At 64.5% G+C, this 54714-nt stretch carries 56 protein-coding genes, 2 tRNA genes and 2 pseudogenes (2 of these 60 only partly in view); 33 read left to right on the forward strand and 27 right to left on the reverse strand.

Going from position 1 to position 54714, the window contains the following annotated elements:
* On the reverse strand, positions 1-319 hold the 5' portion of the coding sequence (locus IC761_RS13945) for a PAS domain-containing protein (RefSeq protein ID WP_195803798.1). 236 nt of this gene lie to the left of the window's left edge; the window shows 319 of its 555 coding nt (coding positions 1-319); it begins with the start codon at positions 317-319; its stop codon lies beyond the left edge, outside the window.
* A 453-nt stretch (positions 320-772) separates the two neighbouring features.
* Here IC761_RS13945 and IC761_RS13950 point away from each other — a divergent pair, with 453 nt between their 5' ends.
* Positions 773-1594, forward strand: coding sequence for a rhomboid family intramembrane serine protease (locus IC761_RS13950; protein WP_195803799.1), 822 nt, complete (start codon positions 773-775; stop codon positions 1592-1594).
* A gap of 188 nt (positions 1595-1782) precedes the next feature.
* Positions 1783-2211 carry a CBS domain-containing protein gene (locus IC761_RS13955; protein ID WP_195803800.1) on the forward strand — a complete coding sequence of 143 codons (429 nt, stop codon included), beginning with the start codon at positions 1783-1785 and terminating at the stop codon, positions 2209-2211.
* A 7-nt stretch (positions 2212-2218) separates the two neighbouring features.
* On the opposite strand, the gene IC761_RS13960 is transcribed toward IC761_RS13955, so the two are convergent.
* Complete coding sequence (locus tag IC761_RS13960; RefSeq protein WP_195803801.1) at positions 2219-3238, reverse strand: patatin-like phospholipase family protein; 1020 nt, start codon at positions 3236-3238, stop codon at positions 2219-2221.
* 238 nt (positions 3239-3476) lie between these two features.
* Here IC761_RS13960 and IC761_RS13965 point away from each other — a divergent pair, with 238 nt between their 5' ends.
* Complete coding sequence (locus tag IC761_RS13965; protein WP_195803802.1) at positions 3477-4538, forward strand: RgsD C-terminal domain-containing protein; 1062 nt, start codon at positions 3477-3479, stop codon at positions 4536-4538.
* 3 nt (positions 4539-4541) lie between these two features.
* Here the strand turns inward: IC761_RS13965 and IC761_RS13970 are convergent, their stop codons facing one another.
* Complete coding sequence (locus IC761_RS13970) at positions 4542-5417, reverse strand: LysR family transcriptional regulator (protein WP_195803803.1); 876 nt, start codon at positions 5415-5417, stop codon at positions 4542-4544.
* Between the two features lie 102 nt (positions 5418-5519).
* Between IC761_RS13970 and IC761_RS13975 the strand changes: the two genes are divergently transcribed.
* The 3 genes from IC761_RS13975 (at position 5520) to IC761_RS13985 (ending at position 10510) form a co-directional block, all read left to right on the forward strand.
* Positions 5520-6503, forward strand: a complete 984-nt coding sequence (locus IC761_RS13975) for an aldo/keto reductase (RefSeq protein WP_195803804.1) — start codon at positions 5520-5522, stop codon at positions 6501-6503.
* Positions 6504-6804: 301 nt separating this feature from the next.
* Positions 6805-6999 carry a hypothetical protein gene (locus tag IC761_RS13980; protein WP_164987853.1) on the forward strand — a complete coding sequence of 65 codons (195 nt, stop codon included), beginning with the start codon at positions 6805-6807 and terminating at the stop codon, positions 6997-6999.
* A 1048-nt stretch (positions 7000-8047) separates the two neighbouring features.
* Positions 8048-10510, forward strand: a complete 2463-nt coding sequence (locus IC761_RS13985; protein ID WP_195803805.1) for a putative bifunctional diguanylate cyclase/phosphodiesterase — start codon at positions 8048-8050, stop codon at positions 10508-10510.
* Here IC761_RS13985 and IC761_RS13990 read toward each other — a convergent pair.
* Both IC761_RS13990 and IC761_RS13995 read right to left on the reverse strand, forming a co-directional pair.
* Positions 10496-11758 carry a serine hydrolase domain-containing protein gene (locus tag IC761_RS13990; RefSeq protein ID WP_195803806.1) on the reverse strand — a complete coding sequence of 421 codons (1263 nt, stop codon included), beginning with the start codon at positions 11756-11758 and terminating at the stop codon, positions 10496-10498. The two genes, IC761_RS13985 and IC761_RS13990, sit on opposite strands and share 15 nt — an antisense overlap.
* A 63-nt stretch (positions 11759-11821) precedes the next feature.
* Positions 11822-12385 (reverse strand): nitroreductase family protein, encoded by a 564-nt coding sequence (locus tag IC761_RS13995; protein WP_195803807.1) that lies wholly within the window; start codon positions 12383-12385, stop codon positions 11822-11824.
* 145 nt (positions 12386-12530) lie between these two features.
* Between IC761_RS13995 and IC761_RS14000 the strand changes: the two genes are divergently transcribed.
* Both IC761_RS14000 and IC761_RS14005 read left to right on the forward strand, forming a co-directional pair.
* The gene (locus IC761_RS14000; RefSeq protein ID WP_195803808.1) at positions 12531-12833 is read left to right on the forward strand and encodes a type II toxin-antitoxin system HigB family toxin; all 303 of its coding nucleotides are present in this window, start codon (positions 12531-12533) and stop codon (positions 12831-12833) included.
* A 10-nt stretch (positions 12834-12843) separates the two neighbouring features.
* Positions 12844-13215 carry a helix-turn-helix domain-containing protein gene (locus tag IC761_RS14005; protein ID WP_195804645.1) on the forward strand — a complete coding sequence of 124 codons (372 nt, stop codon included), beginning with the start codon at positions 12844-12846 and terminating at the stop codon, positions 13213-13215.
* Positions 13216-13221: 6 nt separating this feature from the next.
* On the opposite strand, the gene thrS is transcribed toward IC761_RS14005, so the two are convergent.
* A complete protein-coding gene (gene thrS / locus IC761_RS14010) occupies positions 13222-15264 on the reverse strand; it encodes a threonine--tRNA ligase (protein WP_195803809.1) in 2043 nt (680 codons plus the stop codon).
* Between the two features lie 300 nt (positions 15265-15564).
* Between thrS and IC761_RS14015 the strand changes: the two genes are divergently transcribed.
* The gene (locus tag IC761_RS14015) at positions 15565-15951 is read left to right on the forward strand and encodes a hypothetical protein (RefSeq protein WP_195803810.1); all 387 of its coding nucleotides are present in this window, start codon (positions 15565-15567) and stop codon (positions 15949-15951) included.
* A gap of 18 nt (positions 15952-15969) precedes the next feature.
* Here the strand turns inward: IC761_RS14015 and IC761_RS14020 are convergent, their stop codons facing one another.
* Both IC761_RS14020 and IC761_RS14025 read right to left on the reverse strand, forming a co-directional pair.
* Complete coding sequence (locus tag IC761_RS14020) at positions 15970-16296, reverse strand: GrlR family regulatory protein (protein ID WP_195803811.1); 327 nt, start codon at positions 16294-16296, stop codon at positions 15970-15972.
* A 171-nt stretch (positions 16297-16467) separates the two neighbouring features.
* Complete coding sequence (locus tag IC761_RS14025; protein WP_246791513.1) at positions 16468-17766, reverse strand: alpha/beta hydrolase; 1299 nt, start codon at positions 17764-17766, stop codon at positions 16468-16470.
* Between the two features lie 375 nt (positions 17767-18141).
* Between IC761_RS14025 and IC761_RS14030 the strand changes: the two genes are divergently transcribed.
* Positions 18142-19506 (forward strand): APC family permease, encoded by a 1365-nt coding sequence (locus IC761_RS14030; protein WP_195803813.1) that lies wholly within the window; start codon positions 18142-18144, stop codon positions 19504-19506.
* A 2-nt stretch (positions 19507-19508) separates the two neighbouring features.
* The gene (locus tag IC761_RS14035; protein ID WP_195803814.1) at positions 19509-20723 is read left to right on the forward strand and encodes a hypothetical protein; all 1215 of its coding nucleotides are present in this window, start codon (positions 19509-19511) and stop codon (positions 20721-20723) included.
* Here the strand turns inward: IC761_RS14035 and IC761_RS14040 are convergent.
* Positions 20720-21283, reverse strand: a complete 564-nt coding sequence (locus IC761_RS14040; protein ID WP_195803815.1) for a helix-turn-helix domain-containing protein — start codon at positions 21281-21283, stop codon at positions 20720-20722. The genes IC761_RS14035 and IC761_RS14040 overlap by 4 nt on opposite strands.
* Positions 21284-21642: 359 nt before the next feature.
* Here IC761_RS14040 and IC761_RS14045 point away from each other — a divergent pair, with 359 nt between their 5' ends.
* Genes IC761_RS14045 through IC761_RS14055 form a run of 3 tightly spaced genes read left to right on the forward strand, consistent with a single transcriptional unit; the run spans position 21643 to position 24486 of the window.
* Entirely contained in the window at positions 21643-22956 is a 1314-nt protein-coding gene (locus tag IC761_RS14045; RefSeq protein WP_195803816.1) for an MFS transporter, read from the forward strand.
* Between the two features lie 55 nt (positions 22957-23011).
* Positions 23012-23533, forward strand: a complete 522-nt coding sequence (locus tag IC761_RS14050; RefSeq protein WP_195803817.1) for an MOSC domain-containing protein — start codon at positions 23012-23014, stop codon at positions 23531-23533.
* Complete coding sequence (locus IC761_RS14055) at positions 23530-24486, forward strand: PDR/VanB family oxidoreductase (RefSeq protein WP_195803818.1); 957 nt, start codon at positions 23530-23532, stop codon at positions 24484-24486. Before IC761_RS14050 ends, IC761_RS14055 begins: the two co-directional genes overlap by 4 nt.
* 1 nt (position 24487) lies before the next feature.
* Here the strand turns inward: IC761_RS14055 and IC761_RS14060 are convergent, their stop codons facing one another.
* Together IC761_RS14060 and yidD are read right to left on the reverse strand one after the other, a co-directional pair.
* Positions 24488-24700, reverse strand: a complete 213-nt coding sequence (locus tag IC761_RS14060) for a hypothetical protein (RefSeq protein ID WP_195803819.1) — start codon at positions 24698-24700, stop codon at positions 24488-24490.
* Between the two features lie 100 nt (positions 24701-24800).
* A complete protein-coding gene (gene yidD, locus IC761_RS14065) occupies positions 24801-25139 on the reverse strand; it encodes a membrane protein insertion efficiency factor YidD (RefSeq protein WP_195803820.1) in 339 nt (112 codons plus the stop codon).
* A gap of 231 nt (positions 25140-25370) precedes the next feature.
* On the opposite strand from yidD, the gene IC761_RS14070 reads away from it, so the two are divergent.
* Positions 25371-26276, forward strand: coding sequence for a COG3904 family protein (locus IC761_RS14070; RefSeq protein WP_195803821.1), 906 nt, complete (start codon positions 25371-25373; stop codon positions 26274-26276).
* Positions 26277-26283: 7 nt separating this feature from the next.
* Here IC761_RS14070 and IC761_RS14075 read toward each other — a convergent pair whose 3' ends face one another.
* Entirely contained in the window at positions 26284-26739 is a 456-nt protein-coding gene (locus IC761_RS14075; protein ID WP_195803822.1) for an iron-sulfur cluster assembly scaffold protein, read from the reverse strand.
* Between the two features lie 224 nt (positions 26740-26963).
* On the opposite strand from IC761_RS14075, the gene folE reads away from it, so the two are divergent.
* From folE to IC761_RS14095, 4 genes and pseudogenes are all read left to right on the forward strand, one after another.
* On the forward strand, positions 26964-27653 hold the full coding sequence (gene folE, locus IC761_RS14080; RefSeq protein ID WP_195803823.1) for a GTP cyclohydrolase I FolE: 690 nt from the start codon (positions 26964-26966) through the stop codon (positions 27651-27653).
* A 26-nt stretch (positions 27654-27679) separates the two neighbouring features.
* Positions 27680-28102 carry a phosphoribosyl-AMP cyclohydrolase gene (gene hisI, locus IC761_RS14085; RefSeq protein WP_195803824.1) on the forward strand — a complete coding sequence of 141 codons (423 nt, stop codon included), beginning with the start codon at positions 27680-27682 and terminating at the stop codon, positions 28100-28102.
* A gap of 109 nt (positions 28103-28211) precedes the next feature.
* Positions 28212-29274, forward strand: a pseudogene (locus tag IC761_RS14090) (lytic transglycosylase domain-containing protein).
* A gap of 158 nt (positions 29275-29432) precedes the next feature.
* Complete coding sequence (locus tag IC761_RS14095; RefSeq protein WP_195803826.1) at positions 29433-30608, forward strand: DUF2336 domain-containing protein; 1176 nt, start codon at positions 29433-29435, stop codon at positions 30606-30608.
* 160 nt (positions 30609-30768) lie between these two features.
* Here the strand turns inward: IC761_RS14095 and IC761_RS14100 are convergent, their stop codons facing one another.
* From IC761_RS14100 to IC761_RS14110, 3 genes are all read right to left on the reverse strand, one after another.
* Complete coding sequence (locus tag IC761_RS14100) at positions 30769-31347, reverse strand: Hpt domain-containing protein (RefSeq protein ID WP_195803827.1); 579 nt, start codon at positions 31345-31347, stop codon at positions 30769-30771.
* A 30-nt stretch (positions 31348-31377) separates the two neighbouring features.
* Positions 31378-31923, reverse strand: a complete 546-nt coding sequence (locus IC761_RS14105) for a response regulator (protein ID WP_195803828.1) — start codon at positions 31921-31923, stop codon at positions 31378-31380.
* 95 nt (positions 31924-32018) lie between these two features.
* Positions 32019-32798 (reverse strand): NAD kinase, encoded by a 780-nt coding sequence (locus tag IC761_RS14110; protein ID WP_195803829.1) that lies wholly within the window; start codon positions 32796-32798, stop codon positions 32019-32021.
* 275 nt (positions 32799-33073) lie between these two features.
* Here IC761_RS14110 and IC761_RS14115 point away from each other — a divergent pair, with 275 nt between their 5' ends.
* Positions 33074-34633, forward strand: a complete 1560-nt coding sequence (locus IC761_RS14115; protein WP_195803830.1) for a S10 family peptidase — start codon at positions 33074-33076, stop codon at positions 34631-34633.
* Here IC761_RS14115 and IC761_RS14120 read toward each other — a convergent pair.
* Together IC761_RS14120 and IC761_RS14125 are read right to left on the reverse strand one after the other, a co-directional pair.
* Positions 34623-36008, reverse strand: coding sequence for a serine hydrolase domain-containing protein (locus IC761_RS14120; RefSeq protein WP_195803831.1), 1386 nt, complete (start codon positions 36006-36008; stop codon positions 34623-34625). The genes IC761_RS14115 and IC761_RS14120 overlap by 11 nt on opposite strands.
* A gap of 106 nt (positions 36009-36114) precedes the next feature.
* On the reverse strand, positions 36115-36654 hold the full coding sequence (locus IC761_RS14125) for a tetratricopeptide repeat protein (protein ID WP_195803832.1): 540 nt from the start codon (positions 36652-36654) through the stop codon (positions 36115-36117).
* 250 nt (positions 36655-36904) lie between these two features.
* Between IC761_RS14125 and IC761_RS14130 the strand changes: the two genes are divergently transcribed.
* The 4 genes from IC761_RS14130 to IC761_RS14145 all read left to right on the forward strand — a co-directional run bounded on the left by IC761_RS14130 (position 36905) and on the right by IC761_RS14145 (position 39395).
* Positions 36905-37300 (forward strand): His-rich protein BRANT, encoded by a 396-nt coding sequence (locus IC761_RS14130; RefSeq protein WP_195803833.1) that lies wholly within the window; start codon positions 36905-36907, stop codon positions 37298-37300.
* A gap of 198 nt (positions 37301-37498) precedes the next feature.
* A complete protein-coding gene (locus IC761_RS14135; protein WP_195803834.1) occupies positions 37499-37921 on the forward strand; it encodes a hypothetical protein in 423 nt (140 codons plus the stop codon).
* 287 nt (positions 37922-38208) lie between these two features.
* Positions 38209-38916: an outer membrane protein gene (locus IC761_RS14140; protein WP_195803835.1), complete on the forward strand. Its 708-nt coding sequence runs from the start codon at positions 38209-38211 to the stop codon at positions 38914-38916.
* Between the two features lie 236 nt (positions 38917-39152).
* A complete protein-coding gene (locus tag IC761_RS14145) occupies positions 39153-39395 on the forward strand; it encodes a DUF6719 family protein (RefSeq protein WP_195803836.1) in 243 nt (80 codons plus the stop codon).
* Positions 39396-39423: 28 nt separating this feature from the next.
* On the opposite strand, the gene IC761_RS14150 is transcribed toward IC761_RS14145, so the two are convergent.
* Both IC761_RS14150 and IC761_RS14155 read right to left on the reverse strand, forming a co-directional pair.
* Positions 39424-39678: a hypothetical protein gene (locus IC761_RS14150; RefSeq protein ID WP_195803837.1), complete on the reverse strand. Its 255-nt coding sequence runs from the start codon at positions 39676-39678 to the stop codon at positions 39424-39426.
* A gap of 300 nt (positions 39679-39978) precedes the next feature.
* Positions 39979-40389, reverse strand: a complete 411-nt coding sequence (locus IC761_RS14155; RefSeq protein ID WP_195803838.1) for a hypothetical protein — start codon at positions 40387-40389, stop codon at positions 39979-39981.
* Positions 40390-40695: 306 nt separating this feature from the next.
* On the opposite strand from IC761_RS14155, the pseudogene IC761_RS36075 reads away from it, so the two are divergent.
* Together IC761_RS36075 and IC761_RS14165 are read left to right on the forward strand one after the other, a co-directional pair.
* Positions 40696-40990: pseudogene (locus tag IC761_RS36075) on the forward strand (methyl-accepting chemotaxis protein); the annotation flags it as partial.
* A gap of 249 nt (positions 40991-41239) precedes the next feature.
* Entirely contained in the window at positions 41240-41959 is a 720-nt protein-coding gene (locus tag IC761_RS14165; protein ID WP_195803839.1) for a class I SAM-dependent methyltransferase, read from the forward strand.
* Between the two features lie 11 nt (positions 41960-41970).
* Here IC761_RS14165 and IC761_RS14170 read toward each other — a convergent pair whose 3' ends face one another.
* Complete coding sequence (locus tag IC761_RS14170; RefSeq protein ID WP_246791514.1) at positions 41971-42732, reverse strand: dienelactone hydrolase family protein; 762 nt, start codon at positions 42730-42732, stop codon at positions 41971-41973.
* A gap of 87 nt (positions 42733-42819) precedes the next feature.
* Here IC761_RS14170 and IC761_RS14175 point away from each other — a divergent pair, with 87 nt between their 5' ends.
* Together IC761_RS14175 and IC761_RS14180 are read left to right on the forward strand one after the other, a co-directional pair.
* A complete protein-coding gene (locus IC761_RS14175; protein WP_195803840.1) occupies positions 42820-43518 on the forward strand; it encodes a class I SAM-dependent methyltransferase in 699 nt (232 codons plus the stop codon).
* A gap of 97 nt (positions 43519-43615) precedes the next feature.
* Positions 43616-44431: a methyltransferase domain-containing protein gene (locus IC761_RS14180; protein WP_195803841.1), complete on the forward strand. Its 816-nt coding sequence runs from the start codon at positions 43616-43618 to the stop codon at positions 44429-44431.
* Positions 44432-44483: 52 nt separating this feature from the next.
* Here IC761_RS14180 and IC761_RS14185 read toward each other — a convergent pair whose 3' ends face one another.
* A complete protein-coding gene (locus IC761_RS14185; protein WP_195803842.1) occupies positions 44484-44747 on the reverse strand; it encodes a hypothetical protein in 264 nt (87 codons plus the stop codon).
* Between the two features lie 125 nt (positions 44748-44872).
* Between IC761_RS14185 and IC761_RS14190 the strand changes: the two genes are divergently transcribed.
* Complete coding sequence (locus IC761_RS14190) at positions 44873-45292, forward strand: GFA family protein (RefSeq protein ID WP_195804647.1); 420 nt, start codon at positions 44873-44875, stop codon at positions 45290-45292.
* An 18-nt stretch (positions 45293-45310) separates the two neighbouring features.
* On the opposite strand, the gene IC761_RS14195 is transcribed toward IC761_RS14190, so the two are convergent.
* Together IC761_RS14195 and IC761_RS14200 are read right to left on the reverse strand one after the other, a co-directional pair.
* Positions 45311-45385, reverse strand: a tRNA-Thr gene (locus IC761_RS14195).
* A 162-nt stretch (positions 45386-45547) separates the two neighbouring features.
* Positions 45548-46015: a hypothetical protein gene (locus IC761_RS14200; RefSeq protein ID WP_195803843.1), complete on the reverse strand. Its 468-nt coding sequence runs from the start codon at positions 46013-46015 to the stop codon at positions 45548-45550.
* A gap of 308 nt (positions 46016-46323) precedes the next feature.
* Between IC761_RS14200 and IC761_RS14205 the strand changes: the two genes are divergently transcribed.
* The gene (locus tag IC761_RS14205; protein WP_195803844.1) at positions 46324-46812 is read left to right on the forward strand and encodes a hypothetical protein; all 489 of its coding nucleotides are present in this window, start codon (positions 46324-46326) and stop codon (positions 46810-46812) included.
* Between the two features lie 43 nt (positions 46813-46855).
* Positions 46856-47389 (forward strand): hypothetical protein, encoded by a 534-nt coding sequence (locus IC761_RS14210; RefSeq protein WP_195803845.1) that lies wholly within the window; start codon positions 46856-46858, stop codon positions 47387-47389.
* 63 nt (positions 47390-47452) lie between these two features.
* Here IC761_RS14210 and rlmB read toward each other — a convergent pair whose 3' ends face one another.
* Positions 47453-48283 (reverse strand): 23S rRNA (guanosine(2251)-2'-O)-methyltransferase RlmB, encoded by an 831-nt coding sequence (gene rlmB / locus IC761_RS14215; RefSeq protein ID WP_195803846.1) that lies wholly within the window; start codon positions 48281-48283, stop codon positions 47453-47455.
* A gap of 210 nt (positions 48284-48493) precedes the next feature.
* Between rlmB and IC761_RS14220 the strand changes: the two genes are divergently transcribed.
* Positions 48494-48579 (forward strand) — tRNA-Tyr (locus tag IC761_RS14220).
* A 254-nt stretch (positions 48580-48833) separates the two neighbouring features.
* Positions 48834-50084: an OmpA family protein gene (locus IC761_RS14225; protein WP_195803847.1), complete on the forward strand. Its 1251-nt coding sequence runs from the start codon at positions 48834-48836 to the stop codon at positions 50082-50084.
* Positions 50085-50164: 80 nt separating this feature from the next.
* On the opposite strand, the gene IC761_RS14230 is transcribed toward IC761_RS14225, so the two are convergent.
* From IC761_RS14230 to IC761_RS14240, 3 genes are all read right to left on the reverse strand, one after another.
* Positions 50165-52375 (reverse strand): SUMF1/EgtB/PvdO family nonheme iron enzyme, encoded by a 2211-nt coding sequence (locus tag IC761_RS14230; protein WP_246791515.1) that lies wholly within the window; start codon positions 52373-52375, stop codon positions 50165-50167.
* Positions 52376-52491: 116 nt separating this feature from the next.
* Positions 52492-53523, reverse strand: a complete 1032-nt coding sequence (locus tag IC761_RS14235; protein WP_195803849.1) for an LLM class flavin-dependent oxidoreductase — start codon at positions 53521-53523, stop codon at positions 52492-52494.
* A gap of 96 nt (positions 53524-53619) precedes the next feature.
* On the reverse strand, positions 53620-54714 hold the 3' portion of the coding sequence (locus tag IC761_RS14240; protein ID WP_195803850.1) for an ATP-dependent helicase. Its footprint extends 963 nt past the window's final position; the window shows 1095 of its 2058 coding nt (coding positions 964-2058); its start codon lies off the right edge, out of view — the gene reads right to left on this strand; it ends in the stop codon at positions 53620-53622.

The following is a 54714-nucleotide window of genomic DNA, read 5'->3' on the forward strand; positions in this document are numbered from 1 at the left end:
GCGCGGCGGTGAGGCCGGCGATGGCGCCGAGCGTTTCGTCGGCGACAATGGTTGCGATTTCCTCGATCTCGCCGCGGCTGGCTTCGGTGAACATCGCCGCAAAACTCTGATCCTTCAGATCGCGGCCGGCCAGCGCGCAGACGCGGGTGCCGGCGACGCGGAATGGAAAGCCGAGCTTGGGCTCGCTCGCCAGCACGAAGATGTCGCCCAGGAGCTCGCGCACGGCGGCAGGGTCGATATCGGCCCTGTCCGGTGCCCGCGCAGTGCCGCGCTTCTTGTCCCAATACGCGAAGAACGCGCGGCTCGACGGATGTTTCATGACTGAACGCTCACCCCGGGGCGCAACCTCGTGGGACAAACCTGTCCCGCTTCAGTGCACCCAAGATCCCTTTGTTGTTGTGCAGGAGGGGATTTGCAGCGTCCATGCCGCGGAGGCGTTTTCGGCCCCAGGGCCCACGCCTTTGCGTCGTTAACGTTAAATTAACTATGCGCTTTGCGTCGCGAGCGCGCCTGCTATGGTCACCGCGGTCGCAAGCCGCGCCGCTTTCATCCAGGTTCTCGGCGGGGCCTGTACACGGGCGTCAAACAGTTTGGTCACGGGCCGCGGGGAGGGGTGGGGATACTCCTTGTCTCTCCGGCTGCCGGAAGATCGACACGGACAGGCAGGGCTTTCCCAGGGCCCTGCCTTTTCCTTTTGTGCACTTGCACCGGGTGGGTAAAGGCGACTATCTCCAAAGCTGTTGCTCATATCGCGCCTGAAAGCGAAGCCATCTTGGATTCCCCGCCACAACCTCCGTCGCAAGATCCTTCGCCGGAAGAGCCGGTCGCCGTCGTGCGCGCTCCGCACGAGCCGATCCTGACGCTGCCGACGGCGTTGACGGCCTATGTCGTTCTGCTGGCGGTGATCCATTTGCGGGTGCTGCTGCCGCCGGAACTGGAGAATTGGACCATCGACGTGTTCGGCTTCATCCCGAAGCGCTACGATGCCTCGCTGGCCAATTTGCAGATCCCGGGCGGCACCGGAGCCAAGGTCTGGACCTTCGTCACCTATTCGCTGCTGCACGCCAATCTCACCCATCTCGCCTTCAACGTGCTGTGGCTGCTGCCGTTCGGCAGCGCGCTGGCGCGGCGGTTTGGTGCGGTGCGGTTCTTCGTGTTCCTGGCGGTGACGGCGGCGGCCGGCGCGCTCGCCCATCTCGTCACCCATGAGCATGCGGTGGTGCCGATGATCGGCGCCTCGGCCTCGGTGTCGGGCGCCATGGCCGCGGCGATCCGGTTTGCGTTCGTGCGCGGCAGCTTCCTGTCGTTCAGCCGTTCGGATGCCGATACTGCGGCCAAAGTTCCGGCGCAGCCGCTGTTGCAGGCGCTGCGCGACAAGCGGATCGTCGGCTTCCTCGTGGTGTGGTTCGCCCTCAACATCATCTTCGGCGTCGGTGCCATCGGGGTCGAGGGCGACAGCGCGGGCGTGGCTTGGGAGGCGCATATCGGCGGCTTCTTCGCAGGCCTGTTGCTGTTCGCGCTGTTCGATCCCGTACCGCGCGTGCGAAGCGATGCTGCGGATGCGTCATCACAGGACATTTCAAGCGGTATCTGAAGCAGCGCTTGCGGCGCGGCCCGATTTCATCCATCATTCTCGCGAAGAATGTTCCGAAGCGACAAGCCCGTAGAGCCAATGCTTCGACAAGCGCCTGAGCGTGAAACCGGCGCCCAAACTGTTAGTTGAAGACTCCAAAGCAAGTCCGGACCGCACAAAGCGGACGGCTCCGATTCAGGGAGGCGACGATGACGGTACGTTCCATTCTCAACACCAAGGGCCACCAGATCATGAGCGTCGAGCCCGACGCCAAGCTGGCTGCCGCGGTCAAGCTGCTCGGTGAGAAGAAGATCGGTGCGGTGCTGGTGATGAACCAGAGCCGGCTGGAGGGCATCCTGTCGGAGCGCGACATCGTGCGCGTGCTCGGTGAGCGCGGCGCCGGCGCGCTCGAGGAGTCCGTCAGCGACGTCATGACCCGCAAGGTCGTGACCTGCAAGGAGACCGACACGGTCGCCGAGCTGATGGAGATGATGACCAAAGGCAAGTTCCGCCATCTGCCGGTCGTCGACAACGGCAAGGTGGTCGGCCTGATCTCGATCGGCGACATCGTCAAGCGCCGCGTGCAGGAATACGAGAGCGAGCAGGAAGCCCTGCGCGACTACATCAAGACGGCCTGAGCCGCTCTTACTCGCTGCGTTTCGGCGCGCCCTCGGGCGCCAGCACCTCGATCGTCTCCTGGATCGAGTCCAGCGCGCGCTCGGCGGCGCGCACGCCGTGCGCGATCAGGTCCTCGGCGCGATGGAAGTCGAACCAGCCGAACTGGCCGACCCTTGGCGTGATCAGGAGATCCGGCGGATCGCCGGCGAGCCGCGCGCGGGTGATGCGGTCCTGCATGATGTTGAAGGCGTCGACCATCACCGAGGAGATGCCGGGACGGCCGGCGGTACCGAAGAACTCGCGCTTGACGGTCTTCTCCGGCGAGAAGAAGCGTGGAAAGCGCCGCTTGGCCGGGGTCTCGTCCGCCTCGGGAGGGAGCGGCGAGGGCATCGCGCCGTGCGAATAGATCGTCGTGGAATGGGTGAAGATGTCGCTCGACAGATTGACGGCGATGACGATTTCGGCGCCGAGCGCGCGCGCCGCCGACACCGGCACCGGGTTCACCAGCGCACCGTCGACCAGCCAGCGGTCGCCGACCAGCACCGGCGAGAAGATGCCGGGGAGCGCATAGGAGGCGCGCATCGCCTCGACCAGGCGGCCGCGCGTCAGCCAGATCTCGTGGCCGGTGCGGACCTCGGTCGCAACGGAGGCGAACTTCATCGGCAGGTCTTCGATCAGGGTCTGGCCGACCGATTCCTCGAGCCGGGTCGCGAGCTTCTCGCCGCCGATCAGGCCCGAGCCGTTGAGGCGGATATCGAGATAGCCGAGGATGTTGCGCATGCCTTGCAGGCTGCGTGCCCATTCCTCCAGCGCGTCGAGGCGGTCGGCCGCATAGGCGCCGCCGACGGCAGCACCAATCGAGGTGCCGACCACGACATCGGGCACGATGCCGTTGGCGAGCAGCGTTCGCAAAATACCGATATGGGCAAAACCGCGGGCCGCGCCGCCGCCAAGCGCGAGGCCGACGACGGGGCGGCGGATGCTGCCGAGCCCGACCTTTTCGCCATTGGCGCCGTTCACGCCCCGACCTCTCAAGATGTCCAGCACCGCAACTCTCCTACGCCGGGGCCAGCCGGATCACCAGACTAGGCACTGCTGTTGCACTTCGCCAGAACAGCGGCGAAGCATGGTTTATACCGCTTTGGGGAAGGCAGGGGGCAGGACTATGGCGGGGGCCGATTGGCGCGGGATCGATCACGCAGGCGTCATCCGGGTTCCATCACGCCGTATTTCACGGGATTTCAGAGGCTTGAATTTGCCGCGTTTTCGGTGAAAAGCAGGGGGCATGACTCTCGGGGGTGACGGCATCATCGGATGGCGGCGCAGCGCATTGCTGCTGCCGGTCGTCTTGGCGTGCCTCGCGCTCGGCCCGGGTGCAGCCCAGGCCCAGCTTTTCTCCGATCGTCCGCCGCCGGTGCCCCCGGCCTCAGTCCCGGATCCCGGTAGCGCCGTCAGCCTGGCGCCGCCGTCCGGGGGCGGCGGGGCGCCTCCCAGCCTGCCGCCGACCCTGACCCAGCCGGCCTCGCCGACCATTCCGCCGGCGCTCTCGACCGTGCCGCCGGCAGCCCCGCTGAATGCCGCCGCCCCCGGGCAGGCCGTGCTGTCGCTCACCGCCAAATACGGCAAGGATTCGCCTGCGATCACCAGCGGCCTGGTCTGGCGGGTGTTTGCCGACCGGCCCGACGAGAACGGCACCTTCAAGCTGATCCGCGAGGACCGCAGCGCCACGCCCAACATCGTGCTGCCGCCCGGCAATTACGTCGTGCACGTCGCTTTCGGGCTGGTCAGCGCGGTGCGCACCGTCAGCCTGAAGGCCGAGACCGATCGCGAGTCTTTCGTGCTGCCGGCCGGCGGCCTGCGCATCGAGGGCCGCGTCGGCACCAGCCGCATTCCGCAGAACCAGATCTCGTTCGCGATCTACAAGGGCAGCCAGTTCGAATCCGGCGAGCGCGCCTCGCTGGTGCCCAACGTCGCGGCCGGCGACGTCGTGTTGCTGCCGGAGGGCACCTACTACATCATCTCCAACTATGGCGACGCCAACTCGGTGGTGCGCTCCGACATCCGCGTCCAGGTCGGCAAGCTCACCGACGTCACCATCACGCACCGTGCCGCCGTCATTACGCTGAAGCTCGTCAGCGACAAGGGCGGCGAGGCGCTGGCCAACACCGCCTGGTCGGTGCTGACGCCCGGCGGCGACGTCATCAAGGAATCGATCGGCGCCTTCCCGCGCGTCGTGCTCTCCGAAGGCGAATACCGCGCCATCGCCAAGAACGAGGGCAAGGTCTACGAACGCGGCTTCAATGTCGTCAACGGCGTCGACGGCGAAGTCGAAGTCGTGGCGCGGTAATCCTCACTTCCGATACCGCAGCGCCTCGACCAGCACGGCAAACGCTGGCGTCGGCTGGCGCCTGCTCGGATAATAGAGGTGATAGCCGGCAAACGGCGCGCACCAGTCGGCGAGCACGCGGATCAGGCGGCCGTCGACGATCTCGCGCTTGACGACGTCCTCCGGGATATAGGCAAGACCTAGTCCCGCCAGCACGGCATTCATCCGCAGCAGGCCGGTGTTGAACACCAGCTGCCCGTCGACCCGCACCTTCATGGCGCGGCTGCGCTTCTCGAACTCCCAGGCATAGATCCCGCCATAGGTCGGCAGGCGCAGATTGATGCAATTATGCCCGGTGAGATCCTGTGGCTGCTTCGGCTTGCCCCGCGCGGCGAAATATGCGGGCGCGCCGACCACGGCCATGCGCATCTCGGGCCCGATCCGTACCGCGATCATGTCTTTGGCGACCTGCTCGCCGAGACGCACGCCGGCATCGTAGCGCTCAGTGACGATGTCGGTCAGGCCGTAGTCGACGACGAGCTCGACCTTGATGTCGGGATAGTGCGGGAGCAGCTTTGCGAGCGCCGGCCACAGGATCGTCTGCGCCGCATGTTCGCCCGCGGTGATGCGGACGGTGCCGGCCGGTGTCTCGCGCAGCTCGGTCAGTGCCGAGAGTTCAGCATCGATCTCGTCGAAGCGCGGGCCGACATTGCGCAACAGCCGTTCGCCCGCTTCCGTCGGCGCGACGCTGCGGGTGGTGCGGGTGAGGAGCCGCAAGCCGAGGCGCTCCTCGAGTGCGCGGACGGTGTGGCTCAGCGCCGATTGCGACACGCCGAGCTGGGCGGCGGCGCGGGTAAAGCTGCGTTCGCGGGCGACGGCGAGAAAGGCGGCGCGTGCCATTGATGAATCCAGATCATGAGTGCATGCCGCTTTTATCACCTAATCGCAGGCCCGCGCGCGGCCTAGATTCGCACCGAACATGATTTTCAAGGAGCGCTGAAAATGCAGACACGCAAACTGGGCAGGAGTGGTCTCGAGGTCTCGGCCCTCGGCCTCGGCTGCATGGGATTGAGCTACGGCTATGGTCCCGCCATCGAGACGTCACAGGCGATCACACTGATCAGGACCGCCTTCGAGCGCGGCGTGACCTTCTTCGACACCGCCGAGGCCTACGGCCCGTTCCTCAACGAGGAACTCCTGGGCGAGGCGCTGGCGCCGTTCCGCGACAAGGTGGTGATCGCCACCAAGTTCGGTTTCAAGGGCGGCAAGGTCGAGGCCGGGCTCGACAGCCGGCCCGCCAACGTCAAGGCCGTGGCCGAGGCGGCGCTGAAGCGGCTCAAGACCGATCGCATCGATCTGTTCTATCAGCACCGCGTCGATCCCGATGTGCCGGTCGAGGACACCGCAGGCGCGGTGAAAGAGTTGATCCGCGAGGGCAAGGTGCTGCATTTCGGCATGTCCGAGGCAGGTGCGCAGACCATCCGCCGTGCGCACGCGGTGCAGCAGGTCTCCGCATTGCAAAGCGAATATTCGCTGTGGTGGCGCGAGCCGGAGCAGGAGATCCTGCCGACGCTGGAAGAGCTCGGCATCGGCTTCGTTCCCTTCAGCCCGCTCGGCAAGGGCTTTCTGACCGGCGCGATCAATGCGAGCACGACGTTCGACAGCAGCGATTTCAGGAATATCGTACCGCGCTTCTCATCGAGCGCACGAAAATCCAATCAGGCGCTGGTGGATCTGCTGGGCGAGATCGCTGCTGCGAAGCAGGTGACGCCGGCGCAGATCGCGCTGGCCTGGCTGCTTGCGCAGAAGCCGTGGATCGTGCCGATACCCGGCACCACCAAGCTGCACCGGCTCGAGGAGAATCTCGGTGCGGCTTCAGTGACTCTGTCGAACGCGGATCTCGCGTCCATTGCAGAGGTTCTGGCCAAGGTCGCCGTGCAAGGCGACCGCTATCCCGCGCATCTCCAGGCGCGGGTCGGCCGCTGACATCACACATGAGCGTCCGGTGAGCGTTCGCTTACCGGACGTTCTCATTGTGTGTTCTGATTTTGAATACATCTGTCAGCGCTACCAAGCCGCGTCGAAGAGACAACGGGACACCGGCAGCATCGGCTTATTCCACCTGCGTCGCGACTTCGTCACAGCCGGTGGAAGATACGCATTTCCGATAATCAATTTCATTCGCTTTCCGTCCTGCTGCGCTATATGTCGAGCATCCGTCTAACGGGGAGGCTGGCGCAGGCGTGCCTGCGAGACCGGCACGGAGCAGGGGACCAAGCCCGTCGGCATGTTCGAAGTGATCCTCACCAGGCGCAAGCGGTTTGGTTGGCGATGGCAGGTCTGCGACCAGTCCGGCAAGATTTTTGCCGATGGCTTCGAGCGCACCCGGCCCGCCGCCAAATATCACGGCGAGCGCGCCTTGTTCTTCCTGTTGTCGCAGGCTTACTTGCGCAACCGCTCGGCGGCGTCGAGCGAGGATTAGCGGCTGTTGCACGTTGAGCCCGTAGCCCGTAGCCCGGATGGAGCGAAGCGCAATCCGGGACGTTTGCATCCGCGGATGCGATCCCGGATTACGCTGCGCTCGATCCAGGCTACGAGACCTTGCGTTGCCCGTCAGGCAAAACACGCCAAGGCTCGGTCAATCCACGCTCACAAAAATATTCCACTTTACCGAAATTCGGAAACGGCGTATGTGTCGCCTCACTCCGGCCCAAGGAAGAGGGGCGTATCGCGATCGTCACGAACGCGGGCCGGGCGGCGGTGGACGTGGGTCACATCGGCGCGAAGGGTTTTTGCAGGGCGGGCAACCGTGAGCGAGGCCGTCGCGCAAACGACCGGTGCGGCTCGCGTACGGCAAAATCGTGTGGTCCTGACGCCCGGGGTCTGTGCGTCAAGTCTTGCGGTGATGTGTGCGGCCCGACCGGGCCGGCATGTCAGTCATCTGTAAGGCGACGGGGGCAATAGTGCATCGCTCCCCGGGGAGATCACGACATAAGCCGTTCCAACCATCGCGCAGGGAAGGCCGGGATGCTCCGGTTGCCCTGTTACCCGCTGTGCAGTGTAGCGCAACCTACTCATGGCATAGCGGTCAATGGGAGCCAGCCGGCTCCCGGCCTTCCCTGCGCCCTCTTTCAATTGAGGGCGAAGCGAACAGCAAAGCTCGGGCGAAATGAGCCGCGAGAGGGCGGAGCTGTGTCTGCGATTGAGATGCGGATTGAAAGAGCGACGCTGCCATCCACACACTCCGTCATTGCGAGCGAAGCGAAGCAATCCAGACTGTCGCCGTGGAAAGATTCTGGATTGCTTCGTTGTGCTCGCAATGACGATGTTGAGGCAGTTGTGCGCGAATCTCGATCGCGCGACCGGACCCATCGCATTGTTAGGCAACTGTCATAGTCACTAACGCACGCTAACCATCGTCGGACTTAAAACTGTCATAATCGCTGAATGGAACCCGAAACTGCCCAGCTTTTACAAGCCATTAAGCCGGTTTGCATTGGATGCGCCGGGAAAGTGCGTTGGGGACTGCGATGAGTGCCGCGAAAAGAGCGTCGGGAACGCCGGCCGCCGAAATGTTTGACGATATCCCGGTGCTTCAGCGCAAATGGCGTGCCGCGTTGAAGCCGGGCGATCGGCTGCCGCGCTATGAGGACGTGATGCTCGGCAGCCTCGGACGGCTCGCCGACCACATCGCGCTGCTCAAGGGCGAGGGCGCGCTCGAACTGTCGCGCAGCGGACGCTACGTGCAGAAATGGCTCGGTGAGGAGCGCTGGGACATTCCGGTCGCGGAGCTGTCGCCCGACTGCGCCACCGCGCTCTCGGAAGTCGTGGCGAACGCGCTTGCGAATGGACGGCCGCACCAGGCGAGCGCGCATTGCGTCCGCGACGGTATGGTCAGGACCTACGATCTGCTGGCGCTGCCGACCGCCTCGCGTTGGGGCGTCACGCTGGTCGGGACCTATGTCAACGAGCGCGGCGCGCAATACAATCTCCTGGATGCGATCTTCTCGTCGACCGACGATGCGGTCGTCTCGCTCGCGACGCTGCGCGATGCCGCCGGCAAGCCATTCGATCTCCAGGTCGTGCATCACAACAAGAGCGCCGGGCTTCTGCTCAGAGTTACGGGCGGAAGCCTGCTGTGGCGGCGGATAGGTGAGGGCAGCACGCTGCTGGCTGCGCCCGAGATCATGGAATTCCTGCTCAGGGCCGTTTCCGGCGGCCGCGGCGAGCAGCTCGAGATCGAGCACGACGGCCGTTACCTGCGGCTGAGCGCCACCGCCTTCGCCGACGTGGTCTCGCTGACGATCTCTGACGTCACCGCGTTGAAGCGGCGCGACGCCTCGTTCCGCCTGCTGTTCGACAACAACCCGATGCCGATGTGGGTGTTCGACGCCGAGACCAAGCAATTCCTCAGCGTCAACGACGCCGCGGTCCAACACTACGGTTACACGCGCGCCGCATTCCTCCAGATGAAGCTGCCAGAGATCTGGCCCGAGGATGAGTGGGACAGCCACGCCGAGGCGCTCGAACGTGTCGGCGAGACCTATCACTCCTCGCGCAACTGGCGGCATCTGCGCGCCGATGGCAGCGAGATCGAGGTGCTGACCTTCGGCCGCCGCGTGACCTTCGACGATCGCGACGGCTATCTGGTTGCGGTCGTCGACATCACCGAGCGGCGCAAGGCCGAGGCGCGGATCGCCTATATGGCGCATCATGACGGGCTCACCGACCTGCCGAACCGCGAATATTTCCAGGACCGGCTGAAGCAGGCACTCGACCAGGCCAGCGGCAAGCGCGTCGGTGTGCTCTATATCGATCTCGACCTGTTCAAGAACATCAACGATTCCTTCGGCCACCCGTCGGGCGACCGCCTGCTGAAGGAAGTTGCCGAACGTCTCACCAGAGCGGTCCGCGGCCGCAATCTCGCCGCACGGCTTGGTGGAGACGAATTCGCCGTGATCCTCGCAGCCGACGTCTCGCCGAACGAAGCCAGCGCCTGCGCGACCCTGCTGATCGACATGCTGCGGGCGCCCTATGAGATCGATGGCCAGGAGATGGTGATCGGCGCCAGCATCGGCATTGCGCTGTCGCCCGGCGACGGCACGACGTCGGAAGAATTGATGCGCAACGCCGACATGGCACTGTACCGGGCCAAGTCGGAAGGCGGTGGCGTGCACCATTTCTTCGAGCGCGAGATGGACCTCCAAGCGCAGAAGCGCCGCGACATGGAGGTCGATCTGCGCCGGGCATTTGGCAATGGCGAGTTCGAGCTGCACTATCAGCCGCTGGTGTCGATCGCCTCCGACCGCATCTCCGGCTTCGAGTCGCTATTGCGCTGGCGTCATCCCGACAAGGGCATGATCTCGCCGGCGGAGTTCATTCCGGTCGCCGAGGACATCGGCCTGATCACCCAGCTCGGTGAGTGGGTGTTGCGCGAGGCCTGCGCGGAAGCGGTGAAATGGCCCAACGACATCAAGGTCGCGGTCAATCTCTCGCCGGCGCAGTTCCGCAGCCGCAGTCTGGTGCAGGTCGTGATCTCGGCGCTGGCACAATCCGGCCTGTCGCCGAAGCGGCTCGAGCTCGAAATCACCGAGTCGATCTTCCTGGCCGAGACGGACGCCAATCTTGCGATCCTGCATCAGCTGCGCGAGCTCGGTGTCGGCATCTCCATGGACGATTTCGGCACCGGCTATTCGAGCCTCAGCTATCTCCGCAGCTTCCCCTTCGACAAGATCAAGATCGACCGCTCCTTCGTCAAGGATCTCGCGCGGCGGCCCGATTGCGTCGCCATCGTGCGTGCGATCTCCGGGCTCGGCCGCAGCCTCAACATCACGACGACCGCGGAAGGTGTCGAGACCGAGGATCAGCTCGACTGGCTGCGCGCCGAAGGGTGCAACGAGGTGCAGGGCTTTCTGTTCAGCGCCGCTAGGCCGGCAGCCGAGATCGCAAAGCTGCTGACCGACTTCGGCCAGCGCGCCTCACGGGCGGCGTAACTCCGGCGGAAAGGTGCCGTAGACCAATTCCTTGAAGGCAGGCGTGATGCGGCTGCGCTCGTTCTGGGTCTGCTGCATCATCAGGTAGACCATGTCGAGCTTGGGATCGACGCCGAAATAGGTGCCGCTGCCACTGTCCCATTTCAGCTCGCCGATCGATCCCGCCGGCGGCGGCTTCGCGTTGCCGGGATCTGTCCGCACACCAATGCCGTAGCCATAACCAAAACCGTCGCCGGGGAAATAGAAGTAATCGCGTCCTACGCCGGAGCCGGGGCCGACGTGATCGGTCGTCATCGCCTTGAAGGCAGCAGGGCTGAGGTAACGCTTGCCCTCGAACTCGCCGCCGTTGAGCAGCATCTGCGAGAAGCGCTGATAGTCGGTGATGGTCGAGAGCAGCCCTCCGCCGCCCGACTCCCATTCGGGATGGGCCAGGCGGTCGCGCTCGCCGGCGAGCAGAACCGGGTCGTTCGGCAGCGGCCGTGCCATCCGCGCGCGCTCCTCCGGAGTCTTCAGCACGAATTTGGTGCTGGTCATGCCGAGCGGATCAAGAATGCGTTGCTTGAGGAATTCGTACAGCGTTTGTCCCGAGATGATCTCCATGATGGCGCCGAGCACGTCAGTGGAATGACCGTAACGCCACAACGTGCCGGGCTGGCGCGTGAGCGGCAGCCTGGCGATGCGGTCGGCGAATTCTCGGTTGTTGAAGGGCCCCTCGAAAATGTTGGCGGCCTGGTAGACCTGCATCACCCAGGGGGCGCCGATATAATCGTAGCTGATGCCCGAGGTGTGCCGCAGCAGATCCTCGATGTTGACAGGGCGGATCGGCGGCTCGAGTTCGACCATCGATGTGCCGTTCGGCTCCACGCCAACCTTGATGTCGGCAAAGAGCGGGATGTATTTCGACACGGGGTCGGTCAGCGCGAGCTTGCCCTCGTCAATCAGCATCATCGCGCCAAGGCAGGTGATCGGCTTGGTCATCGAGTGGATGGCGAAGATCGTGTCCGGCGTCATCGCGAGACCGGTCCTGGTGTCGCGCACGCCGAAGGTCTTGAAGTAGACCGGCTTGCCGTGCTGCTGCACCAGGATCACGGCGCCCGGCAGTCGGCCGCTCGTCACCTCGTTGTCGAAATACGTCGTGATGCGGTCGAGCCCCTCGGCCGACGGAGCGGGGATGTCGGTGGCGGCGCGGCTTCGCGCCATCGAGCCGGCCAACAGAGTAGCCCCGACCAGAAATTCACGACGCTTCATCCGGGCTTCCTCCCTGAACGGGAACAAAGCCGCAAGACGTTCAGGCCGTCAACAAGCCTTCGATTAAAATCGCGTCACGATTTCGGAAAGGACCGGTCGCGGACGATCATCGTTCGGCTTGGTCGGCGTGCCGATATGCACGAGGCCTGCGAGCTTTTCGTCCGGCTTCAGGCCAAGGCCGTCGAGCACGTCGCGATCGAACGAGAACCAGCCGGTCAGCCAGCAGGCGCCGTAGCCGAGCGCGGTCGCGGCGGTGACGATGTTCATGACGCTCGCGCCTGCGGACAGCTCCTGCTCGAAAGCCGGCACCTTGGGATGCGGCCTGGTGAAGCTGACGATGCCGATCACAAGCGGCGCGTCGGTGAGGCGCTTGCGCTCGATCTCGATATCGGCCGCGGGCGCGCCGGGATTCTTCCGCGCAAAAACCTTGGCGATCACCTCGCCGGCGCGCTGGCGTGCGTCGCCCTCGAAAATGATGAAGCGCCAGGGCGCGAGCTTGCCGTGATCGGGCACGCGCGCGCCGATGGTCAGGATCGTCTCGAGCTCGGCCGGCGAGGGGCCGGGGCCGGTCATCTCGCGCGGCTTGACCGAGCGGCGGGTCTTCAGGAGTTCGATGGCGTCGGGCACGGGGCGTCCTTATGGCTTGCTGTTCTCGCCGGAGATAGGCTCGGCAGGAGACGAATGAAAGGGACTTTAGAGGGATTATCAGGACTCCTGCTGCTTGGGTCAGAAAGTTATGGTCCCAAGTTGGGACTATGATAAGATGAATCGAATGAGGATCCTAGCGCTCAGCACGATCAAGGCTTTTCTCGATCGGGCCGGCGAAGCCTCCGATGCTCGCGAGCCTCTGATGGCCTGGTTCCGGCAGGTGAAGCAGGCCGATTGGGCGAAGCCCGCGGACGTCAAGCGAGACATCCGAACCGCCAGCATCCTCAGGGATGGCCGTGTCGTCTTCAACGTCGCCGGCAACAAGTATCGCGTCGTGGTCTGGATCAACTATCCATATCGCGTGGTCTATATCCGCTTTGTCGGATCGCATCGGCAATACGACGCAATCGATGCGCAAACCGTTTAGAGGGTCGATGATGGAAATCGCGCCAATCAAGTCTAACCGAGACTATCGCCGCGTTCTCAAGGAGATCGAGACATTGATGAGCGCACGGCGCAATTCGCCCGAGGGTGATCGGCTGGACGTGCTCGTGACGCTGGTGGAGGCCTGGGAGCGGAAGCACTACCGACTGGACCTTCCAGACCCTGTCGAGGCGATCAAGTATCATATGGAGCAAAGCGGCTTGCAGCCAAAGGACCTGATCCCCTTTATTGGAAGCCGAAACCGGGTTCACGAAGTGCTCAACCGTCGGCGTGAATTGACGCTGAGCATGATCCGCCGACTGCATGAGGGCCTCGGCATTCCCGCCGAGTCCCTCATCAATGTCCGACAAGACCGCGCTGCCTGAACCTCGTCAGGCCGCGCCGCGCGCCCGCCGGACGTCCGGCGGGGTCGCCTCGTCGACCAGCGCGGCGATCGCCTCCGCGGTCGTCATCACCTTCTGGCCGTCGCTGCCGAGCCGGCGAACGGAGACCGAATGCGTCTCGGCCTCCTTCTTGCCGACCACGAGCAACGCCGGGATCTTGGCCAGCGAGTGCTCGCGGACCTTGTAGTTGATCTTCTCGTTGCGCAGGTCGATCTCGACCCGCAAGCCGGCGCGCCGCGCCTGCTCCAGCACCTGCTTGGCGTATTCGTCGCCTTCCGAGGTGATGGTGGTGACCACCGCCTGCACCGGCGAGAGCCAGAGCGGGAAGTTGCCGGCATAGTGCTCGATCAGGATGCCGATGTAGCGCTCCATCGAGCCGCAGATCGCACGATGCACCATCACCGGCGGTTTCTTGCCGCCGTCATGGTCGATGTAGAACGCGCCGAACCGCTCCGGCAGGTTGAAGTCGACCTGTGTGGTGCCGCACTGCCAGTCGCGACCGATGGCGTCGCGCAGCACATATTCGAACTTCGGCCCGTAGAAGGCGCCTTCGCCCGGATTGATCTCGGTCTTGATGTGATTGTTCTGCGCCTGGATCTCGCGCAGCACCGTCGCCATCACCCGCTCGGCGTGATCCCACATCGCATCCGTGCCGACGCGCTTGTCCGGCCGCGTCGACAGCTTCACCGTGAGATCGCCGGTGAAGCCGAAATCGGCATAGGTCGACAGGATGAGGTCGTTGATCTTCAGGCACTCGTCGGCAAGCTGATCCTCGGTGCAGAAGATGTGCGCGTCGTCCTGGGTGAAGCCGCGCACGCGCATCAGGCCGTGCATGGCGCCGGACGGCTCATAGCGATGCACCACGCCGAACTCGGCCAGGCGCAAGGGCAGGTCGCGGTAGCTCTTCAGGCCGTGCTTGAAGATCTGGACGTGACCGGGGCAGTTCATCGGCTTCAGCGCAAACCAGCGCTTGTCCTCGGCCTCGTCGCCGGCCGACTGTGCCGCGAACATGTTTTCGCGGTACCAGCCCCAATGGCCGGAGGTCTCCCACAAGGACTTGTCGAGGATCTGCGGCGCGTTGACCTCGTTGTAGTCGCCGGTCAAGCGGCGGCGCATATAGGCGATCAGCTGCTGGAAGATGGTCCAGCCCTTGGGATGCCAGAACACGACGCCGGGACCTTCCTCCTGGAAGTGGAAGAGGTCGAGCTCGCGTCCGAGCTTGCGATGGTCGCGCTTCTCGGCTTCCTCGATCTGCTTGAGGTAAGCGTCGAGGTCCTCCTGCTTGGCGAAGGCGGTGCCGTAGATGCGGGTCAGCATCGGGTTGTTGCTGTCGCCGCGCCAATAGGCGCCGGCCACCTTCATCAGCCTGAAGGCGTTGCCGACCTTGCCGGTCGAGGTCATGTGCGGGCCGCGGCACAGGTCGAACCAGTCGCCCTGGTAGTAGATCTTGATCGGCTCGTTGCCGGGAATGGCGTCGACCAGCTCGACCTTGAAGGCCTCGCCCTTGTCGCGGAACACCTGCTTTGTCTTTTCGCGATCCCAGACTTCCTTGGTGAAAGGCTTGTCGCGCGCGATGATCTCGCGCATCTTCTTCTCGATCGCGGCGAAGTCTTCCGGCGTGAACGGCTCGTTGCGGAAGAAGTCGTAATAGAAGCCGTTCTCGATCACCGGGCCGATGGTCACCTGGGTGCCCGGCCACAGCGATTGCACGGCCTCCGCCAGCACGTGGGCGCAATCGTGGCGGATCAGCTCAAGCGCGCGCGGATCGTCGCGGTTGACCAGCTCGATCTTCGCATCGGCCTCGATCGGATCGTTGAGATCGGCAAGCTCGCCGTCGAGCGCCATCGCGACCGTGCGCTTGGCCAGCGACGGCGAAATGCCCTTGGCGATGTCGAGGCCGGTGATGCTCTTGTCATACTGGCGCTGGGCGCCGTCGGGGAAGGTGAGGGTAACTTTGGGGGAGGGGGTCACGGGCTTCAGATTGCTGAGGCTGTATTGGAAGCCGGATTCGGACTTGCGGTCATCGGACATGCTTTCTCTCCTGAGGCTCACTCCTGCGAACGAGCGCAGGTAAGCGGGAACGAGCGATATATCAGGCGATTCGGCCTGTGCAATCCGGCATTTCCAAGAAAATAGGCGCGTAAAGGCCGCGCCGTGCACCAACTATTTCGCGGCGGCCCTTTTACTGGTCACGGGCCTGCTCTGAGCCGGTCTCGGCCGGCGGCTGCTATTCCGGCCTGAAGGCCGCGTTTCCCGTGCGCAAGGCGCTTGGCAAACCGCGCGGGAGAGCGCTAGAAGGCCGTTTATGGGGACCAAAGAGAGTTGACTGAAATGAGGATGATTCTGGCGGTTGCCGCGGTGCTCTATTCAGCGTCCGCGCTTGCGCAAGCCGACAAGGCGCCGATGGTCGGGGACAAGCCGCTGGTGCAGGTGAAGCCCAAGGGGACCAAGGCTGCTGCGGCCAAGGATACCACGGCTGCTCCGGGCCCGAAGGGCAAGCCGCAATCGATCGCGGTGCGGCTTCAGGCCTGCCTCGACATCGACGACGGCACCAAGGACCGCCTCAATTGCTACGACGCGGTGATCCCGCCGACACCGAAGCCGAAGCCGCCCAAGGCCAAGGGCGTCGCCGATTGCCGCCTCATCAAGGAAGAGGACGAGCGGCTGGCCTGCTTCAATGGTTTTGCCGAGAGCATTCCGAAGCTGCCCAAAAGCTGAGGCTTGGAAGCCGGGTCGCTAATCGCTGATCCGGCTCAGCACGGCCCTGAAGGCAACGCCAGGCACTTGCAGCGCGGTGCCTTCGAATTCGGCTGTGTCGCCGTCTTCGCGGCCGCTGAGCGTCAGCGTGATCCGGTCGACCCCGAACAGCGCCTTGAAGGACGGATCGTCATTGTAGCGCTCGGTCGAGATCTTGACCTTGATGCTATCGCCTGCGCCGGTGTAGGTGCCGATGAAGGCGAAGGCGGAATTGCCGCCGCGCATCTTGCCGTCGATCACATAGACGACGCCGCAGCCGGTTCCATGAACCGTGTGGAAGTCGGCCTTGTACAGTCCCTGACGCACTGCCTGTCCCCGCAGAATTCCAAACGCAATTTGGCCTGCAAGTTATGGTCGCGGCCAGCGGAAGCAATCCGGTGGCTTCCGGGGATGTCGCCCATCAACATCACATTTTGATCACGGCCTGAGAGAAATGCAGGCAGCGCGGCGGAAATACCGGCTGGCGCAATATCGAGATTATCGGCTCGACGCCGGCGACGTGGTGGCCGCTACGCGCGTCAGCGCCAGTGCGGGCGTCGCGGACATCTTCACCAGCACGTCCTTGAGCGGATATTGCGTCCAGGCGCGGTTGACGTAGTCGCGGTGGGTGATGCCATCGCCGGTTTCCACGAACACCACGCTGCCGGGACGCAGCGGTCCATCGATGTCCTCGGAGACGCCGATGCCCTTCTGCCGGAGCATGCTCATCAGCTCGCGGTCGCGCCGTGCGGTGTAGTGGGTATAGGAGCTGACGAAGAAGCCGGAGCGGTGGCTCTCGATCCAGGAGGCGAACTTGTCCATTTCACCGTAGACGGCGTCGAGCAGCACGACGCCGCGGACGCGATCACTGATGCCGCCGACCTCGAGGCTCCAGGCGGTCGGCAGGAAGCCACCGCTATAGCCGACAATGACGATCGGCATGTTGGCGAAGGCGCGGGCACTGTTGGGATCGCCGGTGAGGCGGGCGAGGTGGTTGGCCGATTCCTCCATGAAACGCTTGAGGCCGCCCGGCTGCCAGAATTTTCCGGCGCTGGAATCGGCCGCATCGACCGCCATCTGGGGTGCAAGCAGCACGGCGTTGGCGCCGGAATCGGTGATCTGCTGCGGCACCAGCTGGCGGTCGCGCACGTCGCGTTCGAGAGTGGCGCCATTGCCGTGGAAGAACACCACGATCACGCCCGGCTTGCGCACGTCGAAATGTTCGGGGACATGCACCAGCACGCGGCTGTCGTTGTAGGTCTCGTCCTGCCAGAACACGCGCCCGGAATAGCTGCGGTGGCCGCGGCGATCGCCCTTGGAGATGTTGAGGAAGGGCGAGTCGGACGCCGGATTGTTGCCGAAATAGGGGAAGGCCGAGGACTTCATGCTGACGAGCGTCGTCAGGTCTTCGCGCTGCGGGCGCTGATAGGGGACCTGCGGCTCCAGCGAGGCCACCTTGTAAGGCGCCTGCTCCGGAGGTTGCTGCTGGACCGCGCGCTTGGGCGAGAAGTCCGACATCTGCCGTTGCAGGAAGCTCTCGCTCGCCGAGGGGAAGCGCTCCCTGAATTGCGGGGCGGGGAAACGATCCTCGAACGTGTCGCCGCTCGCGATCCTGGTCTTGGCGACAGTCTGATTGACGACCTGGACATTGGCCTGCGAGTTCGCCGCGAGCGCGGTCGGGTTGGGCGCCTTGCCGCATTGAACCAGCGTCAGCGACATCGGCACCAAGGCTGAGATCAGGCCGATCCGGAGCGCACGACTGCGCGCGCCGGGCACCTTGGTCCGGTCAGCGCGCATGTCTGCTTTCACGTTCGGAACGGCCCCGACCATCCACCCATGAACCCCAAATGAACCCAAGCCACCAACCCAAAGTCCAGCGGCAACGATTACGACAATTGAGCCGACTGGCGTTTAGGTGGCGTTAAGCGTCCGGAGAAACTCTCCCCACATCCGGAATGCTCAAAAGGACCACGCAATCATGTCGTGATTGTGGGGATGGGGAACGGGATGATCCGGTGGTGGCGCAGCTTTATTGCCCAAGGGCATGCATAAACGGTGTTAAAATACCAATTTCCACTGCCTCATTTAACCCTTGTTAACCCTGCTTGAATTGACTGGACCAATCTGCACGATGCCTCCGACGAGGCGCGACGCCTGAGGTTAAGGACCCAGATGACGGCATCAGACGCGGGAACCGCGCCCTGGACTGGCCGGCTGACCGGAGGCGGGTCGGGGATTTCCGTTCTGGTCGCGACCGCCATCGTCGTTGCCGACATGATCGGGGTCGGCGTCTTCACCAGCCTCGGCTTCCAGGTCAAGGACATCCCGTCAGGCTTCGCGATCCTCGCGCTGTGGACGGTCGGCGGCATCGTCGCGCTTTGCGGCGTGTTCTCCTACAGCGAGCTGGGGGCGATGTTTCCGCGCTCGAGCGGCGAGTACAATTTCCTCAGTCGTGCCTACCATCCCGCCTTCGGCTTTCTCGCCGGCTGGGTCTCGGCGACGGTGGGCTTCGCGGCACCGGTCGCGCTCGCCGCCATGGCCTTCGGCGAATACGCCAAGTCCGTCGTTCCCGATCTGCCGTCGATCCCGCTCGCCATTGGCATGGTCTGGCTGGTCTCGATTGTGCAGCTGACGGGCGTCAGGCATTCCTCGACCTTCCAGCTGATCTCGACCATCCTCAAGGTGGTGCTGATCGTCGCTTTCCTGGTCGCCGGCTTCGTGATCGGCACGCCGCAGCCGATCTCGTTTGCACCACAAGCTGGCGATCTCGCCCATATCGTCAGCGCGCCCTTCGCGATCGGGCTCGTCTTTGTGATGTACTCGTTCTCGGGGTGGAACGCCGCGACCTACATCATCGGCGAGATGAACACGCCGCAGCAGAGCCTGCCGCGGGCGCTGCTCGCGGGCACGCTGATCGTGCTGGTGCTCTATGTCGCACTCAATGCGGTGTTCCTGTACTCCACGCCGGTCAGCGCGCTGGCCGGCCAGCTCGACGTCGCCAGCGTCGCCGGCACGGCCATTTTCGGCGGGATCGGCGGCCGGATCGTCGCCGCCATGATCTGCGTCGGTCTGATCTCCTCGATCAGCGCGATGATGTGGATCGGGCCGCGCGTGATGATGACGATGGGAGAGGACATCCCCGCCTTGCGGGTGTTCTCGAAGAGATCGACCAGCGGCGCACCGGCCTATGCCATCCTGTTTCAGCTCGCGGTCGCCAATTTGCTGCTGTTCACGCGCAGTTTCGAGGCGGTGCTCGACTTCATTCAGTTCGCGCTGCTGTTCTGCTCGTTCTTCACGGTCGCCGGCGTCATCAAGCTGCGCATCACCGATCCCGACCTGCCGCGGCCCTATCGCGCCTGGGGATACCCGTTCACGCCGCTCATTTTCCTGCTCGTGACCGCGTCCATGATGTATTACCTCTTGACCGAGCGGCCGGTGCAGTCGCTGTCGGGGATGCTCGTCATGCTCTCGGGCCTGTTGATTTATGCTGTTTTCCGCAGGCGGCCGGTCGCCGCTGCCTCATCACATCGCGAATAGACATGTTTCGACCCATGAGAATTGCGGCCGTCGCCCTTGTCCTGCTGGCTGCGGCCGTTTCGTCCGCGCGCGCAGCTGACGTCACCTTCGACGATACGGCCCGCTTCCTCGCGGGCATGCAGCCGTCGGCGGACTCGCCGCTGGTGCCGCTGACCAAGGATCCCGCCTGGCAGCATCACGCGAAATTCTTCGACGGCGCCTTCGCCCAGCTCGAGCAGCGGCAGCTCTCGAAGATCCGCAACTGGGCCGATGTCAATCTGGCCGCGCCGCGGCCGACCATGTTCTATTTGTTCTCGGGGCCGGATTTCCTCTACGCCAACGCCTTCTATTCGAAAGCAAGCACCTACGTGCTCGGCGCGCTGGAGCCGGCCGGCGCAGTGCCGGACCTGTCGAAACTGCCGCGCGGCTCGGTCAGTGCGGCGCTCTACAATGTCGAGCACTCGCTCGGCTCCATCCTGAACTTTTCCTTCTTCATCACCAAGCAGATGAAGGTCGATTTGCACGCCAACCAGGTCAACGGCACCCTGCCGATCCTCTATGTCTTCCTGGCGCGCTCCGGTAAGACCATCCGCAACGTCGAGATGGTCGCGCTGGACGACAAGGGCGGGGTGCATACGGGCAGCGACAATCCGGGAGCGAATGCGACGCGCGGTGTCCGCATCACCTTTGCCGGCCCCGATGGCGAAGCACGCACGCTGTATTATTTCTCGACCGATCTCTCCAATTCCGGCGCCCGCGCGGCCGGATTCCTGAAGTTCTGCGAGACGCTCGGGCCCGGCAACAGCCTGATCAAGAGCGCATCCTACCTGCTGCATGCCGGCAACTTCACTTTCGTGCGCGACTGGCTGCTCGCCAACAGCTCGACCATTATCCAGGACGATTCAGGCATTCCGCTCGCCAACTACAATTCGCGGCAATGGCGGTTCTTTCCGTTCGGCCGCTACCTCGGGCCGATCGGCGAATTCCCCGGCCGCTACCAGGAGCGTTACGCCGAATTGTTCACGCGCGCCCAGCCGATCGATTTCGGCGTCGGCTATCGCTGGCGGATGCACGAGTCGAATTTGCTGCTGTCGGTCAAGGTGCCGGGCGGTGAGGTCACGCCAGCCGCGGAGACCACTTCATCCGCCGAGCCGCCGCCGCGACCGCCACGGCCGAAGCGGCCGCGCCCACCTGAGCCCGTCCCGCCGCCGCCCGGACGCTTCTTCTGGTTCCGCTAGGCCGTTGGACTCTGGGCCACGACGACCAGCACCTCGGCCTTCTGCCGGCCGAGGCTCCTGACTTCGTGCGGCGTCTCGCCTGAAAAATACAGGCAGTCGCCCTTGCCGAGGACGAGCTCCTCGCCGTCGAGCTTGATCGCGATTCTGCCGTTGACGACGAAGAGCAACTCCTCGCCCGCATGCGAGGCGCGCGTTGCCGCCTTGTGCGGCGGGCTCAGCAGGAACGGCTCCATCATCTTGCGGGTGCGGCCGGTGGCCAGCGGGACCACGCCAAAGGTGTTCTGGAACAGCGGCACGTTGCCGTCCTCGCGGCGGAACAGCGTGTAACGCGGCGCGGGCTCCGCATTCGGGTCGAAGAAGGTCGCGACATTGACCTCGAGCGCCGCGGCCATCCGCAGCAGCGCCGCAAGCGAGGGGATCTTCAGGTTGCGCTCGACCAGCGAAATGTAGCCGCGCGTGAGATCGCTCTGCCTCGCAAGCTGATCCAGCGTCAGGCCCTTGGCGATCCGCGCCTGGCGGATATTGGCCCCGACGGCTGTCGCTTTGCTGACGTCAAGCACGCATGAGTCTCCCGAACTGCTGACGCCTCTTTTGCAACAGATGCCGCCGGACTGCCAGCCCGGCGGGGCGCGCGGCCCCGTCCTGATACCCGGCGGCTGTATTCCAAAAGAAAACTTACCCGCGGAAATTTCGAGCAGTGCCGCGGATATTGTGAGCAGATATGTTGGTATATCGCGAAAAATAGCTAAAAAATAGTGCAATATGCGCGACATGCCGCTCCATGCGGCAATTGTCGCGTCCAGTGGAGTTGATTTCTAACAGTAAACATGATCGATTTTTACCGTCCCCGGCTGCCGATGGGCTCCGCGGACCGCACCAACTGCTTTTCCCAGGCGCCGGTACTTTTTTGGAGAGATCGATGACCGTAGCAGACGACGTAACCCTCAACGTAGCGCCGGACGAGGCGGCGAGCTTGCGACGGATCGTGTGGTCGAGCGTGATCGGCACTGCGGTCGAATGGTACGACTTCCTCATCTACGGCACGGCGACCGCGCTGGTGTTCAACAAGGTGTTCTTCGCGGCCGGCAACCCGACGCTCGCGACCATCGCGGCTTTCGGCACCTACGCGGTCGGCTTCCTGGCGCGGCCGCTTGGGGCCGCCATCTTCGGGCACTATGGCGACCGCGTCGGCCGCAAGGCGATGCTTGCGATCACCATCATGGTGATGGGCATCGGCACCTTCCTTATCGGACTGCTGCCGACCTACCAGCAGATCGGCATCGCCGCGCCGCTGCTCTTGATCGCCCTGCGCTTCCTCCAGGGCATCGGCCTCGGCGGTGAATGGGGCGGTGCGGTGCTGATGGTGGTCGAGAACTGCCCGACGCACCGCCGCGGCCTGCTCGGCAGTGTGGTGCAGATCGGCAATCCCATCGGCAATCTCGCCGCGATCGGCATGTTTGCGCTGGTGGCAAGCCTGCCGGAAAGCGACTTCATGGCCTATGGCTGGCGTATTCCGTTCCTGGTCTCGATCCTTCTGGTCGGTGTCGGCCTCTACATCCGCCTCAACATGGAAGAGACCGCGGCCTTCCGTCAGGTGCAGGCCAAGAAGGAGGTCGCAAGCCTTCCGCTGGTCGAGATCTTCAGGCATCACCGCAGGCCGTTCTTCACCGCGGTCGGTCTGAAGATCTCCGAGATCGCTTATGCCAGCATCGGCGGCGTGTTCGTGATGTCCTACGCCACGGCCAATCTCGGCCTGTCGCGCACGGTGGTGCTGAACGGCGCGTTCGCCGCATCGCTGGTCGCGCTGTTCGCCATTCCCTTGTTCGGCTGGCTCTCCGACCTCGTCGGCCGCAAGACGATGTTCTACGCGAGCTGCCTGTTCTCGGCGCTGTTTGCCTTCCCTCTGTTCTGGCTGCTCAATACCCGCGATCCGACCATCGTCATTTGCACCATCGTGGTTGCGATCACCTTCGGCCAGATGGTCGGTTTCGGCATTGGCGCGCCCTGGTACTCGGAGCTGTTTTCCGCGCGGCTGCGCTATAGCGGTGCCTCGCTCGGGTTTCAGGTCGGTGCTGCCCTGAGCGGCGGCTTGACGCCGCTGATCGCCGCCTCGCTGATGGCCTGGAGCGGCGGCGCCACCTGGCCGGTCTCGCTGCTGCTGATCGCCTGCGCCGCGATCACGGCGACCGCGACCACGTTCGCGCCGGAGATGGCGAACAAGGAACTGACCTGATCCCGCGGCGCGCCGTCTCAAGCGGCGCGCCATCGCTTCTCACAAGGATTCTGTCATGCTCGACATCATCAGCGCCGGATCGGCGCAGAGCGCAGCTCGCCTCGGCTGGACCGGCGTGGTGCGCTTCCTTCATCTCGCCCCACGCGCGTTCCTGCCGATGCGCTCCGTGGATTCGATCAACCTCGTCGCCGGCAGAGGCATCGAGGGCGACCGCTACATGATCGGCAACGAAGATGGCTTTTACTCGCATAAGCCCGAAGAGGGCCGGCAGGTCACGCTGTTCGAACTCGAGACGCTGATCGCGCTCAAGCGCGACGCCAATATCGAGCTCGGCCCCGAGGAGCACCGGCGCAATGTCACGGTGGAGGGCGTACCCTTGAACCATCTGGTCGGCCGCCGCTTCTGGCTGGGCGAGACCCTGCTGGAAGCAACGCGGCTGTCGATACCCTGCCGGCACATCGAGGAGATCACCGGCAAGGCGATCTTCGATCCCCTGATCAACCGCTCCGGCCTCAACTGCAAGATCCTGCAAGGCGGCATCGTCAGGGTCGGCGACACCGTGCGGAATCTCGCATGAGCGCACGCCCGATCACGACGATCAAGACGATCGTCGCCGGCATCGAGGAGGCCGGTGCAGACATCAAGCTGTTCACGCTGACCGATCCCGACCAGTGGGAATTGCCGCCGTTCAAGCCCGGGGCGCATATCGATCTGCATCTGCCGAACGGACTCGTCCGCACCTATTCGCTATGTAACGAGCCCGCCGACAACACGCGCTATGTCATCGCGGTCAAGCGCGAGGCTGATGGGCGCGGCGGCTCGCGCGCACTACACGATGAGATCAGGGTTGGCGATGTCATCGGCGTCTCGCTGCCGCGCGGGGGGCTCGACCCGGGTGCCGGTATCGCGCGCCACGTGTTCGTCGCTGGCGGCATCGGCGTGACGCCGTTCCTGTCGATGGCGCGGCACCTTACGCGAACGGGGCAGGCCGACTTCACGCTGCATCTGATGGTGCGGGAGGAGGTGCCGCTTGCTGCGCATCTGGCCTCGCTGATCGATGCCGGTCGCGTCGTCGTCCATCGTACGTCCCGGACGGGGCGCCCTGATCTCGCCTCGCTGGTTGGTGATGCCGAGGCGGAAACCCTGGTCGCCTGCTGCGGCCCAGAGAGCATGACCGACGACTTTGAGCGGGTGACCTCCGCCTGGCCCGCGGCCAATATTCACATCGAGCGTTTCGTCGCGCCGCCGCGCGCCATCGATCCCGACGCAAAGCCGTTCACGGTGACGCTGGCGCGCTCGGGCATGGAGATCCAGGTGCGTGCCGGCCAGACCATGCTGGCCGCCTTGCAGGAAGGCGGCATCGATATCGCCACGTCGTGCTGCGGGGGCATCTGCGGCGCCTGCAAGGTCGGATGGCTCGAGGGCAAGCCCGTGCACCGCGACCGGATCCTCTCGCCCTATGAACGCGAACGCTATCTCATGGTCTGCGTCGCAGGATCGGACGCGGAGCGCCTGGTGCTGGACCTCTGACCTACCAGTGCACGCTCTGGCTCGGCACGATGAACGCTGTCGTGCTGGGCGGCGTGGCGATGCTCGTCGCCAGATACCAGCCCGAGCCGAGGACCAGGGTCAGCAGGGCGATGATGGCGAGCATGTCGATGGTTCTGGAATCGTGATCTCTGTGACTGAACTTGGGATGCGGACCAAACCTGAAGTGAAGATGAGGGCTGATTTTCCAGCGCATTGTTGCTTCCTCCCTCGGGAGCATCACAACAACGCGAGGGGAAAGTTCCGGTTCCGCTCAGGGCAGCGATGCGCAAAGCACCGCAGCATGCTTAGGGAGATTAAGAGGCGTTGACGCCGCGCCAGCGGGCGTAGCGCCAGGGCAGGTACCAGCGTGCGCTCGGCGGAGCGGCAAGCGGCACGTTGTCGATGCCTGACGTACCGAAGGGGTTGCACCGCAACAGCCGCGCCAGCGTCATCCAGCCGCCCGCCCAGAGACCAAATCGCTCGATCGCCTCGTCGCCATAGACCGAGCAGGTCGGCAGGTGCCGGCAGTTGTATCCGACCAGCGGCGACAGCGTATGCCGGTACAGCCAGATCAGCGCGCGGCCGAATCTGCGCGGGAGCAGCACGACGCCCTCGACGGGATTGGAACAATGCTCGCAGGCTGAATGCTTCATGTGCGTTGTGCCGCCATCGTAAGCGCCCTGTTGCGTAGTTCCGGCGCAGGGAACAGCAAGCTGTTGTGCGCACGCCATACTTTGTCTGCTTTCAGGGAGCAGTGCAGCAAGTACCTATGGACGATCTGTATTCCCCCGGATACCATTTTTGTGACGTCCGTGTGTAGACTCAAATCGGACGCTGAACGGGGCTTGCCTGGAAAGCTTTGGGGGCTTGGGGAAGGGACCAGTTTGACACTTCTGAAGTCGCTCAAACGTCGCGGCTGGTTGCTGGTGGGGGCCGCCGCCTGCGGAGTCGTGTTGGCGGGCGCCGTTGCGACCTTCGGCTCGTCGGCCCGTGCCGGCGTCTCGCTTGAGGAGCGCAAGCTGCCGATGAAGTTTGGCTGGGTCGCCTGCGAGCCGAACTGCCGCGGCTGGGTCAGCGCGGTCGGCATCATCACCGCCGATACACCGAAAGATTTCGAGGAATTCGCCCGCGGGCGCCAGCTCGGCGGCGCGACCGTGGTGCTCGACTCAAGCGGCGGCTCCGTCAATGACGCGATCTCGCTCGGCCGGCGTTTCCGCAATCTCGGTCTTCTGACCACGGTCGGTGTCACGCAGCTGAACCGCGGCGGTCAGGACGCCCGTCCGGCGGTCGCCTCGGAAGCCTATTGCGAATCCATGTGCGTGTTCCTGCTGCTGGCCGGCAAGAAGCGCTACGTGCCGGAGGCGGCCCATGTCCGCGTCCACCAGATCTGGATGGGCGACCGCGCCGACGATGCGCGGGCCGCGAGCTATAGTGCGCAGGACCTGATGATCGTGGAACGCGACATCGGCCGGCTCGCCAAATACACGTTTGACATGGGCGGCGCCGGCGACCTGCTGTCGCTTGCGCTGAATGTGCCGCCCTGGGAAGATCTGCACGAGCTCGATGCTGCCGAGCTCAAGCTCACCAATCTCGTGACGACCAATCTCGTCGCCGACGTGCTGCCGCATGTCGACGTCTCGGCGCCGGCGATGGCCGAGCTCGCACCGAAGACGCAGGACCGCTTTGGTGAACCTGAGCAGCCGCAGCCCGCCAAATCGACCAAGACGGCGGAGGCCGTAATGCCGACTGGGGGCGTCGCGGCGGCACCGGCTGTGTCATCACAGAAGTAATAGGGATTCAGCCCTGCGCGTCGGCCGGCTGCTTGGCCCTCGCCTCGATCTGGCCGATCGCGTCGACCACGGCATCGAAGGTCAGAAGCGTCGAGGCGTGGCGCGCCTTGTAGTCGCGGACCGGCTCGAGGAATTTGATCTCTTCCCATTTTCCTTGAGGAGGCGCGCCGTTCTCCTTGAGCATCTTGCGAACGGTTTCGCGTAACTCACGGAGTTCGCTCGCGGTCGAGCCAACGACGTGACTTGCCATAATGGATGAAGACGCTTGCCCGAGCGCGCAGGCCTTCACGTCATGCGCGAAGTCGGTGACGGTGTCGCCATCCATCTTGAGGTCGATCTTCACGGTCGAGCCGCACAACTTGGAATGGGCGGTGGCGGTTGCATCGGGGTCGGGCAGCCGCCCGAGGCGCGGAATATTCCCGGCCAGCTCAATGATCCGCTTGTTATAGATGTCGTTCAGCATGCGATGGAGTCCAGCACTTACCTACCGGATCGGCCTTGGCGGGCGCCGTCCACGGTCCTATATAGGGTCGGAACGGGTGGAAAAACAGTCCGGTCGCCAGAGCCAAACGGCCGGCGTTATGACCGCGGACCTTTTCACCAAAACTGTTCTGTTCAGGCGTCCGGCGGCTTGCCGCCCCGTCTGCCGGTGACACTCCGGCCGCAAGGCCGTCGAACGGAGAAGATATGGACGCTGCAATCAAATCCATCCGCTCCAGCAAGTCCTCCGACCGGCAGCCCGAGAGCCGCCCGGCCGAGCTTGATCCTGCCGAATTCCTCGCGGCCGCCGTCCGCGCCGACCAGCCGCGCCCCGCGCGTGCCGAGGCGGAAGCTGCGGTAAAGACGCTGCTCGCCTATATCGGCGAGAACACCGAGCGCGAGGGCCTGCTCGACACCCCGCGCCGCGTGGTCGAGGCCTTCGACGAGCTCTATCAGGGCTACCACCAGTGCCCGGCCGAGGTGCTCGACCGCACCTTTGGCGAGACCGCCGGCTATGACGACTTCGTTCTGGTGCGTGACATCGAGTTCACCTCGCAGTGCGAGCATCACATGATGCCGTTCTACGGCAAGGCGCACATCGCCTATACGCCGGTGGAGCGCGTGGTCGGTCTGTCCAAGCTCGCGCGCCTGACCGATATCTTCGCCCGCAGGCTCCAGACCCAGGAGCATCTGACGGCGCAGATCGCGGCCGCGATCGACGAGATCCTGAAGCCGCGTGGCGTTGCCGTGCTGATCGAGGCCGAGCATACCTGCATGTCGGTGCGAGGCGTCGCCAAGCATGGTGCCTCCACATTCACCAGCCGCTTCACCGGCATGTTCCGCGACAATCCGGCGGAGCAGGCCCGCTTCCTGTCCCTGGTGCGAGGCACGCGCTGACCTCGCAATTGAATTGGCGAGGACCTGTGTCCACTCACTCCCATGAGATCGAGGAAGGGCTTTCCTTCCAGCCCCGGTTCGATTCGGCCGGCCTCGTCACTTGCGTGGCGACCGACGTCGCAACCGGCGACGTGCTGATGGTCGCTCATATGAACGACGAGGCGCTGCGCAAGACCATTGCGACGGGCGAAGCCTGGTACTTCAGCCGTTCGCGCAATGCCTTGTGGCGAAAAGGTGAGACGTCAGGTCAGACCCAGCGCGTGGTCGAGATCCGCACCGATTGCGACCAGGACGCCGTCTGGCTGCGCGTCGAGCAGATCGGCGCGGCCTGCCACACCGGCCGCCGGTCGTGCTTCTACCGCAAGGTCGAGGCCGAGGGCGGCGGGGCGAAGCTTGTGTTGGTCGACGCCGAGCGGCTGTTCGATCCCGGCGACGTCTATCAGAAGTAGCAGGCTGTCATTCCGGGCTTGCGCTTCGCGCGCCCCGGAATGACGGCGGGCGCCGAATTAACCCCGCATTAACCATACCTGTCCCAGGTTGGCACGACAGGGCGCCGAATTGCCGGCGCCGCTCAACGCCGCGCGGGCCGGGCAATTCCATCATGTCGGTCGACAATTCCAGTGCCACGCAGACCGCCGCAACTGACGGGGCGCGTCGCGTTGCCGGCGCCATCAAGCAGGCCTCGAACATCACCGGCGTCAGTTTCCAGTACATGCTGACCACGGCGAAGATGGAGTCCGATTTCGATCCGTCGGCCGGCGCCACCACCTCGTCTGCGCACGGGCTCTACCAGTTCATCGACCAGACCTGGCTGGGCACGGTGAAGGAGGCGGGCACCCAGCTCGGCTATGGCAATTATTCCGACGCCATCACCAGGACGTCGTCGGGCACGTACGCGGTCGACGATCCCGTGATGAAGCGGTCGATCATGAAGCTGCGCGACGATCCCGAAGCAGCCTCCAGCATGGCGGCGGCGCTGACGCAGTCCAACAGCTTCAAGCTCACCGGGCTGCTCGGCCGCAGGCCGTCCGACAGCGAGCTCTACATGGCGCATTTCATGGGCGTCGGCGGCGCGGCCAAGCTGATCGCCAATGCCGAGGACAATCCGCAGGCGGTCGGCGCGCGGCTGTTTCCCAATGCGGCGTCCGCCAACCGATCGATCTTCTACGCCAAGGACGGCCGCGCGCGCAGCGTCTCCGAAGTCTATTCGGTGCTGAACGCCCGCTATGCCAGCGCGGCGAATGCGAAATCGACGCGCAGCGCGATGGCGATGTATGGCGACACGCCGTCGACCACGCAGGTCGCGAGCGCCAACGGCGTGCAGGCCGCCGCGCCCATGGTCAATGGCGCAGCCTACCTCCAGACCTTTCCGGACACGCGCGGGGTGACGCCGGTCAGCGCGACGTCGTCCTCGACGACGGTGGCCGACAACGCACCGACCACACCGGTGTTTCGCTCGATCTACCAGCCCGGCGATGCAACCCAGCCGGTCTCGACCACGGTGCAGAAATTGTGGGGCAACAACGCCTCGCTCACGTCCGTCGCATCAACGACGCCCGACGTAAGGCCGCCGCAACCGCTCGATCTGTTCAGCGATCGCAGCGGCACATTCTCGAGCTAGCCCGCCGTCGCCCGGGCTGGGCTACCGTCAGCCCTTAACAAATCATCAATAAAACCAGCCAGTTATGGTGAACGCTTTGTTAAGCGTCGTGGTTTATTTTGTGTTGCAGGTGACAAGCCGTCACCGCACCGTTTTTCGTTGCGTAAGCCGGAAGCAGCATGATTGTTCGGCAGTTCATCAATTGGATCAGGACTGCGCCCGCCGGTGAGCGGGCCGAGGCGACGCGGGCATTGGCCCGGGCCTGGCTGATCTCAGACCTTTCCCGTGACGACCGCATCGCCGCCGAAGGCGCGCTCTTGATGCTGCTCGACGATCCGTCGCCGCTGGTGCGGCAGGCGATGGCCGAAGCCTTTGCCCGCAGCACCGATGCGCCGGCGGCGATCGTGCGGGCGCTGTCGGCGGACCAGCCGTCCGTCGCGCTGCCCGTGCTCGAACATTCTCCGCTGCTGATCGATGCCGATCTCGTCGACATCGTCGCAACCGGCAATGACGAGGTGCAGTGCGCGATCGCCCGCCGCGTCGCGCTGCCGGCCTCCGTCTGCGCCGCCATCGCCGAAGTCGGCTGCGCGGCCGCGGCGCTCGAGCTGATCGAAAATTCCTGCGCCGAGCTCGCGCCGTTCTCCTGGGATCGCATCGTCGAGCGTCACGGCCATCTCGCTGCGATTCGCGAAGCGATGCTGGTGCTGGAGGACCTGCCGGCCGCAACGCGCGCCGCGCTGGTCGCAAAGCTCTCCGAGACGCTGGCACAATTCGTGGTGGCGCGGAACTGGCTCAGCGCCGACCGCGCCGAGCGCATGACGATCGAGGCGCGTGACCGCTCCACCATGAACATCGCGGCGCGCTCGCGCGGCGAGGACATGCAGGGCCTGGTGCGGCACCTCCGTATCACCGGCCAGCTCACCGCCGGCCTGATCCTGCGCGCGCTGCTCTCGAGCAATCTCGAGCTGTTCGACGCGGCGCTCGCCGAACTCGCCGATCTGCCGCTGGCCCGCGTCTCGGCGCTGCTGCACGACCGCGGCGGCAACAGCCTGCACGCGCTGCTTCGTCGCGCCGGGCTGCCCGAGGCGACGTTTGCGGCTTTCCAAGTGGCGCTCGACGCCTGCCATGAACAGGGCTTTGTCGACACCGACGACAGTGCGGCGCGGCTGCGCCGGCGCATGGTCGAGCGCGTGCTCACCCATTGCGAGACCGATCGCGATGCCACCGAACCGCTGATGGTGCTGCTCCGCCGCTTTGCCACCGAGTCCGCGCGCGAAGAAGCACGGTTGTTCTGCGACGAGGTCGTCGCAGACGATGCGATCGACCCGGGTTACGACGATCTGATCGCGGCGTAACTAGATACCTTAGAGCCAAGGTTGCAGCTCTGACGCCGCCAAGGATTCTCCTTAGGAATCAATGACGGTTCTACTGTGCATGGGGTTGTTTTCCCGGAATAGGTCCCGCTGGTGCCGCCGTGCGAAGTACCTTTGCGATTCCCCGTAACGATGGGAACTCTTACTCCGCCGGCGCGATGCTCGGCGCGAGGATCACCTCGAGATGCTCGGGGCGGTCGCGGTTGACGTCGGCGAGATAGTCGTCGGCGACCTTGCGCAGACGGCGGCTGAGCTCGGCGGAGACGCTGATGCTGTCAAGCTTCGTGTTCTCGTGCACGATGGCCAGGATGGCGTTGATATGGTGCGTGAACAGCTCGGCCGGCACTTTCTCGAGGATCGGGGCGTGCTCGATGACGCGGCACAGGCTTTCGGCAATTCCAGCGGCCGCCGGAAAGCCGAATGTCGCGGCGTCGCCCTTGATGTCGTGCGCGGCGCGGAACAGCTCGTCGCGCCGGTCCTTGCTGAAGCCGCCGTTGCGGATGGCGTCGTAGGCAGCCGACAGGCGGTTGACCTCGGTCGTCATCCAGTCCTTGAACTCGCCGGAGAGGCCCGCCAAGGCCTGCTCGGCGCGGCCGACCGGATCATCCATGTCCTTTTCCGCGACCCGGCGCAGTACCTTGCGCAGCGGATTCGGCTGCGTGATCACGTGATGCGTGGCGAAGGCCTTGACCTCGATGTCCTTTGCGTTGTTCTTCGCCATGATGCCTGCCTCGCCGGGTGAGACGTTGCGCTAGATGGAGGAGCGGGCCTTGTCGAGCAGCGAGGGCTGCTGGAGCACCTCGTGCTTTTCGCCGACGCGGCGCTCGGGGCCCATATAGGCGGATGCGGTGTTGCGACGCCGGTCCGGGCCGAAATAGGTCTTGGTCTTGATGAAGGGCCGGGGGCTGGCGACGACGTTGAGGATGCGCTGGTAGAGGCCCTTGGCCGAGATCGGCTTGGCCAGGAATTCGGTGACGCCGGCATCGCGCGCAACCGTGACGCGGCGCTTCTCGGAATGGCCGGTTAGCATGATGATCGGCGCGTAGGGATTGCCCTTGGATTCCGGCTGCCGGATCATCTGCGCGAGCTCGAGCCCGTCGAAGATCGGCATGGCCCAGTCGGTGATGACGATGTCGGGCACGTAGTGGCTGTACATTTCGAGCGCGGTGGCGCCGTCCTCGGCCTCATAGACCTCGCGCGCGCCAAACGAATGCAACAGCGTCCGCAGGATGCGGCGCATGTGCGGATTGTCGTCGCAGACGAGAAAGCGCAGCTTGTTGAAGTCGATGCGGAACATGACGCCCGGGCCAAAGCGGTCAACCTTCGTTAACCATATCGTGCCGAGGGTTAACGAAGCGTTGCGGCGAGGCGTCCGACTTGGCGTCCGGTGGTTCAGTAGCCGAACTGCTCACGCAAAATGCGCTCTTCGAGGCTGTGGCCGGGGTCGAAAAGCATCCGCATCGAGATGGTCCTGTCGGACAGGACCTCGACGCGCCGGACCCTGCGCACCTCCTCGTGGTCCGCGACCGCAGCGACAGGGCGCTTGTCGTCTTCCAGCACCTCGATCACGACGTAGGCCGTGTTGGGCAGCAGGGCACCGCGCCAGCGCCGCGGCCGGAAGGCGCTGATCGGCGTCAGCGCCAGCAATGCGGCGTTGATCGGCAGGATGGGCCCTTGGGCCGACAGATTGTAGGCGGTCGAGCCCGCCGGCGTCGCCACGATGATGCCGTCGGCGATCAGCTCGGGCATGCGCTCGCGCTCGTCGATCAGGATCCGCAGGCGCGCCGCCTGGGAGGTCTGTCGGAACAGATAGACCTCGTTGATGGCGTGATGCAAATGGACGCGGTCATTGGCATCGGTCGCGCGCATCAGCAGCGGATTGATCTCGGATTCATGCGCCGCCTCGAGCCGCGCGCGCAGATCGTGCGCCGAGTATTCATTCATGAGGAAGCCGACCGTGCCGCGATGCATGCCGTAGATCGGCTTCCCTGAACGCATATGCTGGTGCAGCGTCTGGAGCATCAGCCCATCGCCGCCGAGCGCGACCACGACGTCGGCCTCGCTCGGATCGCAATTGCCATATTGCGCGGTGAGCTGATGGAAGGCTGCCTGCGCTTCGCTGCTCGGGCTGGCGACGAAGGCGATCCGGTCGTAACGCGAGGGCTTGGTCATGGCTTCCGGGGCAGGGCCGCTGGCTCGAGAAAGTTCCGCCGGGCTCGTCTATACGACCTGGGCCGCTATTGTCGAGGACGACCGCCCCTAAAGCAAATGGGCGAACGGTCAGGCGGGCGCCAGTCCGGATTCAGGGTAAAGCCGGGCCTATCGGGCCGGGATAGCCAGTCTCCGGCCTCCGATCCCCCAAACCGACGCAATTGGCGACTAGACCTTCGGCCATCGCTGGCCGGTGCCCGACCACGTGTGACCGCGGCCGGGCAGGGAGGATGATCATGGTCATGAGTTTGCCGGCCTTGCGCCGCGTCGGGCTGGTGGTGGCGTTAGCTGCCTTTGCGCTGACAGGCGTTGCCCGTGCGGACGATCCGCCGCAGCCGCGCAGCGAGGCGGCCGCCCCCGCCGGACAGAAAGGCGGGCGCGGCGGCAATTCGCAGACGACGGCGCCATCCGCCACCGAGCAGCATCGTCTGCCGCCGGACTCGACGACGAAACAGACGCTCGATCTGCCCGGCCGCACGCTCAACTTCGCCGCGACTGCAGGCTCGATCCGCGTGTTCGACGACAAGGGCGAGCCGCTGGCCGATATCGCCTACACGTCCTACGAGCTCGACGGCGCTGATCGCGCCACGCGCCCGGTGACGTTCCTGTTCAATGGCGGTCCTGGAGCGTCCTCAGCGTGGCTCCAGTTCGGCAATGCCGGGCCATGGCGGCTGCCGCTCGACGGCGAGGCGCTGTCGCCCTCGGCCTCGCCCGAAGTCAGGCCGAACGCCGAGACCTGGCTCGACTTCACCGATCTCGTCTTCATCGATCCCGTCGGCACCGGGTATAGCCGCGTCGTTGCGAGCGGAGAGGATGCGCGAAAACGGTTCTACACGGTCGATGGCGACGTCAATTCGATCGCGCTCGTGATCCGCCGCTGGCTCGAGAAGCATGACCGGCTGGTCTCGCCGAAATACGTCGCGGGCGAGAGCTACGGCGGCATTCGCGGGCCGAAGGTGGTGCGCCAGTTGCAGCTCCAGCACGGCGTCGGCGTCAGGGGATTGATCCTGGTGTCGCCGTTACTCGACTTCCGCGAGTTCACCGGCACCAGCCTTCTGCAATATGTCGCGACGCTGCCGAGCTATGTGGCGGTTGCGCGCGAGGCCAAGGGACCGGTCACGCGCGCCGATCTCGCCGATGTCGAGGCCTATGCACGCGGTGAGTTCTTGAACGATCTCGTCAAGGGCGAGGCAGACAAGGAGGCCACCAATCGTCTCGCCGACAAGGTCGCGTCGCTGACCGGCATCGACCAGGCCGTGAGCCGCAGGCTCGCCGGTCGCCTCGATGTCGGTGAATTCCGCCGCGAGCTCGACCGCAAGAACGGCAAGGTGACAGGTCGCTACGATGCTTCTGTGCGCGGGTACGATCCCTATCCGGATTCGGGCAATTCCCGGTTCGGCGATCCCTCCGGAGACGCGCTTCAGGCACCGCTGACGAGCGCTGCGGTCGATGTCCTCTCGCGCAGGCTCAACTGGCGGCCGGACGGCTCCTATGAAGTCCTGAATGGCGCGGTCGAGGGCCAATGGGATTTCGGCCGCGGCATCAACCCGCCGCAATCGGTGTCGGATCTGCGCCTGATCCTCGCCAACGATGGCAGGCTGACCGTGCTGGTCGGGCACGGCCTGTTCGACCTTGCCACGCCCTATTTCGGATCGAAGCGGGCGCTCGACCAGTTGCCGGCCTTCGCCACGTCGCGCGTGAAATTCGTCGTCTATCCCGGCGGCCACATGTTCTATTCGCGCGACGGCTCGCGGCAGGCGTTTCGCAGCGAGGTCGAGGCGTTGATCAGGGAGTAGGCCGGCGCTTGCGCGGCGGGTATCGGCGTGCGATCTCGCGCGCGACGACGCTCGCAGGCTTGACATTGGCGCCTGCGATCCAGATGTCGCTGACCTTACCGCGCTTGTCGCGGATGCGGCGCACCGGCTCGCCATGGCTGGAGTAGCCGGCAGCCCAGGCTAGCTTGCCGGTATCGCGGCCGGTCACCTCGATCTCGGCGGCATCCATGAACGGATTGTTGAACTGCGGATTGGCGATCAGCACGCGGTTGCCCATCGGCACGAAATCTGTCGCGCCCCAAATCGTCCACCAGCGGCCGGTCCAGTCGCGCACGCGACGACCGGCTGCGCCGCGGGTCTTGAACGCGCGCAGGATCTGCATCGCGCCGTCCATCCAGAACGGCGCCGCGCCGTCGATCGAGTTGCTGAGGATGCTGATTGAGAGTTCGCAAGCAGGGATGGAGCAGGTCCGCGAGATATAGCCCTGGAAGCCGCCACCATGGCCGAACCAGTCCCAGCCGTCGGTTTTGCCGGCGTTGACGCCGAGACCGTAATAGGCCTCAAAACTCTGCGGCACGCGCCAGTGATGTCGTGTCATCTCGCGGCGGCTTGCGACCGACAGCACGCTCTTTCTTGCGTTGGGCGCGAGCTGCCCAAAGAAGCGGGCTGTGTCGGCGGCAGTGGCGACGAAGCCCGCGGCGGACGCCATCGCGTGCGCGGGATTGTCGCCGGGGATGACGCAGCGCTCGCCCAGCGGCACCTTGCGTGTGTGCCCGCGTGCGAAGGGCGCCCCCTTGGGAAGCGGCGCATCGGGCTCGGTTTCGCGTAAACCCGCCGGCTCAATGATCTCGCGCTTGATCCAGGCAGAGTAGGGCTCCTTCGTCACGGCTTCGATGACAAGGCCGATCAGGCCAAAGCCATGATTGGAATATTTGAAGCGCGTGCCGGGCTCGATCGCGGTCGGCAGCTTCAATTCCGCGCGCAGCTCCTTGGCGTTGAGATAGGGGCGGCTGTCGATGAACTGGCCGGAATCGGCGCCATCGCGCGTCAGCCCGGCGCTGTGCGAAAGCACCTGCGCGATGGTCGTTTCGGCGACGCGCGGATGCAGGCCGCTGACATGCTGGCCGATGGGATCGTCGAGCCGGAGCTTGCGCTGCTCGCGCAGCTTCATGATGCCGGCCGAGGTAAAGCTCTTCGAATGCGAGGCGACGCGGAAGCGGTGGCGCGGAGTGAGCCTTTCACCGGTGTCGAGATTGGCGAGGCCGAACGCGTGCTCGGCGACGACTTCGCCGCGATGGGCCAACGCGACGATGACGCCGGGCTGCTGGATCGTCGTCTGCTGGAATTCGATCCATGAGCCGATGTAGTCGATCGCGGATCGCAGCCACGTGTCCATTGCACACCAATTTGCGAGGGAGATCGGTGCGCGAAGCTAGCCGAGAAAGCAGAGTGGGCACAACCCGTAAGGTTGTGCCCACTCGCTGAGTTCAAATATGCGGGTCTCAGTAGACCAGCGTCGCGCCGGTCGGCTTGTCGAGCGCTTCGGCAAGCGAGCGATATTCGGAGCTGTTGGTGCCGGCGAGCGAGGCGATCTTGTTCAGGTGATATTGCGCCTGTTCGCGGTTGCCCTGCTCGAGCTGCCACAAGCCATAATACTGCCAGGTGCGGACGTGGTTCGGATCGTCCTTCAGCGCGATCTCGTAATAGGCTTTCGACGACTGGTAGTCGCCGAGCTTGCGATAGGAGTAGCCGATCAGATTGGCGACGTCGGCGACGTCGTCGCGCTTGAGCGACTTCAGCTGGCCGATCGCGCCGGTGTAGTCGTGGTTGTCGTAGATCGTGGTGTAGGCGGTGCGATAGGCCGCGAGGAATTTGGGATCGCTGATGGACGAGCTCTTCTTCTTGCCCTTCTTGGACGAGTCCGACTTTGGCGGTGAGGAGGGCTCATCGCTACCCGCGGCATAGGCGCTGGTTAGCACCGGCGCGGCCGCCAGTGACATGGCGACGAGTCCCGGCACAACAAGCATTGAGAGTTTGCGCATTGAAGTTCTCCCGTATGGTACGTGGCGATCCTACACGATTGCCCAAAGACCGGAACACCCAGGGAGCAAAAACATTCCCGGTGACCCCGCCTGTTCCGCCCGATGGCGGATGACAAACTTGTCATCGAGATGAACGGAAGCTGGCTGAGGGCTTCAGACAGGGTTCAGTGCGCTCCCCCTAGGCTTCCACCTACGATCGAAGGGTTGGCGAGAGGGCGCCGCCTAAGATCCTTCCAAGAGGAGACCAACCATGTTGAAGACCATTTCCGCAGCCTTGCTTGCAGCTTCCGTGATCGCAGCCCCGGCCTTCGCCGCCGAGGCGGGCAAGACCACCACGACCACCGCCCCGGTGATCAAGGCGGATCAGGCCCAGACCAAGGTGTCGAACACTGCCGCGAAACCCGACGCTGCGGCCAAGGCCGACGCGAAGACTGCCGCCGCCAAGTCTGACGTCAAGTCTACCGTCAAGTCTGACGCCAAGGTCGATGCAAAGGCAAAGGCGATGAACGCCAATGCCGCGATCTCGCCCGACGAGCACAAGACGGTGCGGACGCATCGTCATCACCACAAGCATCTGTCGGCCAAGAAGTCGCTGAAGGCGCAGCCGGACGTCACCAAGCCGGTGACGACCGAGAAGCGCAGCTAACGACTGATCCCGCGCGGCGGCATCCCTGGATTGCCCTGCTGCCGCGTGCGGAGTTCAGGCCCGGCTCGTTCGTCACGCCCTGCGCGCCAGCGCAAGGTGCGGCGGCGGGCCGGTGCGCCGTTTGCGGAAGCGAATTCCCTTTGCGCAACCTTGGAGCTAGAACGTCTCCTGGTCTGACTGGTCGGAGATTCTGGTCCCTTGGGGCGATTGGCGAAACGTGCGGCGATCCTGGTGCTGCCGCTGGCGCTTGCGGCATGTTTCGGCGGCGACGGTGACCGTCCATCCCTGATGGAGGGGACCCAGGCCGGAGGCCCGCAGCCGTTTCCCGACAATTTCCGCAGCGACGCGCTGGCCCTGATGCGCGCCTATCTGAACAATCCGGTCGGCGTGCGAGATGCCAGCATGGCCGACCCGGTGCTCCGCGAGATCGGCGGCCGGCAGTTCTACGTCAGCTGCCTGCACTTCACGCCGCGCGAGACCGACGGCAGCTACAAGTCCATGCGCGAGCGGGCCGCCGTCTTCGTCAATGGCCGGGGCGATCGCATCGTCGACCGCGCCAGCGAGCTCTGCACCGGCGCGGTTTACGCACCCTTTCCGGAACTGGAAAAGATGACGCGATAGCGCAAAGCCCACGTTCATCCCGGCCTGCTAGGACAAGAGCCGCCGGAGCCGCTGGATCACATTTCGGCGAGCTTTGAACGGGGTGGTTCGGCGTTGCGACAAATCGTTACGGCAGGTCTTGCGCGAACGACAAAATGTGTCGGCGCAAGCAGACGTGACGGAACAAAAACGCGTCGTTGCCACCCCGTCACAGTCTCGAACGATCAACGTTCCGGCATCGCCGCGAAGCAACCAAATTCACGCCACGTTGTTTGCTGAGGGTCGGACGTGAGAGAACGGGGATGATCATGAAGACGATTTTGCTCGGTGCAGCAGCTCTGCTTGCGCTGGCTGCACCGGCGGCCGCAGCCGATATGCAGCCGCGCACCTACACCAAGGCACCGGCCTATACGCCGCCGCAGCTGATCTACAATTGGACCGGTTTCTACATTGGCGGGCATGTCGGCGGCGCGTTCGCCGGCGACAGCACCTTCCAGTCGAGCGACGCCCGTTTCCTGGGCGGCGTGCAGGGCGGCTTCGACTACCAGTTCGCCCCCAATTGGGTCGTCGGTGTCGAGGCCCAGTATTCCTGGCTGCCGACCAACAATAACGGCGTCACGTTCCCGCTGGGTACGCAGGTGACCTCCAACACCGACCAGCTCGGCTCGGTGACCGGCCGCATCGGCTATACCTGGGGTCCCGCGCTGGTCTACGCCAAGGGCGGTTACGCCTGGCGCAACGGCGGCCTCGGCGTCAACATCGCCGGCGTGCCGCAGGGCTTCACCGCCACCGGCAACAACAAGGACGGTTACACCGTCGGCGCTGGCCTCGAATACATGTTCGCGCCGAACTGGTCGGCCAAGGCCGAGTACCAGTATTACAACTTCGGCAGCACGACGATCACCTCCGGTCCGGCCGACGTCGTCGGCGTCCGCGGCCGGGAGGACGAGCATACCGTCAAGGTCGGCGTGAACTATCGCTTCGGCTGGGGCGGTCCGGCGGCCTCGCGCTACTAAAACCTCCAGCAATCGATGTTCTGACAAAGGCCGGCCTCCCGCCGGCCTTTCGTTTGCAAGCCTGTCAGTTTGCTTTGCGTGAACCATCTGGCGCGTCATTTGCATTCAAACGGTTTGGCGTGCGCCTTCTCACGCGTGTCACGGGGCTCGGGTAAAGCAAAAATAATTTTTGCGACTTACGGAACGGGCGCTCCGAAGCGTAATTATCGACTTGCCGGGCTGGTGGGACAACGAACATGCGTATCTTGGCGTCGGTGGTGGTGGTCTCGTGCTTCGTCGCCCTGCCGTGCTCTGCCCAAACAATCCTCAAATCCGAGCCTCTGATGTTGGCACCTTATGAGGTGGCCTTCGTCAAGGATGCCTCCTGTCCGTCCGGCAAGGTGCTCAAGGTCACCGGCGCGATCCGCGGGCTGCACCGCCGCAAGGCCTGCGTGGCGCTCGCCGGTGAGCAGGCGTCGCTCGCGACCGCGACGCCCTAGGCAAACCGATCTCCGGTCGGGTCGGATCTCACGAATTGAGCTGAAGCTCCATCCTCGATTCCCGCTCGGCGTCGGCCTTGTTCTTGGCGGGGTCCTCGCCTTGGGCGGCCCGGCACGCCTTGATCTCGTAGTCATTGTCGAGCACCCGGCGCGGCCCCGGCCGCTCCTCGTCGGTGCCGACGTCCACGACGAGTCCGCTCCGCTGCGCGAGCTTCCAGATGTCGGCCTCGCTCGGATAGGCCTTGCTGATCTGGCTGTCGTTGCAGAACAGGGCGTAGGGCATCTTCCAGCTCCCATAAACCGCATCAACGGCCTGCCAAGGAGAGGGTTTCCGGCCCGCCACCTTGATCACGGGGCCGTGATCAAGGTGGCGGACCCTGAGTCGTAAACGAGTCCTGAATCCCGGAAAAAAGAATCCCTGGGACTCCCTGGCCGGAATCAGCGGATGTTTCCGGACATGACGACCGACCTGAAAACCTCCTGCGGGCACATGCTCTTGCCCCTGACGCTGGCGCTCCTCAGTGCCTGCGCAGCAAATCTCTGGTTGGTGTGGTCGTGGCTTTGAGAGGCTGACGCGGCTCTCTCACTCGTCCGCGGGCGGGCGGGTCGAGGGGGCGCGGATGGCGGCGCGGAGCCTGGTCAGGGTCGCCGCACAATATTCTTCCCGCTCGCGCTCGAAGCGCTCCTGATGCTTCCGGAAATTTGCGATGCGGGCTTGCATCTCGGTGCGGAAATCGCCGCTCGCCCGCGGTGGCGGGACAGGCAAGGGCCTGACAGGCAAAGGCTCGGGCGGTGCGGCCTGCGCCGGCTCGAGTCCGACTGTCGCGGTGCGGACCGAGACGATTTCCGCTGTAAGAATCGGCATGGCCGCCGGGAGGACCGGGGCAGCACCAGAGGTATCCGGCGGGTGGAAGTCGTCCTTCCTGCCGGTGACCGACTGGACGAAGGCCAGTGTTTGCGCGATCAGTGCGTCGCGCTCCCTGATCCACTTCATGATCCACCACCCTATTAGAGCTATTCCACCAAAGCTCGGGCGCCGAATCAAGAAGGTCACCGGCAAGGGATTGCATATTTTTCCCGGGCGCCCGACATTGCGCGGATGGGAGCCGGGGAAGACCAGTCCGACGAAGCGCAGGGCTTGAGGCTCGTGCGCGCCTTTTTGTCACTGCCGCCCGACAAGCGGGCGGAGGTGATCGCATTCGTCGAGGCCTTGGTGCGCGCCCAAGGCCAGCCCGAGGAGGGTCGGGAGGTTTCTCCGACGTGAGCGCTGGCGCTGGCGCTGGTTGACCTTCGGGACCATCGCATGGCGGGCGAGGCCGTCCACCAGGCTCGCACCACGACCGAACGTGTCAGCGAACTCTCGGTCGCGGCGACGCGGATCCGCGGCGTCGTCGAGCTGATCAACACCATTGCCGGCCAGACCAATCTTTTCGCGCTGAACGCCACGATCGAGGCCGCGCGCCGGCGAGGCCGGCCATGGCTTCGCTGTCGTCGCCTCCGAGGTGAAGACGCTGGCCGAGCAGACTGCGAAGGCGACCGACAGCATCCGGCTAAAGGACGAAGTCGGAAAATTCCTGTCGACGGTGCGCGCCGCCTGAGTTCGTGCGGCGGCACTCGTCCGCCGTGCCGATCATAGCGCCAGCAAAAGCGCGAACGCGGCGACGAACAGCACGGCCGTCACGATGACGGCCGTTGCCGCGCCGGCGGCGATTTTGGTTTTCTCTTTGGCCGTGATGGGACGCATGAGGGCTGCATGCTACCTCATGTTGAATTCTGATCCAATCTGTGGTCAGTAGCCGTCCCCGCGACTCGCGCGGCCAACACCCATTCCCGAAGGTCAAACCATGAGCGACGACGTCAGCGACGGCTGGAGCGCTTCTGCGTCCGCCTGGTTGATCGAGCAGGGCGAGGACGGCGATTATGGCCGCCGCTTTGTGCTGGATGCGCCGATGCGGGCGCGTGTCGAAGGACGCGGCTTCCGCCGGGCGCTCGATGTCGGCTGCGGGGAAGGGCGGTTCTGCCGCGTCATGCAGCGCGCTGGCATCCGCACCACCGGCATCGATCCGACCGAGGCGCTGCTTGCGCGCGCCCGGGAACTCGATCCGGACGGTGACTACCGGCTCGGCCGCGCCGAGACGATGGAGGTCGATGCGGATTTCGATCTGGTCGTCAGCTATCTCAGCCTGATCGACATGCCCGATCTCGGCGCGGCGATCGCGAAGATGGTGGCAGCGCTGCGGCCCGGCGGCACGCTCCTGATCGCCAATCTGACCAGCTTCAACACCGCCGGCCAGCCGGACGGCTGGACGCGCGACGATGATGGCGTCCCGCGCTTCGCCATCGATCACTACATGGACGAGCGGCCGATCTGGCTGAGCTGGCGCGGCATCCGGATCCAGAACTGGCACCGCCCGTTGAGCACCTACATGAGGCTGTTGCTCGATCACGGCCTCCAATTGCGCGTGTTCGACGAGCCGGAGCCCACAGGTGGGGCGCCCGAAACCATCGCCCGGCATCGCCGCGTGCCTTACTTCCACATCATGGAGTGGCAGCAGCCCGTGTGAGGTGGTCGCGGTCAGGCGGCGAGCCTGGTCTGGAAGAATTTGGTGATGCGATCAATCGCATCTGGTGTCATCGGGTCGGTGTCGGAGAAATCGAAGCCGTGGGCTTTGCCTGGATAGGGCACGAACTCAGTCTCGGCACCGACGGACTTGCCAAGCGCGACCAGTTGCCGCCCCTCTCTGATCGGCACATTCCGGTCGGCCTCGCCATGCAACACGATCAGCGGCGGCAGACGTTTGACCTTGGCGGTCATGGCTTCGGGCATGCCGCCGTAGAGCACCGCAAGTGCCGCGATGCGCGTGTCGCGCGCGGCGGCGTCGGCGGCGACGTAGCCGCCTAGCGAGAAGCCGAGCAGACCAATCCGTCCCGAGCTGTCGGGCCGGTCGAGGAGGGTCGTCAAGGTGACGGAGACCGTATCGGCCCACCCGTCGAACCGCGTCGTCTCATAGGCTTCGCGGCGCTCATGCGTGGCGGATGTCGACGTCAACGCCGCCGTATCGGCCAGCGTCATGTAACGGAGGAAATAAGCGTCGATGCCCCTTGCCGTCAGCGCATCGGCATATCGCTCATAGGCACGGGCTCTGAGCTCGATACCGCGGGAGCCGTGCAGCACGATCACGGCCGGGCGTTTCCCAGCCGCTGTCGCCGCATACCGCGACACGGACAGGCTATCGTGGCCGGAGGTGACGTTCAATTGCTCACCTGGCGTACCGTGTGCGGCTACGGGCGACAGCAGTGCGGTGAGGCCGGCCAGCGTGGTTCGTCGGGTGATCATCGGCGGTCTCATGGGAGAGAGATGTCGGATGCGACGCGTCGCCTGTATAGTGTGGTTGCGACTGAATCTTGACGCGAGTTGAGCCTGATGATCGCCAACCGTCCCCCCGTGCTCGCCCATCAGCGGTTCGTCGCCGACCGCGAGAATTTTGCAGGCCTTGATCTCGCCGCACGGTTCGAGCGGATCGAGCGGACCAATTTGTGGGGCGCTGCGAGTTCAGTGTCGGGCCTCGGGTCGGAGGACCGCGCCACAGCCGCGATCCGCGGGACGCTGCTTCCGTTGCTGCAACGGCTCGCCGCGCATTCACTGCTCGATGCGCCCTGTGGCGACGCGGGCTGGATCGGTCGCCTGACGGGCAATATCGGCTACACCGGCGTCGACATCGTGCCGTCGCTGATCGCGGCCAACGTAGAACGTGTGGCGCGCGGCGAGTTGTCCGGCCGTTTCCTTGTCGCCGACATCACGCGCGATGCGCTGCCGCGCGCAGACGTGATTCTCTGCCGTGACTGCCTCGTCCACCTGAGCTTTCAGAACATCGCCCGCGCCATCGCCCGCTTTCGCGCCAGCGGCGCGCAATTCCTGCTCGTCACGACATTTCCAGAGTGGGAGGACAACCGCGATTGCGACGACGGCGACTGGCGCGCGCTGAACATGACGCGGGCGCCGTTCAACTGGCCGTCGCCGCGCGAGCTGATTGATGAGCGTTGCGAGGAGGGCGACGGCGGCTGGCGCGACAAAAGCCTCGGGTTGTGGCGGCTGGATGAGCTGCCCGGCCCCTCGTCCTGAGGTGCGGGGCGAGCGAAGCGGCGCACGCGGAGCCTCGAAGGATCAACGGCGGGGTCGGGGTTGCGGTTGGGTGGCCTCGCCTGTACGTTGCGCGCCCATGGATTGGCGCCTCAAGGCATTGGCATTTCGTGCCCTAGAACTTCCCGGCGGGGGAGCACTTCATTATTGGCTGCAACGCCACGTGACGAAGACATGGCCAAGATCTGTAAAGACGCTGGATGCGTTGGCGGGCAAGGCGAAGGAGGTTTTGTCGGAGTATCATCGTCAGGTCGGCATTGTGCCGGAATCCGTGCTTGAAGTGGGCGCGGGGCGCGATCTGGCCGTTCCACTCGCCCTGCGTCGCCTGGGTGTGAAAGATGTTACGACGGTCGACGTCAACCGGATCGCCAGGCTAGATCTGGTCCAGCATGCGGCCGACCGTCTGTTGGTTGACCATGTCCGGTTTGGCTCGTGGGACGAATTGCAGGCGTTCGGCGTGCACTATGTGGCGCCGCATTACGTCACCCGCGACGACAAGCAGGTGGACTGCTCGTGCTCCAACGAAGTGCTGGAGCACGTCCCGCCGGATCAACTGGCGGAATTGTTGCGGGCGTTGCGTGCAGTCACCAGGAACTTGACAGTCCACTCGATCGACTACAGCGATCACTATGCACGGTCCGACGCATCAGTTTCCCGATTGAATTTCCTTCGTTACTCCGATGAGGCGTGGAAGCCATTCAACAGCGGCAAGCAGTACGTCAATCGGCTTCGACACAGTGACTATGTGCGAATGTTTCGCGACGCCGGCTTCACCATCGTCGAAGAGAGTTCCATGCCGGGCAATCCTCCGCCGGATTTGACAATAGCTGAGCGGTTCGAGCGATACGATTCCGCTGATCTCTTCGCTATCCGGGGGCGCATTGTTGCCGTATGAGCCGGCATTCGCCCGGGTGCTTGCGGTGATGCTGCCGTCTCGGTCCGGTCGGCTATCTCTGCTCGCGACCAGATAGGACCAGCGCCATGGTTGCGGGATGTCCGGTAACGCTCTTGACCGCGTCCGCGATCTGTACTCTGTATTGCGCGCTGATGACGCTCGCCATGTATTCGCTGCGCGCGTGGGCGATCACGACGCCGCCCGATAATTCCGTGCAACGAAACCCCTGGAAGTATGTGTCGTACGTCTTGGCACCGAGGATGAAATTCAGCTTGGCTTGAACGGCGAGATCTTCTTCGTCAGTTAAAATGACCATGCGCGCCTCGACTCCACCGCTTCGAAGTACGGTACGCGGGGCTTGGCGTTGCGCATGGGGCCATGCACAATTCGGTGGAACAAAAAGCCTGGAAGCCGCAGGAACAGGGGAGAGGAGCGTATCCGATGATCGATGCCAGATGCAGTCGTGGCGCCGTTGCACTCTCGCTTCCGGGGCCATCCACGCTTGTCGTTGCCTGCCACTGCATCGACTGCCAACGCCGGACCGGCGCGCCGTTCGGTGTCGGGGCGTTTTACCCGGCTGAGGCCGTCACGATTTTCGGAACGCCGAAAGAGTTCGTCCGCGATGGCGCAAGCGGCGCCAAGGTACGGATTTATTTCTGCCCCGACTGCGGCTGGACAGTGTACTGGAAAGCGGACAAGCGACCCGGGATGCTCGGCGTTGCCGTGGGCGCAATAGCCGACCCGAACTTCCCGGCGCCGATCAGATCGGTGTTCGAGCAGTCGAAGCATGCCTGGGTCGAAATCAACGGCGCCGGTGTCGAGCACTTCCAGCAAGGCAGCCTGCCGAAGGCTGCAAGCTGAGGAGCGCGCGTCAAGCGCTGGTGCCGGCTGAGGGGATTGAACCCCCGACCTTCGGTTTACAAAACCGCTGCTCTACCGCTGAGCTAAGCCGGCGACGCTGGAGAATGGGAGGGGCTCGGCATGCGCCAAGGCATCCGCCTGTCGCGCGTCGCAATACCAGACTTGACCGGAAAGTGCCAGAACCGCGCGCGGCAATCACAGGCATGAAACAGGCGGCCCGGAGGCCGCCTGTTTCATGCCTGTTGCGATGTGGTGCTACTGGCACATGTGCTGGCGGCCGTCCTCACCCTTGACCCACGTGCCCGGCCGGCAAACGATGCCGTTACGCGCGGCGTAGGTATCCCAGTTGCCGTACCAGCCCATTTCGCCGCGGTCGCCGTTGTAGCCGCCGGAATTGTCATATGCGTACGAATTGCCCCAACCTTGGAACGGCGCTGTGGCGACGGCCGCCGCGGTGCCAACAGCTGTGCCGGCGACAGCGCCCGCGGTGCCGAGCGGCCAGGCGCCGTCGTCGCGGTTCGACTGGCGGTAGGCCGTGTGCCGATATTGGCGCTGCTGTCGGCTGGTGGCATACGGGCTGCCGGCGCCAGCATTCTGGCAATTGGCGCTGGCGAATATGGATTCGCAGGCGGCTGGATTGGAGATGGATGCCTGACCCAATGCAGGGCCCGCCAGTGCGGATGCAGCAATCGCGGCCGCGCCGATCAATTTGAGGCTCGTCATGGTATTTGCTCCATGTGGTTGAGACCGTTGTGACGCGCGACCCCAAGCGCGATCATGATCAAGTCGTTCCGCGTTTTTGCGGAAGCAGCGTCACTTCGACGTGATCGCCCGGAGGATGCGCAGTTTGTGCCATGCAACTCCGTCGACGCGATGCGTCGCACAGCATTAACGCTCCGATAGTGCGCTCGCCGGTATTTGAGCAGCATCCGCCTCTTCGGCGTTAGGCTTACCGGAATTTGGTCAGCGGCTCTTAACCCTCTCTGCGTCGCGATCGGATAGGTTGTGGGCTGGATAACCGGGATCCTTCCATGCGCGCCCTGGCGCTTGCAGCCTTTCTGATCGGACTGCCCGCAACCGCGTTTGCCGGCGGCGGTTTCGATATCGTCGTGCCCGGCCGCCCCGGCGTGCCCATCATCATCAACAATATCGACGCGTCCTATACGGTCGTCGAAGGCGTCTGGGGCCTGGGTAAGAACATCCAGGTGCAGCCCACGATCTATGGCGGGCGCTACGTTGCGGAGCGGCAGCCCGACGATGTCGGCCATTATTATCCGAGCATGGGCCTACGGCCCGGCTATGGCCGGCTCGAGGTCGAGCCGCCCGCCAACCGCAAATTGCCGAAGCCGGCTGAGAGCTACCATCAGAGTTGGGGCGCGTCATCCGCGCCGCTCCCGCCACAAATGGATGTGCCGGTCAATCCGCCGCCGATCATCTATGCGCCCGAGATCAATGGCAATCCGCAGCACCATCGTCGAATGCGGCCGCGTGCCGAGGCACCCGCCAAGCCACCCGGTTAAGAAACGTCAAAATCCAACGAACGGAAATCAACAGGAGAGAGTAATGCGTCAAATGATTTCGGGACTGGTCGCGGCGGCTGCCGTGATGGTTGTGGGGGCCGCGCCGGCCATGGCCTGCGGCTTCAACCCGTGCCAGCCGGTTGCCCCGGTCTTCTCCGGCTGCAACACCGGCTGCGGCGGCTATGGTTACGGGGCCGGCTATGGCTATGGTGCCTATGAGCGCCTCGCCGAGCCGACCTCGCAATATTACTACGTCAACCAGGGCCCGACCTATACCGGTCCGGGCGCCTTCGCGCCGTACCCGACCTATCAGGAGGACGCGGTCGTTGCGCCCGCGAACTACGGTTATGATCGTGGCTACGGCTACGGTCATGGCTATGGTTATGGCGCAGCCGCGGTCGAAGCGCCGGCCGCCTATCCCTATCGCCGGCCGTATTATCGTCCGTATCGCTACGGCTACGGCCCGCGCTACGGCTACCTGCCGCGCGTGCACTACGGCTACGGCCCGCGTTATGGCTACGCCCACCGCTACGCGCCGTATTACGGCGGCCACCGCGTGCTGCGTCGCTATTACTGATTTCTGATCGGTTGAGCTAACGAAACGCCCGTCCGCGCGATGCGGAACGGGCGTTTTGATTTGTTAGCGCTTCATCAGTCCGAGCCGGCTCGCGCCGACATAGAGCGAGAGCACGGCGGCGTTGGAGACGTTGAGGCTTTTGATCTCGCCGGGCATGTCGAGCCGCGCCACGACGCTGCAGGTCTCGCGTGTTAGCTGCCGCAGGCCCTTGCCCTCGGCGCCGAGCACGAGCGCAAGCGGCTCGCGCAATGCGACCTCAGAGAGATCCTCGCTGCCTTCGCTGTCGAGCCCGACGGTCTGGAAGCCGCAATCGTTCAGTTCGTTCAGCGCGCGGGCGAGGTTCTGCACGGTGATCATCGGCACCAGTTCCAACGCGCCGGAGGCGGCCTTGGCCAGGACGCCGGTCGCTTCCGGGCTGTGGCGCGCGGTGGTGACGATCGCCTTCACCGCAAACGCAGCCGCCGAGCGCAGGATGGCGCCGACATTGTGGGGATCAGTGATCTGGTCGAGCACCAGCACCATGCCTTCCTGCTTCAAGGTCTCGATGTCGGGCGAGGGCAGCGGATCGGCCTCCGCGAGCAGGCCTTGATGCACGGCGTCGGGCGACAGCAGGCGGTCGATTTCCTGCGGCCGGACGATCTCCGGCGTGACGGGGGTGTCGACGTTTTCTTCGGCAAGGCGCCTTGCGGCGTTCTCGGTCAGCGTCAGCTTACGGATCCGACGCTGCGGATTGGCAAGTGCCATGGTGACGGTGTGCCAGCCATAGAGAATGACGGGTCCGTCGGCATGCGAATCGCGCTCGCGCCAGGCTGGGCGGCCGGCCGATTTTCCCGGTTTCTTGAAGGGCTTAGCCCCGCCGCGGGGCCCCTTGGGGACGAATTTTCGATCCTTCATGGGCTCGCTTGTGTCACGGGTCCCGGAATATGGCAATTTGGGTGCCTTCGAGGGCGATTTTAGCTGTTCGCCTCGGTTGACTTTGCCCCACCGCTTCGCCCATAAACGCGCCCGGCCGCTGCCCCCTCACTGGGCTGTCAGCGGCCTTCACGTTCCATGGCCGTCTTCGGTCCGCCGGCAAGGTCCGGCCCGATTGTGCTGCCGTCGAGCGGGGGAGTGTCCCGAGTGGCAAAGGGAGCTGACTGTAAATCAGCCGCCTCATGGCTTCGCAGGTTCGAGTCCTGCCTCCCCCACCATCCTTTGCTCGTTTCGCGAGCTACGGCTCGGCAAGCCGGCACAGACCAAGCAGCCTATTGGGCTCGGCGCGCCTGACATTCGCTTCGGTGTCAGCGTTACCGCCCCGCGCACCGTTGATGGCGGCTGAAGCACATTGCCAGCGCGATCAATTGAGCTCGATCGCATGCACTGCGCCAGGGAACAGTGAGATGGATCACCTTCATCCGTCAAATACCGTTGCTACAAGTTCGCATTTCCATCGGGAGGTTCAACAATGAAGATTCCCCGCGGCTTACTCGGACTGATGGTTTGCGTCACTTGCAGCAGTCTGTCCGGCATCGCCCACGCGCAGACACCGGCGCCGGCTCAGGCGCCTCCGGCGGCAGCAGCTCCGCCACCGCCGCCGACGCCGATTCCCTTCGACGACGCGTTGCTGAAGGCGGCCAACGATCTCTTCTCCAAGGCCAATCTCAACGGCGCGCCGGACAAGCTGACGCTGGTGATCGATCCCTTGATCGACGGCGTCACCGGCGCGCAGTCCAACGCGACCCATCTGGAAGAGAAGCGCATCACCGATCTCGTCAAGAGCAGCTACCCGCGCTTCCAGGTTGCCCGCTTCTCCTCCGACAGCGTCGCCAAAAGCCCGGTCGTCCTGATCGGCACTTTCACGGCGGTCAACAATGCCGGCGTCGCGGGCGGAGCCAAGGACGCCTACCGCATCTGCCTCGCGCTTGCGGACATGCGGACCAAGACCATCATCTCCAAGGGGGTCGCGCGCGCGTTGCCACAGGGCATCGATCCGACGCCGGCGGCGTTCTTCAACGACAGCCCGGTGTTCGCCAAGGATGCGTCGACCGACAGCTACATCAAGACCTGCCAGGGCACCAAGGTCGGTGACAATGTCGACCAGGCCTATGCCGATCGCATCGTGGTTGCCTCGCTGGTCAATGACGGTATCGAGGCCTATGATGCCGGTCGCTACCGCGATGCGCTCGATGCGTATCAGAGCGCCCTGAAGACGCCGGGTGGCGAGCAGCTGCGCGTGCTCAACGGCATCTATCTCGCCAACATCAAGCTGCATCGCACCCGCGTTGCGATGGCCGCCTTCGGCAAGGTGATCGACTATGGGCTCGCGAGCGACAAGCTTGCGGTGAAATTCCTGTTCAGGCCGAGCTCGACGTTGTTCATCAACGATCGCAGCCTCCGCGCGCCTTACGACGCCTGGCTCGAGACGATCGCTGAACGCACCGCGGCCAAGCAGGGATGCCTCGAAGTGGTCGGCCATACCAGCGCCACCGGCCTGCCGGCGGTCAACGATCGCCTGTCGGCCCTGCGCGGCGACTACATCAAGGATCGGCTCGAGGACAACGAGAAGTCGCTGCGCGGCCGTCTTATCGCGACCGGCAGGGGCTCGCGCGAGATGATCGTGGGTACGGGCAGGGACGATGCCAGCGATGCGCTCGATCGGCGCGTCGAGTTCAAGGTCTCGCCCTGCGGTGGCGCGCCTGGCGGCCGGTCGACCTGATCTGACAACGTCACGCCTCGAACATCCCGGCTCCGGTTCATCCCGTGGCCGGGATTTTTGTTGCGTGCAACCGGTCCGCTTCAATGCGCGAGCGTGCGCGCCACCCGGAAGCCGATGTCGTCGTGATGCGCATCGGGACCGGCCTTGGCGCGTGCAGCCGGCCGCAGCGTCGATGCGGTCGAGAACCAGTCACCGCCGCGCAGCGTGCGGGCCGCGCAGCTCGCCTGGGAACGTGGCGCGCTGGCAGAGCCGGCATCGCGGTAATCATCGACAAAGCAGTCGGCGGTCCATTCCCAGACATTGCCGATCAGGTCATGCAGACCGAACGCGTTGGCCGTGAGCGAGCCGACTGGCGCGGTAAAGGGATAGCCGTCGCTACAGGCCATATACGGCGCATCCTGCGGCAGACCCGCATTCCGTGCCGACTGATCGGCGCCGTTGACGAACCGGCACAGATCGGCTGGATTGTCGGTGAAGGCGTAGGGCAGGGTGCTGCCGGCGCGCGCGGCATATTCGAATTCGGCTTCCGACACCAAACGGTAGGACCTGCCTGTCGTCTTCGATAGCCAGTCGACATAGGCTTGCGCGTCGTTCCAGCTGACGCAGACGGCCGGATGATTGCCGTCCTGCGCGTAGCCCGGCATCAGATATGAGCGGTTCTCGCGCTCCTTCGGCACGTTCTGTTCGAAGGTGAAGCAGCGGCTGCCGGCCTTGTAGCTGGTCGCGGCAACGAAGGCAGCAAACTGATCACGGGTCACCTCGAAGCGGCCGATCGCAACCGTCTCCCTCACGGCCACCTTGTGCTGCGGCGCTTCATTGACGGCCGCAAGCCCATTGTCGATCTCGGCAGCGGGCGAGCCCATCATGAACTCGCCTGCCGCAATCACCACCATCTCGGGACAGTTCTGACACTCCCGAAAATTCTGTTTCGGTTTCAGGCTGCATTCCTCCGGCAGCGACAGCGCTCTTGCAGGGTCGAGCGAGAGCGACACCGCCTGCGCCTCCATGCCGGCACAGCCGGTCGGCGCATGCGACTGAGCCTTGCCGGCGTCGGAACCGGGCCGGGCATCGCCGGGCAGAATCGCAGCCAGTTGCTGGTTCGGCGCCGGTTGCGCCGCCTTCGCCCGCGCGGCTTCCGCAGCCTTTGCTTCTTCGGCCGCTCTCGCAGCCTTTGCCTCTTCCGCTGCTTTCGCGGCTCTGGCCTCTTCGGCCGCTTTCGCAACTCTGGCTTCTTCGGCCGCTTTCGCGGCCCTGGCCTGTTCGGCCGCCTTTGCGGCTCTGGCGTCTTCAGCGGCCTTTGCGGCCCTGGCGTCGTCGATGGCTTTCTTCTCCGCCGCAAGGCGCGCCTGCTCAGCGTCCTTTGCCGCGATCAGCTTGTCGCGCTGCGCGCGCGCAAGATCGCTGTAGAATCCGGTCGGATATTTGGCGAGGAAGGAATCCCAGGCTGCGACGACGTTGATCTGCGAGGTGAGCTGGTAATCATCGCGCGCCGCTGTGGCCGGATCAATCTTCGGGGCGGGCGGCAGCGGCACCAGCGCGACGTCATCGCCGCCGAGCGAGCCGTAGATGAACGGCTCCTGCCTGTAGTTCGTCACCTTCAGGACGTCGTCGCGCACGAAGCCGAAAGCTTTCCGGACATCGAGGCCGGGGACCGGCAGATGTTTGACCAGCGCCGTGGTGAAGGGGCTGTTCCTGCTGTCGCCATCATCGGCGGTCGAGCCGGCCTTGGCCGCAAAGGCGACCAGCGTGTTCGGACTGGTCGGCTCGACCATCACCAGTCCGCGCTGGAGCGAGCGCGACGCGACCGGACGTTTCATGCGTTTGGCGAACGGATTGTCGCGACAGGCATCGAGGATGACCATCCTGAGCCGCTTTGCCGGCTCGACGACCGCCAGCAGCCGATCCAGTGGGATCGCTTCGTCATAGGCGTCGATGTCGCGTTCGAGGACGGCATCGACCGGAACGAGATAGTTGCTGCCGTCGATCTCGAGACCGTGGCCGGCATAGTAGATGATGGCGAGATCCGCATCGTGCACCGCATCGGCAAATTCGCGTAGCGCACGACGCATCTCGAGGGCCTTGAGGTCGAGCTTGAGAGCCACCGCTTCGAAGCCTGCCTTCTTGAACATCTCCGCCATCGCGGTGGCGTCGTTGACGGGATTGGGCAGCTGCGGAACCCGCTCATAGGCGGAGTTGCCGATCACCAGCGCGATCCGCCGGTCGGCGAAGGCGGGTTCGCAGAACAGGCAGATCGCGCAAACCACCAGGAGGATTGCCGAGGCAACACGCATCATGCAGTCCAGCATAATCGCAAATTACGGCATAAAACACCGTACCGGACCATGATCTGTGATCTCGCTCACAGTCATTGCCGGAATCCTGGTGTCCGGCAACGGCGAGACAGAAATTACCCCATCATCTCCTTGACCATCGGAACCACCTTGCGTCCATAGAGCTCGATGCTCTTCATCAGCTTTTCGTGCGGCAGCGGCCCCGCTGAGTACTTCAACTGGAAGCGTGAGATGCCGAGCGCCTTGGCCGTGTTGGCGATCTTGCGCGCGACCGTCTCGGGCGAGCCGACATAGAGAGAGCCGTGCTCGGCCTCATTGACGAACTCGTCGCGGCCCATCGGCGGCCAGCCGCGTTCCTTGCCGATGCGATCGCGCATCGCCTTGTAGTCGGGCCAGAGTTCCTCGCGGGCCTGCCCATCGGTCTCGGCGACGTAGCCGGGTGAGTGTACGCCGATCGGTTTGACCGGGCGGCCGAACTCCTTGAAGGCGCGGTGGTAGAGATCGACGTAAGGCGCAAAGCGCGCTGGATCGCCGCCAATGATGGCGAGCATCAAGGGCAGGTCGTAATGTGCGGCGCGCACCACCGATTGCGGGCTGCCGCCGACGCCGATCCAGGTTTTGAGCGTGCCGTTCTCGACCGGGGGATAGACCAGCTGATCCTTCAGCGGTGGACGCAGCTTGCCCTGCCAGGTCACCGGCTTCTGCGACAGCACGCTCGCGAACAGATCGAGCTTCTCCTCGAACAGCTCCTCGTATTTGCGCAGGTCGAATCCAAACAGCGGAAAGGATTCCGTGAAGGAGCCGCGCCCCAGGATCACCTCGGCGCGTCCGTTGGAGAGTGCGTCCAGCGTCGCAAACCGCTGGAACACGCGGATCGGATCGTCCGAGCTCAGCACCGTCACGGCCGAGCCGAGATGGATGCGCTTGGTGCGCGCTGCGATCGCAGCCAACACGGTCTCGGGCGAGGAGATCGCGAAATCGGCGCGATGATGTTCGCCTAGCCCGATGAAGTCGAGCCCGAGCTCATCGGCCAGCACTGCCTCGTCGACGACATTGCGGATCACCTGCGCATGCGCAAGCATGGCACCGCCAGCGTCCCTGGTGACGTCGCCAAAGGTGTCCAGTCCGAATTCGAGCGCTGCGGCCATCGATCAGGTCTCTGTGGGGAGGATCGACCAGACTTAATGGACCGCGGCGCGGTTACAAGCGCACGCGCGGAAATGCTCGGTTTCCGTTTGTTCGGCCTACCGCCACATCCCGCGCATCCGCGCGCCGATGTCGATCTTCGGTCCCTGCGCCGCCGTGCGTGCCGCGCTTGCCGCGGCCTTCGGCCAGGCGGTGCGCTCGAACAGATAGACCAGCTGCTCCGGGATGAAGCGGGTGCGCGCGGCGTAGACGTGGCGGTCGCCCTTGGCTTGCTGGCCGTGGGTGAAGAAGCGCTGCGGCACGACGAGGTGCAGATCGTCCTTGGCGCGGGTCATCGCCACATAGAGCAGGCGGCGCTCCTCCTCGAGCTCGGCAGAGGTGCCGGCGCCGAGATCGGACGGCATGCAGCCATCGACGACATTGAGCACGAACACCGATTTCCACTCCTGGCCTTTTGCCGAATGGATGGTGGAGAGGATCAGATAATCCTCGTCACGGAGCGGCGGGCCTGATTTGTCGCTGGTCGCATTGGGAGGATCGAGTGTGAGCTCGGTCAAAAATTTCTCGCGCGAGGAATAGCCGCTCGCGATCTGCTCGAGCTGCATCAGATCGGCGCGGCGTGTCTCGGAATCCTCGTGGAGGCGATCGAGATGCGGCTCGTACCAGAACCGCACGCGCTCGAGCTCGGCCGGCCATTCCGAATAGCGCAGATTTTCGACCGTGCGGACGAAGTCAGTCCAGTCCGTGCCGCTGCGCGGCGGCACTGGCAGCTGGCCAAGCGCGTGCAGCGGGTCGGGACTCTCGGCCATCTGGTCAAGCACGCGCTGTGCGGTCGCAGGGCCGATTCCGGGCAACAGATGCAGGATACGAAAGCCTGCGACGCGGTCGCGCGGATTCTCCGTGAAGCGCAGCAGCGCCAGCACGTCCTTGACATGGGCTGCGTCGAGGAATTTCAGCCCGCCGAATTTCACGAAGGGGATGTTGCGCCGGGTCAGCTCGATCTCGAGCGGGCCGGAATGCGAGGAGGTCCGGAACAGCACCGCCTGGTGCTTGAGCAGCGCGCCTTGCTCGCGATTGGCCAGCACCTCTTCGACGATGTAGCGGGCCTGGTCGGCCTCGTCGTGCACGGTGACGAGTTGCGGCTTTTGCGTGGAGGTCCGGTCGGTCCAGAGATTTTTGGTGAAGCGCTCGCG

Origin of the sequence: Bradyrhizobium commune (assembly GCF_015624505.1) — a bacterium.
In the GTDB taxonomy this organism is placed as follows: Bacteria; Pseudomonadota; Alphaproteobacteria; order Rhizobiales; family Xanthobacteraceae; genus Bradyrhizobium; species Bradyrhizobium commune.

Coding starts and splice junctions, on each gene's coding strand:
- IC761_RS13955 (WP_195803800.1), top strand. CDS start 1,783: ATGACGGTACGTTCCATTCTCAACACCAAGGGCCACCAGATCATGAGC.
- IC761_RS13965 (WP_195803802.1), top strand. CDS start 3,477: ATGACTCTCGGGGGTGACGGCATCATCGGATGGCGGCGCAGCGCATTG.
- IC761_RS13970 (WP_195803803.1), bottom strand. CDS start 5,417: ATGGCACGCGCCGCCTTTCTCGCCGTCGCCCGCGAACGCAGCTTTACC.
- IC761_RS13975 (WP_195803804.1), top strand. CDS start 5,520: ATGCAGACACGCAAACTGGGCAGGAGTGGTCTCGAGGTCTCGGCCCTC.
- IC761_RS13980 (WP_164987853.1), top strand. CDS start 6,805: ATGTTCGAAGTGATCCTCACCAGGCGCAAGCGGTTTGGTTGGCGATGG.
- IC761_RS13985 (WP_195803805.1), top strand. CDS start 8,048: ATGAGTGCCGCGAAAAGAGCGTCGGGAACGCCGGCCGCCGAAATGTTT.
- IC761_RS13990 (WP_195803806.1), bottom strand. CDS start 11,758: ATGAAGCGTCGTGAATTTCTGGTCGGGGCTACTCTGTTGGCCGGCTCG.
- IC761_RS14000 (WP_195803808.1), top strand. CDS start 12,531: ATGAGGATCCTAGCGCTCAGCACGATCAAGGCTTTTCTCGATCGGGCC.
- IC761_RS14005 (WP_195804645.1), top strand. CDS start 12,844: ATGGAAATCGCGCCAATCAAGTCTAACCGAGACTATCGCCGCGTTCTC.
- thrS (WP_195803809.1), bottom strand. CDS start 15,264: ATGTCCGATGACCGCAAGTCCGAATCCGGCTTCCAATACAGCCTCAGC.
- IC761_RS14015 (WP_195803810.1), top strand. CDS start 15,565: ATGAGGATGATTCTGGCGGTTGCCGCGGTGCTCTATTCAGCGTCCGCG.
- IC761_RS14025 (WP_246791513.1), bottom strand. CDS start 17,766: ATGCGCGCTGACCGGACCAAGGTGCCCGGCGCGCGCAGTCGTGCGCTC.
- IC761_RS14030 (WP_195803813.1), top strand. CDS start 18,142: ATGACGGCATCAGACGCGGGAACCGCGCCCTGGACTGGCCGGCTGACC.
- IC761_RS14035 (WP_195803814.1), top strand. CDS start 19,509: ATGTTTCGACCCATGAGAATTGCGGCCGTCGCCCTTGTCCTGCTGGCT.
- IC761_RS14045 (WP_195803816.1), top strand. CDS start 21,643: ATGACCGTAGCAGACGACGTAACCCTCAACGTAGCGCCGGACGAGGCG.
- IC761_RS14050 (WP_195803817.1), top strand. CDS start 23,012: ATGCTCGACATCATCAGCGCCGGATCGGCGCAGAGCGCAGCTCGCCTC.
- IC761_RS14055 (WP_195803818.1), top strand. CDS start 23,530: ATGAGCGCACGCCCGATCACGACGATCAAGACGATCGTCGCCGGCATC.
- IC761_RS14060 (WP_195803819.1), bottom strand. CDS start 24,700: ATGCGCTGGAAAATCAGCCCTCATCTTCACTTCAGGTTTGGTCCGCAT.
- yidD (WP_195803820.1), bottom strand. CDS start 25,139: ATGAAGCATTCAGCCTGCGAGCATTGTTCCAATCCCGTCGAGGGCGTC.
- IC761_RS14075 (WP_195803822.1), bottom strand. CDS start 26,739: ATGCTGAACGACATCTATAACAAGCGGATCATTGAGCTGGCCGGGAAT.
- folE (WP_195803823.1), top strand. CDS start 26,964: ATGGACGCTGCAATCAAATCCATCCGCTCCAGCAAGTCCTCCGACCGG.
- IC761_RS14095 (WP_195803826.1), top strand. CDS start 29,433: ATGATTGTTCGGCAGTTCATCAATTGGATCAGGACTGCGCCCGCCGGT.
- IC761_RS14100 (WP_195803827.1), bottom strand. CDS start 31,347: ATGGCGAAGAACAACGCAAAGGACATCGAGGTCAAGGCCTTCGCCACG.
- IC761_RS14105 (WP_195803828.1), bottom strand. CDS start 31,923: ATGTTCCGCATCGACTTCAACAAGCTGCGCTTTCTCGTCTGCGACGAC.
- IC761_RS14110 (WP_195803829.1), bottom strand. CDS start 32,798: ATGACCAAGCCCTCGCGTTACGACCGGATCGCCTTCGTCGCCAGCCCG.
- IC761_RS14115 (WP_195803830.1), top strand. CDS start 33,074: ATGGTCATGAGTTTGCCGGCCTTGCGCCGCGTCGGGCTGGTGGTGGCG.
- IC761_RS14120 (WP_195803831.1), bottom strand. CDS start 36,008: ATGGACACGTGGCTGCGATCCGCGATCGACTACATCGGCTCATGGATC.
- IC761_RS14125 (WP_195803832.1), bottom strand. CDS start 36,654: ATGCGCAAACTCTCAATGCTTGTTGTGCCGGGACTCGTCGCCATGTCA.
- IC761_RS14130 (WP_195803833.1), top strand. CDS start 36,905: ATGTTGAAGACCATTTCCGCAGCCTTGCTTGCAGCTTCCGTGATCGCA.
- IC761_RS14140 (WP_195803835.1), top strand. CDS start 38,209: ATGAAGACGATTTTGCTCGGTGCAGCAGCTCTGCTTGCGCTGGCTGCA.
- IC761_RS14145 (WP_195803836.1), top strand. CDS start 39,153: ATGCGTATCTTGGCGTCGGTGGTGGTGGTCTCGTGCTTCGTCGCCCTG.
- IC761_RS14150 (WP_195803837.1), bottom strand. CDS start 39,678: ATGCCCTACGCCCTGTTCTGCAACGACAGCCAGATCAGCAAGGCCTAT.
- IC761_RS14155 (WP_195803838.1), bottom strand. CDS start 40,389: ATGAAGTGGATCAGGGAGCGCGACGCACTGATCGCGCAAACACTGGCC.
- IC761_RS14165 (WP_195803839.1), top strand. CDS start 41,240: ATGAGCGACGACGTCAGCGACGGCTGGAGCGCTTCTGCGTCCGCCTGG.
- IC761_RS14170 (WP_246791514.1), bottom strand. CDS start 42,732: ATGATCACCCGACGAACCACGCTGGCCGGCCTCACCGCACTGCTGTCG.
- IC761_RS14175 (WP_195803840.1), top strand. CDS start 42,820: ATGATCGCCAACCGTCCCCCCGTGCTCGCCCATCAGCGGTTCGTCGCC.
- IC761_RS14180 (WP_195803841.1), top strand. CDS start 43,616: ATGGATTGGCGCCTCAAGGCATTGGCATTTCGTGCCCTAGAACTTCCC.
- IC761_RS14185 (WP_195803842.1), bottom strand. CDS start 44,747: ATGGTCATTTTAACTGACGAAGAAGATCTCGCCGTTCAAGCCAAGCTG.
- IC761_RS14190 (WP_195804647.1), top strand. CDS start 44,873: ATGATCGATGCCAGATGCAGTCGTGGCGCCGTTGCACTCTCGCTTCCG.
- IC761_RS14200 (WP_195803843.1), bottom strand. CDS start 46,015: ATGACGAGCCTCAAATTGATCGGCGCGGCCGCGATTGCTGCATCCGCA.
- IC761_RS14205 (WP_195803844.1), top strand. CDS start 46,324: ATGCGCGCCCTGGCGCTTGCAGCCTTTCTGATCGGACTGCCCGCAACC.
- IC761_RS14210 (WP_195803845.1), top strand. CDS start 46,856: ATGCGTCAAATGATTTCGGGACTGGTCGCGGCGGCTGCCGTGATGGTT.
- rlmB (WP_195803846.1), bottom strand. CDS start 48,283: ATGAAGGATCGAAAATTCGTCCCCAAGGGGCCCCGCGGCGGGGCTAAG.
- IC761_RS14225 (WP_195803847.1), top strand. CDS start 48,834: ATGAAGATTCCCCGCGGCTTACTCGGACTGATGGTTTGCGTCACTTGC.
- IC761_RS14230 (WP_246791515.1), bottom strand. CDS start 52,375: ATGCGTGTTGCCTCGGCAATCCTCCTGGTGGTTTGCGCGATCTGCCTG.
- IC761_RS14235 (WP_195803849.1), bottom strand. CDS start 53,523: ATGGCCGCAGCGCTCGAATTCGGACTGGACACCTTTGGCGACGTCACC.